This window comes from Massilia sp. S19_KUP03_FR1 (genome assembly GCF_036688685.1).
GTDB lineage: Bacteria > Pseudomonadota > Gammaproteobacteria > Burkholderiales > Burkholderiaceae_D > JALYUM01.
Window position 1 is genome coordinate 55,845 of the sequence record NZ_JAQQPS010000019.1, and the last position, 57,671, is coordinate 113,515.

At 65.6% G+C, this 57,671-nt stretch carries 48 protein-coding genes (2 of these 48 cut by a window edge); 23 read left to right on the forward strand and 25 right to left on the reverse strand.

Going from position 1 to position 57,671, the window contains the following annotated elements; genetic code table 11:
* The 4 genes from V6M87_RS20075 to V6M87_RS20090 all read right to left on the reverse strand — a co-directional run.
* Positions 1 to 1,004 carry the 5' portion of an acyl-CoA dehydrogenase family protein gene (locus tag V6M87_RS20075; protein ID WP_332878435.1) on the reverse strand. It extends 136 nt beyond the left edge of the window, so only the first 1,004 of its 1,140 coding nucleotides appear in the window; it begins with the start codon at positions 1,002 to 1,004; its stop codon lies beyond the left edge, outside the window.
* 10 nt (positions 1,005 to 1,014) lie between these two features.
* Complete coding sequence (locus V6M87_RS20080) at positions 1,015 to 2,178, reverse strand: acyl-CoA dehydrogenase family protein (protein WP_332878436.1); 1,164 nt, start codon at positions 2,176 to 2,178, stop codon at positions 1,015 to 1,017.
* A 15-nt stretch (positions 2,179 to 2,193) separates the two neighbouring features.
* Positions 2,194 to 3,375 carry an acetyl-CoA C-acyltransferase gene (locus tag V6M87_RS20085; protein WP_332878437.1) on the reverse strand — a complete coding sequence of 394 codons (1,182 nt, stop codon included), beginning with the start codon at positions 3,373 to 3,375 and terminating at the stop codon, positions 2,194 to 2,196.
* Between the two features lie 137 nt (positions 3,376 to 3,512).
* Entirely contained in the window at positions 3,513 to 5,627 is a 2,115-nt protein-coding gene (locus V6M87_RS20090) for a 3-hydroxyacyl-CoA dehydrogenase NAD-binding domain-containing protein (RefSeq protein WP_332878438.1), read from the reverse strand.
* 276 nt (positions 5,628 to 5,903) lie between these two features.
* On the opposite strand from V6M87_RS20090, the gene V6M87_RS20095 reads away from it, so the two are divergent.
* The 7 genes from V6M87_RS20095 to V6M87_RS20125 are packed head-to-tail and all read left to right on the forward strand — an operon-like array spanning position 5,904 to position 12,332.
* Positions 5,904 to 6,707, forward strand: coding sequence for an IclR family transcriptional regulator (locus V6M87_RS20095; protein ID WP_332878439.1), 804 nt, complete (start codon positions 5,904 to 5,906; stop codon positions 6,705 to 6,707).
* A 29-nt stretch (positions 6,708 to 6,736) separates the two neighbouring features.
* Positions 6,737 to 7,903, forward strand: a complete 1,167-nt coding sequence (locus V6M87_RS20100) for an ABC transporter substrate-binding protein (RefSeq protein WP_332878440.1) — start codon at positions 6,737 to 6,739, stop codon at positions 7,901 to 7,903.
* 12 nt (positions 7,904 to 7,915) lie between these two features.
* Positions 7,916 to 8,788, forward strand: a complete 873-nt coding sequence (locus tag V6M87_RS20105; protein WP_332878441.1) for a branched-chain amino acid ABC transporter permease — start codon at positions 7,916 to 7,918, stop codon at positions 8,786 to 8,788.
* Positions 8,785 to 9,738 carry a branched-chain amino acid ABC transporter permease gene (locus V6M87_RS20110; RefSeq protein ID WP_332878442.1) on the forward strand — a complete coding sequence of 318 codons (954 nt, stop codon included), beginning with the start codon at positions 8,785 to 8,787 and terminating at the stop codon, positions 9,736 to 9,738. The genes V6M87_RS20105 and V6M87_RS20110 overlap by 4 nt, the downstream gene beginning before the upstream one ends.
* On the forward strand, positions 9,725 to 10,438 hold the full coding sequence (locus V6M87_RS20115) for an ABC transporter ATP-binding protein (RefSeq protein ID WP_332878443.1): 714 nt from the start codon (positions 9,725 to 9,727) through the stop codon (positions 10,436 to 10,438). The genes V6M87_RS20110 and V6M87_RS20115 overlap by 14 nt, the downstream gene beginning before the upstream one ends.
* Positions 10,431 to 11,132: an ABC transporter ATP-binding protein gene (locus V6M87_RS20120; RefSeq protein ID WP_332878444.1), complete on the forward strand. Its 702-nt coding sequence runs from the start codon at positions 10,431 to 10,433 to the stop codon at positions 11,130 to 11,132. The genes V6M87_RS20115 and V6M87_RS20120 overlap by 8 nt, the downstream gene beginning before the upstream one ends.
* Before the next feature lie 18 nt (positions 11,133 to 11,150).
* Entirely contained in the window at positions 11,151 to 12,332 is a 1,182-nt protein-coding gene (locus tag V6M87_RS20125; protein WP_332878445.1) for an acyl-CoA dehydrogenase, read from the forward strand.
* Here the strand turns inward: V6M87_RS20125 and V6M87_RS20130 are convergent.
* Together V6M87_RS20130 and V6M87_RS20135 are read right to left on the reverse strand one after the other, a co-directional pair.
* Positions 12,329 to 13,654, reverse strand: coding sequence for an ATP-binding protein (locus V6M87_RS20130; RefSeq protein WP_332878446.1), 1,326 nt, complete (start codon positions 13,652 to 13,654; stop codon positions 12,329 to 12,331). The genes V6M87_RS20125 and V6M87_RS20130 overlap by 4 nt on opposite strands.
* Entirely contained in the window at positions 13,651 to 14,313 is a 663-nt protein-coding gene (locus V6M87_RS20135) for a response regulator transcription factor (RefSeq protein WP_332878447.1), read from the reverse strand. Before V6M87_RS20135 ends, V6M87_RS20130 begins: the two co-directional genes overlap by 4 nt.
* 165 nt (positions 14,314 to 14,478) lie before the next feature.
* Here V6M87_RS20135 and V6M87_RS20140 point away from each other — a divergent pair, with 165 nt between their 5' ends.
* Positions 14,479 to 15,177, forward strand: a complete 699-nt coding sequence (locus V6M87_RS20140) for a dienelactone hydrolase family protein (RefSeq protein ID WP_332878448.1) — start codon at positions 14,479 to 14,481, stop codon at positions 15,175 to 15,177.
* Here V6M87_RS20140 and V6M87_RS20145 read toward each other — a convergent pair.
* A complete protein-coding gene (locus tag V6M87_RS20145) occupies positions 15,174 to 15,800 on the reverse strand; it encodes a glutathione S-transferase (protein ID WP_332878449.1) in 627 nt (208 codons plus the stop codon). The two genes, V6M87_RS20140 and V6M87_RS20145, sit on opposite strands and share 4 nt — an antisense overlap.
* A 168-nt stretch (positions 15,801 to 15,968) precedes the next feature.
* On the opposite strand from V6M87_RS20145, the gene V6M87_RS20150 reads away from it, so the two are divergent.
* Positions 15,969 to 17,951: a phosphatase PAP2 family protein gene (locus V6M87_RS20150; RefSeq protein WP_332878450.1), complete on the forward strand. Its 1,983-nt coding sequence runs from the start codon at positions 15,969 to 15,971 to the stop codon at positions 17,949 to 17,951.
* A gap of 104 nt (positions 17,952 to 18,055) precedes the next feature.
* On the opposite strand, the gene V6M87_RS20155 is transcribed toward V6M87_RS20150, so the two are convergent.
* Positions 18,056 to 19,531, reverse strand: coding sequence for a right-handed parallel beta-helix repeat-containing protein (locus V6M87_RS20155; RefSeq protein WP_332878451.1), 1,476 nt, complete (start codon positions 19,529 to 19,531; stop codon positions 18,056 to 18,058).
* Between the two features lie 227 nt (positions 19,532 to 19,758).
* Between V6M87_RS20155 and V6M87_RS20160 the strand changes: the two genes are divergently transcribed.
* Complete coding sequence (locus tag V6M87_RS20160) at positions 19,759 to 20,268, forward strand: DUF1993 domain-containing protein (protein WP_332878452.1); 510 nt, start codon at positions 19,759 to 19,761, stop codon at positions 20,266 to 20,268.
* A 6-nt stretch (positions 20,269 to 20,274) separates the two neighbouring features.
* Here the strand turns inward: V6M87_RS20160 and V6M87_RS20165 are convergent, their stop codons facing one another.
* The 8 genes from V6M87_RS20165 to V6M87_RS20200 form a co-directional block, all read right to left on the reverse strand.
* Positions 20,275 to 21,417 (reverse strand): sugar ABC transporter permease, encoded by a 1,143-nt coding sequence (locus tag V6M87_RS20165; RefSeq protein ID WP_332878453.1) that lies wholly within the window; start codon positions 21,415 to 21,417, stop codon positions 20,275 to 20,277.
* A gap of 23 nt (positions 21,418 to 21,440) precedes the next feature.
* A complete protein-coding gene (gene xylG / locus V6M87_RS20170; protein WP_332878454.1) occupies positions 21,441 to 22,979 on the reverse strand; it encodes a D-xylose ABC transporter ATP-binding protein in 1,539 nt (512 codons plus the stop codon).
* A gap of 68 nt (positions 22,980 to 23,047) precedes the next feature.
* Positions 23,048 to 24,052 (reverse strand): D-xylose ABC transporter substrate-binding protein, encoded by a 1,005-nt coding sequence (gene xylF / locus V6M87_RS20175; protein ID WP_332878455.1) that lies wholly within the window; start codon positions 24,050 to 24,052, stop codon positions 23,048 to 23,050.
* 155 nt (positions 24,053 to 24,207) lie between these two features.
* Complete coding sequence (locus V6M87_RS20180) at positions 24,208 to 25,974, reverse strand: IlvD/Edd family dehydratase (protein ID WP_332878456.1); 1,767 nt, start codon at positions 25,972 to 25,974, stop codon at positions 24,208 to 24,210.
* Positions 25,971 to 26,849, reverse strand: a complete 879-nt coding sequence (locus V6M87_RS20185) for an SMP-30/gluconolactonase/LRE family protein (protein WP_332878457.1) — start codon at positions 26,847 to 26,849, stop codon at positions 25,971 to 25,973. The genes V6M87_RS20180 and V6M87_RS20185 overlap by 4 nt, the downstream gene beginning before the upstream one ends.
* On the reverse strand, positions 26,846 to 27,610 hold the full coding sequence (locus tag V6M87_RS20190; protein WP_332878500.1) for an SDR family NAD(P)-dependent oxidoreductase: 765 nt from the start codon (positions 27,608 to 27,610) through the stop codon (positions 26,846 to 26,848). Before V6M87_RS20190 ends, V6M87_RS20185 begins: the two co-directional genes overlap by 4 nt.
* Positions 27,611 to 27,644: 34 nt before the next feature.
* Positions 27,645 to 28,805: a fumarylacetoacetate hydrolase family protein gene (locus V6M87_RS20195; RefSeq protein WP_332878458.1), complete on the reverse strand. Its 1,161-nt coding sequence runs from the start codon at positions 28,803 to 28,805 to the stop codon at positions 27,645 to 27,647.
* Between the two features lie 140 nt (positions 28,806 to 28,945).
* On the reverse strand, positions 28,946 to 30,064 hold the full coding sequence (locus V6M87_RS20200) for a LacI family DNA-binding transcriptional regulator (protein ID WP_332878459.1): 1,119 nt from the start codon (positions 30,062 to 30,064) through the stop codon (positions 28,946 to 28,948).
* A 253-nt stretch (positions 30,065 to 30,317) separates the two neighbouring features.
* On the opposite strand from V6M87_RS20200, the gene V6M87_RS20205 reads away from it, so the two are divergent.
* The 5 genes from V6M87_RS20205 (at position 30,318) to V6M87_RS20225 (ending at position 38,077) form a co-directional block, all read left to right on the forward strand.
* Complete coding sequence (locus V6M87_RS20205) at positions 30,318 to 33,767, forward strand: ATP-binding protein (protein ID WP_332878460.1); 3,450 nt, start codon at positions 30,318 to 30,320, stop codon at positions 33,765 to 33,767.
* A 2-nt stretch (positions 33,768 to 33,769) separates the two neighbouring features.
* Positions 33,770 to 34,813, forward strand: a complete 1,044-nt coding sequence (locus V6M87_RS20210) for a response regulator (RefSeq protein WP_332878461.1) — start codon at positions 33,770 to 33,772, stop codon at positions 34,811 to 34,813.
* Positions 34,814 to 34,901: 88 nt separating this feature from the next.
* Complete coding sequence (locus V6M87_RS20215; RefSeq protein ID WP_332878462.1) at positions 34,902 to 35,513, forward strand: response regulator; 612 nt, start codon at positions 34,902 to 34,904, stop codon at positions 35,511 to 35,513.
* Positions 35,514 to 35,543: 30 nt separating this feature from the next.
* Positions 35,544 to 35,918 carry an Hpt domain-containing protein gene (locus V6M87_RS20220; protein WP_332878463.1) on the forward strand — a complete coding sequence of 125 codons (375 nt, stop codon included), beginning with the start codon at positions 35,544 to 35,546 and terminating at the stop codon, positions 35,916 to 35,918.
* On the forward strand, positions 35,915 to 38,077 hold the full coding sequence (locus tag V6M87_RS20225) for a hybrid sensor histidine kinase/response regulator (RefSeq protein WP_332878464.1): 2,163 nt from the start codon (positions 35,915 to 35,917) through the stop codon (positions 38,075 to 38,077). Before V6M87_RS20220 ends, V6M87_RS20225 begins: the two co-directional genes overlap by 4 nt.
* Before the next feature lie 46 nt (positions 38,078 to 38,123).
* Here the strand turns inward: V6M87_RS20225 and V6M87_RS20230 are convergent, their stop codons facing one another.
* A complete protein-coding gene (locus V6M87_RS20230; RefSeq protein WP_332878465.1) occupies positions 38,124 to 39,167 on the reverse strand; it encodes an HD-GYP domain-containing protein in 1,044 nt (347 codons plus the stop codon).
* A gap of 139 nt (positions 39,168 to 39,306) precedes the next feature.
* Here V6M87_RS20230 and V6M87_RS20235 point away from each other — a divergent pair, with 139 nt between their 5' ends.
* Both V6M87_RS20235 and V6M87_RS20240 read left to right on the forward strand, forming a co-directional pair.
* The gene (locus V6M87_RS20235; protein ID WP_332878466.1) at positions 39,307 to 40,983 is read left to right on the forward strand and encodes a sensor histidine kinase; all 1,677 of its coding nucleotides are present in this window, start codon (positions 39,307 to 39,309) and stop codon (positions 40,981 to 40,983) included.
* Between the two features lie 124 nt (positions 40,984 to 41,107).
* Positions 41,108 to 41,545: a universal stress protein gene (locus V6M87_RS20240; protein ID WP_332878467.1), complete on the forward strand. Its 438-nt coding sequence runs from the start codon at positions 41,108 to 41,110 to the stop codon at positions 41,543 to 41,545.
* A 6-nt stretch (positions 41,546 to 41,551) separates the two neighbouring features.
* Here V6M87_RS20240 and V6M87_RS20245 read toward each other — a convergent pair whose 3' ends face one another.
* The 8 genes from V6M87_RS20245 to V6M87_RS20280 all read right to left on the reverse strand — a co-directional run bounded on the left by V6M87_RS20245 (position 41,552) and on the right by V6M87_RS20280 (position 51,817).
* On the reverse strand, positions 41,552 to 42,919 hold the full coding sequence (locus tag V6M87_RS20245) for an NAD-dependent succinate-semialdehyde dehydrogenase (protein WP_332878468.1): 1,368 nt from the start codon (positions 42,917 to 42,919) through the stop codon (positions 41,552 to 41,554).
* 43 nt (positions 42,920 to 42,962) lie between these two features.
* Entirely contained in the window at positions 42,963 to 43,994 is a 1,032-nt protein-coding gene (locus V6M87_RS20250; protein ID WP_332878469.1) for an NADP-dependent oxidoreductase, read from the reverse strand.
* A 935-nt stretch (positions 43,995 to 44,929) separates the two neighbouring features.
* Entirely contained in the window at positions 44,930 to 45,385 is a 456-nt protein-coding gene (locus V6M87_RS20255) for a hypothetical protein (protein ID WP_332878470.1), read from the reverse strand.
* A gap of 723 nt (positions 45,386 to 46,108) precedes the next feature.
* Positions 46,109 to 47,866, reverse strand: a complete 1,758-nt coding sequence (locus tag V6M87_RS20260; RefSeq protein ID WP_332878471.1) for a PHA/PHB synthase family protein — start codon at positions 47,864 to 47,866, stop codon at positions 46,109 to 46,111.
* A complete protein-coding gene (locus tag V6M87_RS20265) occupies positions 47,866 to 50,472 on the reverse strand; it encodes a bifunctional acetate--CoA ligase family protein/GNAT family N-acetyltransferase (protein ID WP_332878472.1) in 2,607 nt (868 codons plus the stop codon). Before V6M87_RS20265 ends, V6M87_RS20260 begins: the two co-directional genes overlap by 1 nt.
* 110 nt (positions 50,473 to 50,582) lie before the next feature.
* Positions 50,583 to 50,987 (reverse strand): universal stress protein, encoded by a 405-nt coding sequence (locus V6M87_RS20270; RefSeq protein ID WP_332878473.1) that lies wholly within the window; start codon positions 50,985 to 50,987, stop codon positions 50,583 to 50,585.
* 13 nt (positions 50,988 to 51,000) lie between these two features.
* A complete protein-coding gene (locus V6M87_RS20275) occupies positions 51,001 to 51,363 on the reverse strand; it encodes a TraR/DksA family transcriptional regulator (protein ID WP_332878474.1) in 363 nt (120 codons plus the stop codon).
* Between the two features lie 10 nt (positions 51,364 to 51,373).
* Positions 51,374 to 51,817 (reverse strand): Hsp20/alpha crystallin family protein, encoded by a 444-nt coding sequence (locus V6M87_RS20280; RefSeq protein ID WP_332878475.1) that lies wholly within the window; start codon positions 51,815 to 51,817, stop codon positions 51,374 to 51,376.
* A gap of 291 nt (positions 51,818 to 52,108) precedes the next feature.
* Here V6M87_RS20280 and V6M87_RS20285 point away from each other — a divergent pair, with 291 nt between their 5' ends.
* From V6M87_RS20285 to V6M87_RS20310, 6 genes are all read left to right on the forward strand, one after another.
* Positions 52,109 to 52,924, forward strand: coding sequence for a universal stress protein (locus tag V6M87_RS20285; protein ID WP_332878476.1), 816 nt, complete (start codon positions 52,109 to 52,111; stop codon positions 52,922 to 52,924).
* 1 nt (position 52,925) lies between these two features.
* Positions 52,926 to 55,409, forward strand: coding sequence for a cation-translocating P-type ATPase (locus tag V6M87_RS20290; RefSeq protein ID WP_332878477.1), 2,484 nt, complete (start codon positions 52,926 to 52,928; stop codon positions 55,407 to 55,409).
* Between the two features lie 143 nt (positions 55,410 to 55,552).
* Positions 55,553 to 56,524 (forward strand): diguanylate cyclase domain-containing protein, encoded by a 972-nt coding sequence (locus V6M87_RS20295; RefSeq protein ID WP_332878478.1) that lies wholly within the window; start codon positions 55,553 to 55,555, stop codon positions 56,522 to 56,524.
* On the forward strand, positions 56,521 to 56,670 hold the full coding sequence (locus V6M87_RS20300) for a hypothetical protein (protein WP_332878479.1): 150 nt from the start codon (positions 56,521 to 56,523) through the stop codon (positions 56,668 to 56,670). The genes V6M87_RS20295 and V6M87_RS20300 overlap by 4 nt, the downstream gene beginning before the upstream one ends.
* Before the next feature lie 47 nt (positions 56,671 to 56,717).
* Entirely contained in the window at positions 56,718 to 56,954 is a 237-nt protein-coding gene (locus V6M87_RS20305; RefSeq protein ID WP_332878480.1) for a hypothetical protein, read from the forward strand.
* 109 nt (positions 56,955 to 57,063) lie between these two features.
* Positions 57,064 to 57,671: the 5' portion of a universal stress protein gene (locus V6M87_RS20310; RefSeq protein WP_332878481.1), read on the forward strand. It continues 232 nt past the right edge of the window; the window shows 608 of its 840 coding nt (coding positions 1-608); it begins with the start codon at positions 57,064 to 57,066; its stop codon lies off the right edge, out of view.

A 57,671-nucleotide genomic window follows, 5' to 3' on the forward strand; every position in this document is an offset into this window, starting at 1 on the left:
AGCTGGATGCATTCTTCGGCCACCAGCGTGCCAATGCGGCCGATACTCATCTTCGCGGCTGACAGCGCTTTTTCGCGATTGAGGCGGTCGCCGTCCAGCGCGGCGGCGGCGTTGATGACGCTTGATCTGGCCTGCTCCACTTCCAGCAGCAAATCGGCCATGCGGTGCTGCAGTGCCTGGAAGCTGCCGATCACCATCCCGAACTGTTTGCGCGTGCGCAGGTAGTCGAGGGTGGCTGCCTTGGCCGCCTCCATCGCGCCCAGGCTTTCGGCGCACAGGGCCAGCACGCCGCACCCAAACGCGCGCTCCAGCGTCGCATAACCCTGCCCCGCCTGGCCCAGCAAGGCATCCGCACCCAGCGTGAGGCCGTCGAAAGCCAGTTCGGCCACGCGCCCGCCATCGATGGTCGCGCTGCCAGTGACCGTCAACCCGGCCGCGCCGCGCGGCACCAGGAACAGCGAGATGCCCGCCTCCTCGTCGACCGCGCCACCGGTACGGGCCGAGATGACGAACAGGTCGGCCGCCTCGCCCTGCGCGACCACCGACTTGGCGCCGTTGACGATCCAGCCGTCGCCGCTGCGGACAGCGGTGGTGGTCACGCGCGTCATTTCGTAATGCGAGCCCGGCTCGTCGTGCGCAAAGGCGGCGATGACGCTGCCGTCGACAATGCCCTCCAGGTGCGCACGCTGGGCCGCGTTGCCGGCGTGGGCGATGGCTTGCGCGGCCAGCACGGCGCTGCCGAGTATCGGCTCGATGACCAGGCCGCGGCCCAGCGCTTCAAAAACGACGGCGATGTCGAAACCGGCGCCGCCGAAGCCGCCGTCTTCCTCGCGCACCAGGGCGCCCAGTACGCCCAGTTCGGCAAATTGCTGCCAGAACGTGGTGCTCATGCCCTCGGGCGTGGCGGCGATGCGGTCGCGCGCCTCGAAGGTGTACTGTTCGGCGATGAAGCGGTTCAGGCTGTCGGCGAGCATGCGCCGTTCTTCCGTATGTTCGAAATTCATGTGCGTGCCCTTACAGTCCGAGGATCATCTTCGAGATGATGTTTTTCTGGATTTCGTTGGAGCCGCCGAAGATCGACAGCTTGCGGTTGTTGAAGTACTGCGCCGCTGCGGCGCCGCCGAAGTCAAGCGGGTCGGCGACGAACGGGCGCGCCTGGATACCCATCGCGCGCCGCGCCAGCGACGAAATCTCCTGGCGGATCTCGGTGCCGCGAATTTTCAGCATCGAGCTTTCCGCACCCGGCGCGCCGCCGCCGGCCACCGCGGCGATCACGCGCAGGTTGGTCGTCTTCATGTTTTCCAGGTCGATCTCGACGCGTGCCAGCCGCGCGGCAAAGCTCGGATCCTCGATCAGCGGGCGACCGTTGCGGCGCTGCTGGCGCGCGATGCTTTTCAGGCGCACCAGCGCGGCGGTCGAAAAGCCGACGCCGGCGATATTGGTGCGCTCGTAGGTCAGCAGATACTTGGCGCAGGTCCAGCCGCGGTTTTCGCCACCGACCAGGTTATGGGCCGGCACGCGCACATTGGTGAAGAACACTTCATTGACTTCGTGCTCGCCATCGAGCGTGATGATGGGACGCACTTCCACGCCCGGCGTCGTCATGTCGATCAGGAGAAAACTGATGCCTTCCTGCTTCTTGACGTCGCGGTCGGTGCGCACCAGGCAAAAGATCATGTTGGCGTGCTGCCCCAGCGTGGTCCAGGTCTTCTGGCCGTTGACGATGTAATCGTCTCCATCACGCACGGCCGTCGTCGTGACGGCGGCCAGATCGGAGCCTGCACCCGGTTCCGAATAGCCCTGGCACCACCAGTCCGAACCGTCGAGGATGCGCGGCAACCAGTGGCGCTTCTGCGCTTCGTCGCCGTACTTGATCAGAACCGGCCCCAGCATGTTCACGCCGAACGGCACGATGCGCGGCGCATTCGCCAGCGCCGACTCGTTCTCGAAAATGAATTTCTGGATCGCGGTCCAGCCCGGGCCGCCGTATTCTTCCGGCCAGTGGTTAGCCAGCCAGCCTTGCGCATTGAGGATGGCATGCCACTCCTCCATATCGGCGCGGCTCAGCTGGCGGCCTTCGGCGACCATGTTTGACAACCGGTGCGGCAGCCTGGCTGTCAAGAAGGCCTGCACTTCGCTTCTGAATTGTTCTTCTTCTGGTGTGAAATTCAAGTCCATGGCAATCCTCGGTTCTTAATAAATTTCGAACAGGCCAGCTGCACCCATGCCGCCGGCGATGCACATCGTGACCACCGCGTACTTGGCGCCGCGGCGCCGGCCCTCGATCAGCACGTGGCCGGCCAGGCGCGCACCGGTCATGCCGAACGGGTGCCCGATCGAGATCGCGCCGCCGTCCACGTTCAGGCGATCGTCCGGGATGCCGAGACGTTGCTGGCAGTAGATCGCTTGCGAGGCGAACGCTTCGTTCAGCTCCCACAGGTCGATGTCGGCCACCGTCAATCCGTGCCGGGCCAGCAGGCGCGGCACGGCGAACACCGGGCCGATGCCCATTTCGTCCGGCTCGCACCCGGCCACCGCCATGCCGCGAAACGCGCCCAGTGGCGTCAGGCCGAGGCGTGCGGCCTCCTGCGCTTCCATCAGCACGCAGGCCGATGCGCCGTCGGACAGCTGCGACGCATTCCCGGCCGTGATGAACTTGTCCGCCCCCATGACCGGCGCCAGTTTCGCCAGCGCCTCGTAGGTGGTACCGCGCCGGTTGCAGGTGTCTTCGGCGATCGTCACTTCACGCTGCGAGACGTCGCCGCTGTCCTTGTCCTTGACAGCCATGGTGGTGCTGCAGGCGACAATCTCTTCAAGGTAGCGGCCGGCCAGTTGGGCCGCTTCGGTCTTGCGCTGGCTTTCGGCACTGAAACGATCCTGCGCTTCGCGCGTGATGCCGTAGCGCGCCGCGACGATATCGGCGGTGTCGATCATGGGCAGGTACAGGTCCGGCTTGTGTTCCAGGATCCACGGGTCGAGGCTGGGGTCATTCGCTTCGCGCGAACGGATCTGCGAGATCGATTCGACGCCACCGGCAATCACGGCGCTGGCGCCATCGACCACGATGCGCCCGGCCGCAATCGCGATGGCTTGCAGCCCGGAGGCGCAGAAGCGGTTGACGGTGGTGCCGGCGATCGAGACCGGTAAGCCGGCGCGGATGATGGCCTGGCGCGCGACGTTGCGGCCGGTGGTGCCTTCCGGGTAGCCGCAGCCGAGGATGGCGTCTTCGATCAGGGCCGGGTCGATGCCGGCGCGCTCGACGGCGGCGCGTACGGCAAAGGCGGCCAGGGTCGCGCCGCTGGTGATGTTGAATTCACCGCGGTGGGCCTTGGTCAGAGGCGTGCGGGCGGTTGAAACGATGACGGCTTCGCGCATGGTCAATCTCCAATTATGTTTGTTAACATCGTCACCCCCGCGAAGGCGGGGGCCGATAACACGCTTGCTTCACCAATACTGCAGACATGGTATGGGTTCCCGCCTGCGCGGGAATGACGGTCTTGAAATTCGTGATACTAAGCCTGGTTCAAACTTGCAAAATTTTCACCGCGCTCCACCAGTTCGACGAGCAACGGCGACGCATTCCAGAACACCGGATCGTCCTGCGCAAATGTCCGGATATCGGCCAGCACCTGGTCCAGCCCGATGGTGTCGGCATAGTGCATCGGCCCACCGCGATAGCGCGGAAAGCCGTAGCCGTGCACGAACGTCACGTCCACGTCGAGCGGGCGCAGGGCGATCCCTTCATGCACGACATTGGCGCCCTCGTTGATCATCGCCGCCATGTAGCGCCGCATGATCTCATCATCGGTAAAACTGCGCGCCCTGACGCCGGCCCGCTGCCGCTCGGCGTCGACGATCGCCGCAACTTCCGGATCGGGCGTGCCGCTGCGCGCGCCGTCCGCATACAGGTAGTAGCCGCGTCCGGTCTTTTGCCCGAACCAGCCGCGCTCGCACAGCCGGTCGGCGATCTGCACGTAGCGTGCGCGCGGGTCGCGCGTGGGCGCGCGCCGCTTGCGCGTGGCCCAGCCGATGTCGCCGCCAGCCAGGTCCGACATCTGGTACGGTCCCATCGGGTAACCGAACGCGCGTACCGCGGCGTCGATCTGGTATGGCGATGCGCCGTCTTCAAGCATGTGGTCGGCCGCCGTGCGGTACACGGCCAGGATGCGGTTGCCGATGAAGCCGTCACATACGCCGGCGCGCACCGGCGTTTTGCGCAGCAGTTTGGCCAGTGCAAAGGCGGTGGCCACGACTTCCGGCGCGGTTCTTTCCGGCACAACGATTTCAAGCAGTTTCATGATGTTCGCCGGCGAGAAAAAATGCAGGCCGACGACGTCCGCGGGCCGCGTGGTGCTGGCCGCGATCTGGTCGATGTCGAGATAGGACGTGTTGGTGGCCAGCACGGCGCCCGGTTTGCAGACCCGGTCGAGTTGCGCAAACACCGCCTGTTTCACGGCCATGTCTTCAAACACCGCTTCGATGACCAGATCAACCTGGGCCAGCGCATCGTAAGCCGTGCTGCCGGTGTAGCGCGCCATCGTGGTCGCCTTCGCGGCAGCCGTCATGCGCCCTTTGGCGACCTGGCCGTCGTAGACTTTTTCGACCAAAGCGCGGCCCCGGGCCAGCGCCGCGGCATCCACCTCGATCATGGTCACCGGCAGGCCGGCGTCGAGCGCGGCCACCGTGATGCCCGCGCCCATGGTGCCGCCGCCGACGATCCCGATACTGGCAATCGGGCGCGGCTGCGCGACCCTGGTTTCCGGCGCCTTGACCACTTCGCGCTCGGCAAAAAAGGCGTGCACCAGGCCGGCGCGTTGCGGGCTGTCCAGGCACTGCACGAACAGCGCACGTTCCAGCGCCATGCCTTGGTCGAACGGCAAGTCGAGCGCGCCCTGCACCGCGTCGATAATCTTCAGCGGAGAAAACAGGCCGCGCGCTTGTTTGGCCGTGCTGCTGCGCGCCGCGTCGATGGCGGCCTGGGACGCGGCGACATCGGCCAGCCGATCGGCGTCTCGGGTACGGCGTGCCGGCGCATGCGCGGCGACCAGTTCAGCCGCGTAGGCCAGTCCCTGTTCCAGCGGATCGGCGGCGTCCACGCCCAGTTTGTCGACCAGCCCGAGCGCGCGTGCCTCGGCAGCGCCAAGCTGGCGACCCGTGAGCATCATGTCCAGCGCCGCTTGCGCGCCAATCAGGCGCGGCGCGCGCTGCGTGCCGCCGGCGCCCGGCAACAGGCCGAGCAGCACTTCCGGCAAGCCGAGTTTTGCACCCCCGAGGGCGAGGCGGTAGTGGGCGGCCAGCGCCACCTCCAGCCCGCCGCCCAGCGCCACGCCATGAATCGCTGCGATCACCGGCTTGCTGCATGCTTCAATACGCTGGCACACGTCGGGCAACAAGGGCGCGACCGGCGGCTTGCCGAATTCACGGATATCGGCGCCACCGATGAAATTGCGCCCCGCGCCCACGATCAGCACCGCCGCAACGCCCGGCGCCGCCTCGGCCGCGGCGATGGCGTCCACCAGGCCGCGGCGCACCTCGGCGCCCAGTGCATTGACAGGCGCATTGTCGATTGTCACGACCAGAATCGCGCCATGCTGCGCGTACCGGACCACGGCTACCGCTGAACCCATATGAAGTCTCCTCGCTAGTTGTTTCGCTGTGCGAAATATTGTTTTGATTAACGATTCATTCAAGACCATACCGGCTTTTCGCCCTACTGTAAATGCCTCTCAGATCGATTTAAGAGCGCCGGCTGCTTCATTTTTTCCGACTGGAAACTTCCCGATATAGTTTCGCAATGCGAACGACTATTCCGCAAAAACTGTTGACAGTGTTATTTTTTTTATGTGAATATCCACCCCGACCCAGCCGTCCGAGCCGGGCATGAGACGCGTCAGGAAACGACCATGCAAGTTACGCTGCAAGATGCACCGGAAGACTCGGCCGACCGCCAGTTCGTCAGCGCCCTGGCGCGCGGACTGGAAATCCTGCGCTGCTTCCGGCCCGGCGAAGCCGCGCTGACCAACAGCGAAATGGCGCGCCGCACCGGCATGCCGAAACCGACGATTTCGCGCCTGACGCATACGCTCACCAAACTCGGCTACCTGCATTTCTGCGCCGACCAGGGGCGCTATGAACTGGGCGCCGGCGTGCTGGCCCTCGGTTACACGCTGCTGGCGAATATGGACGTGCGCACGCTGGCGCGGCCAGGCATGCAGGAACTGGCCGAATACGCCCAGTGCGCCGTGGCGATCGGCATTCGCGACCGGCTCAGCATGGTGTATATCGAAGCCTGTCGCGGCAGCGCCGCCGTCACCATGCGGCGCGACGCCGGCTCGCGCATTCCGCTGGCGACGACGGCGATGGGCAAGGCATATCTGTGCGCGCTGCCCCAGGCCGAACGCGACTTTTTAATGGACCACATCCGCCTCGACGACGAAGCGGCCTGGCCGACCGTCAAGGCCGACATCGAACAGGGTTTCAAACAATATCAGGACCACGGCTTTTGCCTGTCGTCGGGCCTGTGGGACAGCAAGATCAGCGCGGTGGGTGTGGCGCTGACCGATGCCGATCCGGCCAAGACCATGTCGTTCACCTGTGGCGGGCCATCGTTCCTGCTGCCGCGCGAACGGCTCGAAGACGATCTCGCGCCACGCCTGATCGCGCTGGTGCGCAGCATGGAAGTGTCGCTGGGGCGGCGCTTCAGTTAAATCAATACACATATAAAAAGGTGGAGACAATGAAACGTACAACGATCAGTATTGCTGCCCTCGTGGTGAGCACCATCGGCGCCATCAGCGCTGCCCACGCCGACGAATTTTCCGTCGGCGTGCAAATTCCCCTTACCGGCGCGCTGGCCCGGGTCGGCATGGGCACCGAAGAAGGCATCCGCGTGGCCGTCGAAGTGTTCAACAAGACCAACGGCAAGCACACCATCAAACTCATTACGGTGGACGACGAATCGTCGCCGGCCAAGGCCGTGGCGGCGGTCGAGAAGCTGGCCAGCCAGAACGTGGTGGCCCTGACCGGCGGCTACGGCTCGAACAATATTGGCCCTGCAGCCGATGCGGCCAACAAGCTCGGACTGGTGTATGTCAGCTCGGGCGGCGTCGACGACGGCCTGGTCAACAGCGGCCGCACCAATTTTTTCCGTATCAATAACACGGCCGGTTACCAGAAGGCGCTGGTGGGTCTGATCACGGAGCTGGGCGTCAAATCGGTGTCGGTGGTTTACTCCACCAAGGAAGCGACCACCGGCCTGGCGAAAGGCATCGAGGCGACCATGAAGGCCAAGGGCATCAAGGTCACCACCCACGCTTTTGATCCGGCGATTACCGACTTCAAGCCGGTCATCAACAAGATCAAGCTGCAGGACAAGTCGGAATTCATTGCCATGGTCGGCTACGAGAACGATTACGTCGGCATCCTGCGCGCTGCGCGCGTACTGAAACCGGCGATCAAGGGTATCGCCGGCGTGTGGTCGCTGGCCACGCCAAAAATGGCGGCCGACTTCCCCGACCTGATGCCGAATGTGTACGGCACCGCCGTGCTGCCTTTCCCGGTCGCCTTCACCACGCCGGCCGGCAAGGCCTTCGCCGACGGTTACAAAAAGCTGTACAACAAGGAGCCGGATTACCTCGGCCAGTTCGGCTATGTCCAGTCGCTGCTGCTGTTCGAAGCGATCGCGCGCGCCGCCGACAAGGGCACCATCAAAAAAGGTGGCGTGGCCGAAGAAATGCGCAAGACCGACAGCATGACGCTGATCGGGCGCGTGCAGTTCGACCCAAAGGGCGACAACCCCAACTTCACCCAGCGCATGGGCCAGCACCAGGGCAAGCAAGTGGTGCTGGTGTGGCCGAAAGAAGCGGCCAACGGCAAGCCGGTCTACCCTGGCCTGCCCTGGTAAAGGCGTACCACGATGACTGAACTCATCCTGCAGGCCGTGTATTCCGGCCTGCTGCAGGGCGGCTCGTACGCCCTCATCGCCCTCGGCCTGGCGCTGGTGTTCGGCGCCATGAAGGTGATCAACCTGGCGCACGGCGAACTGGTGCTGCTGTCGGCCTACATCGCCTACACGGTCGAATCGAAACTGGGCTGGAATCCGGCGGCCGCGATTCCGCTCTCTGTGCTGATCGTCAGCGCGACTTCCGCGCTGGTGTACTTCATTGTCGGGCGCATCAAGACCAACCGCGAAATCAATTCGCTCACGCTCACCTACGGCATCGGTGTGATATTGACCAATTTGATCCTGATGACGTGGAAGGCCGATGTGCGCGCCACCAATTCAAGCTGGATGCAGGAAGCGATCGTGCTCGGCCCGTTCTACAGCATGCGCAGCGAACTGCTGTTCTTCGGCGTCGCCGTCGCCCTGATCGTGGGGCTGTGGTGGTGGCTCTCGCGCAGCTGGTACGGGCGCGCCGTGCGCGCGGTGTCGAGCAACCGCGATGCGGCCAAACTCATGGGCATCAACCCGGGCCGCACCGAACTGGTGTCGTTCATCGTGGCCGGCATCCTGGCGGCGTTTGCTGGCGTGGCCCTGTTCAGTTATGGCGTCATCACGCCAGCCTACGGCGGCGTGCTGACGGTGAAAGCCTTCATCATCACCGTGCTGGCCGGCATGGGCTCGATTCCGGGTGTGCTGATCGGCGCCATCCTGCTCGGCGTGGCCGAGTCGCTGACCGTCACGCTGGCCAGTTCGGCGTTGCAGGAACTGGCCGGCATGGGACTGTTCCTGCTGGTGTTGTTCGTCATGCCGAACGGCTTGTTCGGTGCATCACGGAGGCGCGGATGAAGATTCAAGCAAGCAAGATTGCCGCCCTGGCCGCCGTGTATATCGCCGTGCCGCTGCTGTTCGGCGCCGACAATTACGTGATGAGCCTGATCATCGCCTCGCTCGTCATCGGCGGCATCGCGCTGTCGTGGGCGCTGCTCGGCAACCTGGGCGGCATGGTCAGTTTCGGCCACGCCGCGTTCTTCGGCGTCGGCGCCTACACCTCGGCGGTGCTGTCGATGCAGTACCAGGTGCCGGTGTTCATCGCGCTGGTGCTGGGCGGCGTCGGCGCGGTGGTCGCCGCGCTGGCCATGCTGCCGGTGCTGCGCCTGCGCGGGCCGTACTTTGCGCTGGCCATCCTCGCCTACGCGCACATCTTCCGCATCCTGGCCAGCGAATGGACTTCGGTGACGGGCGGCTCGGCTGGCATTGCCAACATCCCGCGCCTGCCGGTGGTGTTTGGCGTCGACTTCTCGGGCAAGACCGGCAACTACCTGGTCATTCTGACCATCGTGCTGCTGTTCGCGCTGGCGTATGCGCTGATCCGGCGCAGCCCGCACGGCCTGGCCCTGCGCGCGATGCACGACAGCGACGACGCCACCCGCGTGGTGGGCGTGAACAATACCCTGCTCAAGGGGATGATGCTGATGGTGTCCGCCTTCATGTGCGGCGTGGTGGGCGCCTTCAACGCCCACTACATCAATTTTCTGGAGCCGGATTACGCCTTCAGCGCGCTGTGGGTGACCATTCCGATTGTCGCGGCCATCTTCGGCGGCTACCGCACCATCACGGGACCGTTGATCGGCGCGGTGGTTGTGTATCTGGTCGACCAGCTGATCGTGAAAAACATCCTGCCGTCCGGGCACCAGATGGTGCTGGGCGTGGTACTGGTGGCGATGATCGTGGCCAGTCCCGACGGCCTGCTGGCCCTGGTGCGCAAACTCGTAAGGAAAAAAGATGCTGCAACTTGAGAACATCACGGTGCGCTTCGGCGGCCTCACCGCCGTCAACGATGTGTCGCTGGCCATCGGCAGCGCCGACGTGATCGGCCTGGTGGGCGCGAACGGCGCCGGCAAGACCACGCTGTTCAATGCGATTTCCGGCCTGGTGCGCCCCACTTCCGGCCGCATCCTGTTCAACGGCCAGGATGTGCTGCGCGCGCCGATGTACCAGCGCGCGCGCATGGGCATTGGCCGCACCTTCCAGATCCCGCAGCCGATGCACGAACTGACGGTGCGCCAGAATTTGCTGGTGGCGCAGCGCTTCGGCACCGGCAGCGTGAATCACAAGCGGCTGGACGAGATCCTGGAATTCACCAGCCTGGCCGCCAAGGCCGATGCGGATGCCGCCACCGGCCTCGCCCTGACCGAACTGAAAGCGCTGGAAGTGGCCAAGGCGCTGGCCACCAATCCGAAGCTGCTCTTGCTCGACGAAGTGCTGGCCGGCCTGGAAACCCACGGCAAGCGCAGGTTCATGCACATGCTCAAGGACCTGCACCAGCAGTTTGGCGTCAGTATCGTCATCATCGAGCACGACATCGAGACCATCAGCAATCTGTGCCAGCGCGTGGCGGTGCTCAACTTCGGCCAGATGATCGCCGAAGGCACCCCGGCCGAGGTGTTTGCCAACCCGGCGGTGATGGAAAGTTATACGGGAGCGGCCCATGCTTGAAGTGACGAACCTGCGCGCCGGCTACGGCGCCATCAATGTGCTGTGGGACCTGTCGCTGACAGTCGAGACCGGCAAGCTGACCACCATCATCGGCCCGAACGGCGCCGGCAAGAGTACCCTGCTGCGCGCCGTGATGGGACTGATCCCGGTCACGCAAGGCAGCATCAGCCTGCACGGCAAACCGCTGAATGGCACGCCGACCTGGGAGATGAACCAGCTGTCGATGGCGATGATCCCGGAAGGCCGTATGACCTTTCGCGACATGACGGTCGAAGAAAACCTGATGATGGGCGCGTTCGCGCCGCAGCATCGGGCGCAGGCCACAGCCAACCTGGAAAAATCGTACGCCATGTTCCCGCGCCTGCGAGAACGACGCAAGCAGCTGGCCGGCTCCCTGTCTGGCGGTGAAGCGCAGATGCTGGCCATGGCGCGCGGCTTGATGAGCGACCCGAAGCTGCTGATCATCGACGAGCCGTCGCTGGGCCTGGCCCCCGTGATGGTCAATGAACTGTTCGAGATTCTGGCGCGCCTGAAGCAGGAAGGCCGCACCATGATCCTGGTCGAGCAGAACACCCACCGCGCGGTCGGCGTGGCCGATCACGTATACTTAATGCAGAGCGGGAAAGTGGTGCTGTCGCAGGCAGCGTGTGACGTCAGCCTGGACCACCTGCACGACCTGTATTTCGCCCGCTAAAATAACATGGAGACCAAGATGAACCACACCAAAGCCCAATTCCACTGGGATGATCCGCTGTTGCTGAACAATCAGCTGACGGACGATGAACGCATGGTGCGCGATGCCGCCGCCGCATATTGCCAGGACAAGCTGCAGCCACGCGTGCTCGATGCCTTCCGCTACGAGCGCATGGACACCTCGATCTTCCGCGAAATGGGAGAACTCGGCCTGCTCGGTCCAACCATTCCCGAAGAATACGGCGGCCCCGGCCTGAACTACGTCAGCTATGGCCTGATCGCGCGCGAAATCGAACGGGTCGACTCCGGCTACCGGTCCATGGCCAGCGTGCAGTCGTCGCTCGTGATGGTGCCGATTTATGAATTCGGCACCGAAGCGCAGCGCCAGAAATATCTGCCGAAACTGGCCACCGGTGAATGGATCGGCTGCTTCGGCTTGACCGAGCCGAACCACGGTTCCGACCCCGGCTCGATGATCACGCGCGCGAAAAAAGTCGCGGGTGGCTATGCGCTCACCGGCGCGAAAATGTGGATCACCAATTCGCCGGTGGCCGACGTGTTCGTGGTCTGGGCCAAGGACGATGAAGGCGCGATCCGCGGCTTTATCCTCGACAAGGGCATGGCCGGTTTGAGCGCTCCCGCCATCCACGGCAAGTTCGGCCTGCGCGCCTCCGTCACTGGCGAGATCGTGATGGACAATGTGTTCTGCCCGGAAGAAAACGCCTTCCCCGACGTGCGTGGTTTGAAAGGGCCGTTCACCTGCCTGAACTCGGCCCGCTACGGCATCGCCTGGGGTGCGCTGGGCGCGGCCGAAGCGTGCTGGCACATCGCGCGCCAGTACACCATGGACCGCCAGCAATTCGGCAAACCGCTGGCCGCCAACCAGCTGATCCAGAAGAAACTGGCCGACATGCAGACCGAAATCACGCTCGGCCTGCAAGGTTGTTTGCAACTGGGCCGCATGAAGGATGACGGCACCGCCGCGCCGGAAATCACCTCGATGATGAAGCGTAATTCCTGCGGTAAGGCGCTGGACATCGCCCGGGTCGCGCGCGATATGCTGGGCGGGAACGGCATTTCCGACGAATTCGGCGTGATCCGCCACATGGTCAACCTGGAAGTGGTCAACACCTATGAAGGCACGCACGATATCCACGCGCTGATCCTGGGGCGGGCGCAGACCGGCATCGCGGCGTTTTAGATCGGGTTCAGGCGCTGGACGCGCGTGAACGGCATCACCACCGACACCTTCAAGCCGCGCCCGCCCGGGCCATCTGCCAGCGCGATGGTGGCGCCATGGTGCTGCGCGATATTGCGGGCAATCGCCAGTCCCAGCCCCGAGCCCCAGGCAGCATTGCCTTCCGGGCGATAAAAACGGTCGAACAGACGCGCTCGATGTGCCAACGGGACGCCGGGGCCGTTGTCCGTTACCACCAGCATGGCGCTGCCGTCCGCAACCAGGGTTTGCAGGTCGACGCGGCCGCCCACCTGCGTGTAGCGCAAGGCGTTGTCCACCAGGGTGCCGAGCAGGACGCGCAGGCTGTCCTCGTTCGCGTCGATCACCACACTGGCCGGCACGTCGATGCCGAGATCGATGTTGCGGCTTTCGGCCAGCAGCAGATACTCGCGCACCACATCTTCCAGCACGGCGCCCAGATCGACCGGCCGGCGCTGCGCGCCGGTGTGGCCGCCTTCGTGGCGCGCCAGGCTGAGCAACTGCTGCACCAGGTGGGTGGCGCGGTCGAGGCGTTCATGCAGGCGCGCCAGCGCCGTGGCGCGCGCCGCGTCGTTGGGGGCCCGCTCGGCCAGCTGCAGCTGCAGTTTCAGCGCCGCCAGCGGCGAGCGCAATTCGTGTGCGGCATCGGCCACGAAGGTCTTTTGCGCGGTGAGCGCAGCGTCGAATTTACCCAGCAAACCGTTCATTGCCAGAATCATCGGCTGCAGGTCGGGCGCCATGTTCGTCACCGGCAGCAGCTGCAACTGGTGCGGCGAACGGCCTTCGACCAGGCGCGTCAACTGGCTCAGCGACCTGAGTGCGCGTGCCACCACGGCCAGGGTCAGCATGACCAGCACCAGCGCGAACGCCAGCAGCGGTGCACCCGCGCGCATCGCCAGCCTTGCGGCCAGGCGGTCGCGGACGGCGTAGGGCTGCGCCACCTGGACATAGCCGCCCTCGCTCATCACGCCGTAGATACGCCATCTGGCGTTGGCGATGCGCGCCACTGCGTAGCCTTTGGCGTCGTAACGCGCGACCGGCGCCTGCGGCTGTGAGGCGTAACGCAGCGCACCGCGCAGGTCCCAGGCCTGCAGCACGAATTCTTCTTCCGGCTCCTGGGGCGCAGCGTCGTCCAGGATGGCGCCCGACTGGCCGGGCAAGGCCAGCACGAGCTGGCGCAACTGCAAGTCGGCCAGTTCGTTCGATTCTTCCAGCAGCGCGTAGTACAGGGCTGCGCCAGCGCCCACGGTACAGGCGAGCGTGGCGCACAGCACGCCAAACAGCAACTGGGTCCGGATGCTCCTCATGATGCGGCCGGGATCTTGTAGCCCACGCCGCGGATATTCATGATAAACCCGGCGCCGAATTTTTTACGCAGGTGGTGGATGTAAACGTCGATCGTATTGCTTTCGATTTCCGCGTTCCAGCCATACAGCTTCGATTCGAGCTGCGCCTTGGACAGGACCGCGCCGGGATTGTCGAGCAGTGCGCGCAGCACGGCAAATTCGCGTGCCGACACGTGCACCGACTCGCCGCCGTAGCGCACGTCGCGGGTGGCCAGGTTCAACACCAGCGCGCCATGCACGATCAAGGCCTGGCTGCGGCCCGCGCGGCGGCGCAGCAAGGCGCGCACGCGCGCGAACAGTTCGTCGAGGTCGAATGGTTTGACCAGGTAATCGTCGGCACCGCTGTCGAGCCCTTCGACGCGGGCCTGGGTGCTGTCGCGCGCGGTGATGATCAACACGGCCGCAGCGATGCCGTCCGCGCGCAGGGTGCGCAGCACGTCGAGCCCCTGTTTGCCGGGCAGCCCCAGGTCGAGCAGCACCAGGTCGTAGTCAGTGTGGCCGAGGGCCATCTGCGCCGCCACGCCGTCGCGCACCCAGTCCAGCGCATACGCCTCGCTGCGCAAGCCCTCTTCGATGCTTTCACCGATCATTGCATCGTCTTCTACCAGCAACAGGCGCACGGCCAATCCTCATCCATATTCGAAAGCGCCATCTTACCCTGCCTGCCATTTGACGATACTGCCACGCGCCGTGGCGGTCCCCGACGCGCTGCGGCCATATTGTGTATTCTGACCATCCAGAGCAGGCTCCAAGGCGCCCGCTCGTCAACGCACACCAAGGACACCATGTCAGAACAGCTCAGCATCCATACGCCTGATGGCGATTTCAACTGCTACGTCGCCCGCCCCGCCGCTGCGGTGGCGCCGGTCATTGTCATCATCCAGGAAATTTTCGGCGTCAACGCCGGCATCCGCAGCATCGCCGACGGCTACGCCGCCAAAGGCTATATCGCCATCGCACCAGACCTGTTCTGGCGCGCAGAGCCGGGTCTCGAGCTGGACGCCACCAAGCCCGCCGACCTGACCAAAGCGTTTGCCATGTACGGCAGCTATGACGCCGCCAAGGGCGTGCAGGACATCGCCGCCACCGTGACCGCGGCCCGCCTGCTACCCGGCGCCTCGGGCAAGGTCGGCGTCACCGGCTACTGCCTGGGTGGCCTGCTGACCTTCCTGTCTGCGGCCGGCACCGACGCCGACGCCTTTGTCGCCTACTACGGCGGCGGCACCGACCAGCACCTGGACCGCGTCGCCAGCATCAAGCGCCCGCTGCTGTATCACCTGGCCGGTGCCGACGCTTACATCGGCCCAGATGCCCAGCAGGCCATTCGTGCCAGCCTGGCCGGCAAACCGGATACCGAAGTGCATGTCTACCCGGGCTGCGAGCATGCGTTTGCCCGTCCGGGCGGCGAACACGCCGACGTCGCCGCCGCCACGCTGGCCAACGCCCGTACCGACGCATTCTTCCAGCGCCACCTGGCAAATTAAACCGCTGGCACGCCAGGCCCGGCGGGCAGATACTGCTGGAATGCCGCCGTGCGTTCCAGCCGTGCCGACAGTGCCACCAGATGCGGATGATCCGCCGCCGGCACGATAGTCGCAAGCATCGACTGCGTGAACTGCCAGGCCACGGCAGCCGTAATCGTGGCCTGGCAGTGCACGGTCTCGAACAGCGCCGGGCGCTCTGCCACTTCCTGCTCCAACGCCGCATACGCAGCTAGCAGCTGCCCCGTCACACGCACAATCCACGGTTCGTATTGCGCCTCGAGCGGGCGCAAGTTGCGTTCATATGCAAGCTGCACACTCTTTTCACAGGCGGCCAGCGCCAGGCCGACGGCGCGGAATGCGTGCTGCAATTGCGCAGGCTCCACTGGCCACAAGGAGCGCGCCGTGGTCGCCTCCATGAATTGCAGGATCAGGGACGAATCCATCAGCAGTTCGCCGTCGTCGCACACCAGCGTGGGCGCTTTCACGACCGGGTTGATGCCTTGAAAACGCGCGAACGTACTGAACACGGACACCGCCTCGTGCTCGAACGGTACACCCAGCAGCTCCAGCGAGATGGCAACGCGCCGGACAAAGGGCGAATCGAGCATGCCGATCAATTTCATCGTGTCTCCTCAGGTCGACGCGGCTGCGCGGGATGCGCACAAGGAACGCGCTGACGCGTCCCATTATTCGCGATTTCCTGACGGTGTAGAAACTTTTTGTCATCAAGTAGTCACAACTTCGTTCTACCATTCGGCAAATTTTTCGCAACCACTCCCGAAGGCTTCGCCATGCATCCTATCCTCATCACGCGCCGGCTTCCGCTCGTCCTGGCCATCAGCGCCGCCCTTGCCCTGGTCGCCTGCGGCGGCGGCAACGACGACAACAACGTCGCCACGCCAGTCGTCACGACGCCCGCACCAACCGGCCTCGTGGTCCCGTCAGCACCAGCCGACCAGGGTGCCGCAGACACCGCGCCGGTGCCGGCCGTCACTGCCTTCGTCGACACCATCGCCACCAACCAGCGCGGCGACGCACGCTATGCGACGGTCGCCACCAACGCCGGCGTGCGCGTCCTGGCGGGCATGCTCGACATCTGGAAACCGTTGACCGAACTGGTCGACGCCGGCAACACCGCCCCCGCCGTCGATAACTTCCCGGCCGTCGTCGCCTCGACCTGGACCGGCCTGCCAACCGACGGCACGCCAGGCGGCACCATCGTCAATGCGGCCGTCCACAAGGCCAACATCCAGTACGTCGTCGACGCCACCACCAAACGCACCGCGACCCAGGCCACGGCGGCCTATCTCGACGACCGCCGCGGCAAGGGTTACAGCGTCACCGATGGCCTTGGCCCCCTGACCGACGCCTGGCGCACAGCCGCCGGCCAGACCACCAGCATCACGACCGTCCCGGCCGACGCCACCACCGTCCTGTACAACGACACCGGCAACAACACCGGCGTTGCCGGCAGCACCAACGCCAGCTTTGGCAACGTGGTCGCGCTGGTCAACGCGATGGGCGCCAACGGCTCGACCGAGCCGGCCAAGCGTTTCTACAAATATGCGCGTCCGTACCGCTGGAGCACCGACGTCGTCGTGCTGCCAGCCCTGGTGCCGGCGAAGAGCGCCACGCCTGCTACCGACGGCGGATTTACCAGCGGACACTCGGCCGAAGCGGTGCGCAATACGGTGGCCATGGCCTACATCCTGCCCGAGCGCTTCCAGGAAATCCACGCGCGCGGCCTGGAGATGGGCGAGAGCCGGATCCTGGCCGGCATGCACTCCCCGCTCGACGTCATCAGCGGCCGCCAGCAAGCCACCGCGATCGCTGCGTCGAACCTGGTAGACCCCGCCAACGCCGCGCTGAAGGCCGCCGCCGTGACCCAGGCCCACGCCACCCTGATGGCCGCCACCGGCACCACCGCCGCCACCTTCAATGCCTACGCCCACGCCGGTAGCGCCGCCAACGACCGCTTCACCGACTACGCCACCAACAAGGCCAACTACCTGCGCCGCATGACCTACGGCCTGGTCCAGACCGGCAAAACGGATGCCGCGGCGGTCGTGCCAAAAGGCGCCGAAGTCATGCTGGAAACGCGCCTGCCTTACCTCTCCGCCGAGCAGCGTCGCGTGGTCCTGAAAACCACCGCGATCGCGTCCGGTTACCCGGTGCTGGACGATCCTGAAGGCTGGGGCCGCCTGAACCTGTTCGCTGCCGGCGACGGCTATGGCGCCTTCAACGGCAACGTCACCATCAGCATGGATGCCTCGCTGGGTGGTTTCAATGCAAGCGACCTCTGGCGCAACGACATTGCCGGCAAGGGCAAATTGATCAAGCTGGGCACCGGCACGCTGCAACTGGGTGGCACCAACAGCTGGACTGGCGGCACGCAAGTGGATGCAGGTACGATGGAAGGCGTTTCGGCCAAGGCGTTCGGCGCGGGTGACGTGTATGTCAGCGCCGGCAAACTGCGCAGCAATGCCGCCACCGCACTGGCACTGGCGAACTACACCCAGCTCAAAACCGGTACGCTGGAACTGAACCTGGGCAATGGCCAGCAAGGCCGAGTCAGCGTCACCGGCACCATGACGATCGCCGGCGGCACGCTGCACATCACGTTCCAGAAAGGCTACGTGCCGGCGGTGGGCGATACGCTGAGCATCGTCGCCGCAGGCAAGTTGCAGGGCACCTTCGACACGATCACCGTCGACGGCTTTACCAACACGCCGACCTACACGGCGACCGGTCTGCAACTGCGCCTTGGTAGCTAAATAAGCTCGCCTCCCCGGAGCGCAAGCCGTATCGGCCAATTGGCCGATACGGCTTTTTTACGCCCCGCACAGACCAGGTCCGGTTTAGCTGTGACTGAGGTCGCTTATCGGTCGCTGGCGCCGGCGGCAACGCCGTATTCGTCCGCACCAAGGTCGATGATGCCTTCGACGCGGGCCTGGCCGTCGAAGTCGAGCAGACCATTGACGGGAATCGCACCGGAAGGATACTGGGTCGCCCAGAGCGGCGAGGTCCAGGTGGTCAGCGCCGCCCCGGTCGCACCGACATTGAGCGCCGGAGACGTCACCTGCAGGCGCAGGTTGCCGCTGGCCGGCGCGACATAGCGCGGATCGGCGATGAGCAGCGTACCCGGCAGACCAGTGCGGCTGGTGCCGCTGCCGAACCACAGGTTCACACCCCACACGTTACCCGTATTGCCGCTGCCTTCGACGCTGTAGCTCTGGGCCGGCGAGCCTTTTCCGTAGAAAATGTTGTTGGAGAAGCGTGCGTCGATCACCTTGTAATTGAACACCACCTCGGTTCCCCACCCCTTGTTCTTGTAGAACGCGTTGTTGTGCACGTTAATGCGGCGCGCTTGACCGGCGCCCGAATCGTAGCCGCCCACCGACAGCCCGCTTTCAATATTGTTGTAGACGACATTATTCGTCATCACGATGTCTTCGGTGGCCTTGCCGCTGTGCTCGCTGGCGAACTCGAAGCCGATGTCGTTGCCGCTTGAGACGTTGCGGTCGAATACGATGTTGCGTCCGCCATCGACATAGAAGCCGCCCGCAGACCCGACGCCGCCGTACCACGGATTTTTCTTGCTGGAGTTGTTCTGCGCGGTGTTTCCGCGCACCACGCCGTTGCGCACCCGGTCGTTGTCGCCGCACTTGGCGCATTCGCCTTCGTAGCCGATGAAATCGAAACCGATGTTGTTATTGTCGTGCACATAATTGTTCAACACTTCGAAACGGTCCACGTTGCCGTTCAGTACCAGCGCCTCGCTGGCCTGCAGCACGTTCTTGTAGACTTCGTTGCCTTGCACCAGCAGATCGGTGATGCCGGTGGCGTTGGTGCCAAACACGGCCAGGCCATGCGCGCCATACGAACACGGCTCCTTGCAGGTACTGGTGTGGCGGATGTCGTGAATCTTGTTGTTCACCACCTGCAGGTGCGCCCCGTTGCCCTCGATCAGGATGCCAACCGGCGTATTGGTGCTACTAGTCGCCAGAGCGCCCACCTCGAATCCCTCCACGCGCACGTAGTTCGAGTTTTTGATGGTGATGAGCCCCTGGCGGCCGGACGGCGCCAGGCCGCTGCCACTGATGATGGCGCCCGGGTCGCCCTTGATGATGATGAAGGCGCTGGCGGTTCCCGATTTTCCGGACACCAGGACCTTCTGGACGTAGGTGCCCGGCAGCACGCGCACGGTGTCGCCGGCCACGGCCGCATTGACGGCAGCCTGAATCGATCCGCCCGGGCTGACTGTGATGGTGGCGGCACCGGCCGCGCCGACGCACGTGGCCAGCAGCACGCCGGCGGCGGCGCGCAAGGCGGGGGTAAAAGGTTTGCGGTTCATCTGCACTGCTCCAGGTAATGCTCGCCAAAAGCGAGATTGAGGGAAACATCGACTGCACCAGGCGACAGGCGCAATTTTCGAGTGCATGATAGGGAACAATAATTGCCGGAAAGGAAAACTTTCAAAATGTTTCAAATGTGGCGGGATGGTTACATAGATAGCCGATAGATACAGCGCCGCTCAGTAAGCGGTTACGGGTTACGGGTTACGGTATAGTGGAACGCACCATGACACTGCCGCCCCCCACCCGACTGTTCATCCACTACCTTGGCAGGTTGCGCGACCTGCTCGCCCGCGTCGCCGCAAGCGACAGCGACATCCTGGACCGCCGCCTGCACCCCGACATGGCGCCCTTGCTGCAGCAGGCCAGAAGCGCGATCGGCTTCACGCTGCGCGCCGCTTGTCCGCTGGCCGGGCGCGAGATCGTCTCGTTCAGCGCCGGCGCGACCACGCTGTCAAACATCTTGCAGGAGCTCGATGCGACGGTGGCGTATCTGGCGGCGCTGCCGGATGCGGCGTTCGACGACGTCGGCAGCGCGCGTGTCGACACGACCGCGGGTTTTGCCGACCTGGCGCTGCCAGGTCCGGACTACTACCTGATGTACGCGGTCCCGAATTTCTTCTTTCACTACACGATGGTGTACGCGATTGGGCGCCAGGCCGGCGTCGCCATCGGCAAGGCCGATTTCGACGGTTATCACGCCTATCCGCCAGGGTTCAGTTTTTCACCCGGCTGATCTGTTTCAGCGCCGCCCCGAACGCGTGGCCACGTCGACCCACACCGCCAGCGTCAGGATCAAGCCCTTGACGATCATCTGCCAGTAGGCATCCACGTCGAGCATCGACATGCCGTTATCCAGGCTGGCCATGACCAGCGCCCCCACCAGCGCGCCATGCACGGTGCCGGCCCCGCCGCGCATCGAGGTGCCACCGATGAAACAGGCGGCGATGACATCGAGTTCGCCGGACATGCCGGCCGAGGGCGAACCGGCCGCCAGCCGCGCCGTGTTGATCAAGCCGGCCAGCGCGCACATCACGCCCATGATCCCGAAGATCCACAATTTCACGGCGCGCACGTCGATGCCCGAGAGCCGGGTCGCTTCCATATTGCTGCCGACAGCGTAGATGCGGCGCCCGAACACGGTCTGGCGCGCGATGTAGCTGAACACGCCCAGCAGTACCAGCAGCATCAGCACCGGCAGCGGAATGCCTTCGTAGCTGTTCAGGGTGCTGACGAAGGCGGCCAGCACCGCGCCGATCACGGCCACGCGCAGCAAGTCAGTCCACATGCCCGGCACGGCCAGCTTGTGGCGCGCCAGCATGGCGCGCTGGCGCCACGACAGCACCACCGCCAGCGCAAACAGCATGACACCGAGCGCAATGCCGGCCAGCGGGGGCAGATAGCCCTGGCCGATGACCTGCATGTCACTCGACACCGGCGCCACGGTGATGCCGCCCGTGAGCCCGAGCAGCATGCCGCGGTAGACCAGCATGCCGCCCAGGCCGACAATGAACGAGGGGATGCCAACATACGCGGTCAGGTAGCCGTTCAGACAGCCCAGCACCAGGCCGGCCACCAGCACCAGCGCAACCGTCAGCGCCAGCGGCTGGCCATAGGTCACGTCGGCCACGGCCGCCATGCCGCCCAGCAGGCCAAGCAGCGAGCCCACCGACAGGTCGATCTCGCCGGCGATGATGACGAACACCATGCCGCACGCGAGGATGCCGGTGATCGACATCTGGCGCATCAGGTTCGACAGATTGCGTGCCGAGGTAAAGCCGCCGCCGGTCTTCCAGCTGAAGAAGGCCCAGATGAAGGCGACGGCCAGCAGCAGCGCCAGGATCTTGTACTGCGTGAAAAGCTGTTTGAACGATGTGGTTTTCATGTTTTTCGTGATTTGAACAAACGTCAAGGGGCGGCCGGGGCGCCCTGCCCGATCGCGGCGGCCAGCACCATTTCCTGGGTCAGGCCAACGTTGGCGAATTCGCCGCGCAGCTTCCCTTCTCCCATCACCAGCACGCGGTCCGATACGCCCAGCACTTCGGCCAATTCGGACGACACCATGACGATCGCAATGCCCTGCGCGGCCAGTTCGAGCATCAGCTTGTAGATCTCGAATTTGGCGCCGACGTCGACGCCGCGCGTGGGCTCGTCGAGGATCAGCACCTTGGGCCGGGTCAGCAGCATCCGGGCCAGCACCGCCTTTTGCTGGTTGCCGCCCGAGAGCGACGTAATCGGCAATGCCGGGCTCGCGGTTTTCAGGGCCAGCTGCCCGATCTGGTCGTTGACGGCGGCCAGTTCGGCGCCGTCGTCGATGCGGGTGGCGTGCGCAAAGCGCTGCAGCACGGACAAGGTGATATTCGCGCCGACCGACAAATCGCGCACGATGCCGTGGTGTTTGCGGTCTTCCGGGACCAGCGCGAAGCCGGCGCGGATGGCTTTCATCGGCGTCGACGTATCGACCCGCTGCCCCTCCAGCCAGACTTCCACCTCGTGCTCGCCCGCGTAGGCGCCAAAGATCGCCATCACCAGTTCGGTGCGGCCCGCACCCACCAGGCCGGCGATGCCGAGGATTTCACCGCGCCGCACATTGAACGACACATCGTCGACGCGCTTGCGCTCGGGCTGGTCGGCGTCGAAACAGGTGATGTGGCGCGCTTCCATCACCACCTCGCCCACCGGGTGCGGCAGGCTCGGATACATCTGGCTCATTTCGCGCCCCACCATCTGGTTGATGATGCGGTGCGTGTCCATCTGCGCCATCGGCGTGGTGGCGATGTGACGGCCGTCGCGGATCACCACCACCGTGTCGCAAATGGCGGCCACTTCTTCGAGCTTGTGCGAGATGTAGACGCAGGCCACGCCTTTCGCCTTCAGGTCGCGGATGATCTCGAGCAGCACCGCGATCTCGGAAGTCGTCAGCGAGGCCGAGGGCTCGTCGAGGATCAGCAGGCGCGCTTTTTTGTTGAGCGCCTTGCCGATTTCGATCAGTTGCTGGTGCCCGCCACCGTAGTTTTTTACGGGCAGCACCACGTTCACGTCGGGGAGTTTCAGTTCGCGCAGGATTTCTTCGGCGCGCCGGTTCATGGCGGGATAATCGAGGCGCCCACCGGCGCGCGTGATCTCGTTGCCGAGGAACAGATTTTCGGCCACCGACAACTCGGGCACCAGCATCAATTCCTGGTGGATGATGACGATGCCGGCCTGTTCGGTCTCGCGCACCGAGCGCGCGCGCAGGGGCGCGCCATCCCACAAAATTTCACCGTCCCAGCTGCCGTGCGGGTACACCGCCGACAGGACTTTCATCAGGGTCGACTTGCCGGCGCCGTTCTCGCCGCACAGGCCAATACATTCGCCGGCACGGACCACGAGGTCGATGCCGTCGAGGGCAGGCACACCGCCGAATCGCTTCGAGATGCCCTTCATTTCAAGCAGGTAGCCGGACATGCACGTTCCAGTTCAACAAGAAAGAAAAAACCCCGGCCGCAGCCGGGTCACGCTAGCCGAAGCCCGCTTTATTTTCCTGCCAGTTGCGCCTGGGTGTAAAACCCGTCCTTGACGACCACATCCATATTGGTTTTGGTCAGCAGGATCGGTTTCAACAGCAGGCTGTCGACTTTTTTGAAGCCGTTGTCAAGCTGGGTGGTGTAGACCGGCTTTTCGTTACGTACCAGCTGGATGGCCAGCTTGGCGGCGCTCGACGCGATCTGCTTGAGCGGCTTGTAGACCGTCATGGCCTGGGTGCCCGCGATCACGCGCCGCACGGCTGCCAGATCGGCATCCTGCCCGGACACAATCACCTTGCCGGCCAGTTTTTGCGCGGCCAGCGCCTGGATGGCGCCGCCGGCGGTGCCGTCGTTCGAGGCGACCACGGCGTCGATCTTGTTGCCGTTCGCGGTCAGCGCATTTTCGACGATGGACATCGCCTCGGAACCGCTCCAGTCCTTGACCCACTGTTTGCCGACGATCTTGATGTCGCCCTTGTCGACCAGCGGCTGCAGCACCTTCAGCTGGCCTTCGCGCAGCATCTTGGCGTTGTTGTCGGTCGGCGCGCCGCCCAGCAGGTAGTAATTGCCTTTCGGTTTCAGCTTGGCCAGTGCGCCAGCCTGCATTTCACCCACGGCCACATTGTCGAACGAGATGTAGGCATCGACGTCGGCGTTCAGGATCAGGCGGTCATACGACACCACTTTGATCTTGGCTTTCTTCGCTTCGCTGATGGCGTTGTTCAGGACGGTCGCGTTGTACGGCACGATGACCAGCACGTCGACGCCGCGCGAAATCAGGTTTTCGATTTGCGCGATCTGGCGTTGCTCGCTGGCGTCGGCCGACTGCACGAACACTTCGGCGCCCATCTCCTTGGCGGCCGCGGTGAAATAGTCGCGGTCGCGCGTCCAGCGCTCAACGCGCAGGTCGTCGATGGAAAAGCCGATTTTCGGATTCTTGGCATCGGCGTGGGCTGCCCCGCTCGTGACCAGCACGGCGCAAGCGAGGGCGATTGCATGGAATACTTTTTTCATTGTTTTGTCTCCTGATAGTTTAGATGCAGGGGGTGGCGCGGTGGTCCGCGCCGTTTCATTCTGTGCAATTCTGCCTCGAATCGCTACTTGTTTTACAGAATACTTTTTTGGAACCTATCCCGGTAGGCCGGAGTCGCTGCCTACCGAGATAGGTTCTAATGGTTATGGCGCGGCATGTCGTGCCCCACGTCCCGGTACGGCACCGCCAGCTCCAGGCAGGCGCCGGTGTGCAATTGCCCCACCGTGGCGCGATAGATTTCCTGCCACGGCGTCTGGCTGGCCGGCACCGCGGGCGGATCGTCGCGCCGGCGCGCCGCGAGTTCGGCGTCCGACAACAGCACGTCACAGCGGCCGGCGTCGAGGTCCACGCGCACCATGTCGCCGGTGCGCAGCAGCGCCAGGTTGCCGCCGGCCGCGCTTTCGGGCGACGCATTCAAAATCGAGGGGCTGTCCGAGGTGCCGGACTGGCGCCCGTCGCCCAGCGTCGGCAGCGCCAGGATGCCGCGCCGGATCAGCGCGTCGGGCGGCTGCATGTTGACCACTTCGGCCGAACCGGGCCAGCCAATCGGGCCGGCGCCGCGGATCACCAGCATGGTGTGCTCGTCGATCCCCAAAGCCGGGTCGTTGATGCGCGCATGGTAGTCGTCGGAACCGTCAAACACCACCACGCGGCATTCAAACCGGTTTTCCGAACCCGGCTGCGCCAGGTAGCGCGCGCGGAAGGCATCGGAAATGACGCTGGTCTTCATGATGGCGAAATCGAACAGGTTGCCTTGCAGGACCAGGAAGCCGGCCCGTTCGCGCAGCGGCGCGCCGAACGGCGTGATGACCTCACGGTCGACGCTGTCGCGCCCCGCCAGGTTGGCCGCCATGGTCTGGCCGGTGACCGTGGGCCGCTCGGCACGCAACAGACCGGCCTGCAGCAGTTCGCACATCACGGCCGGCACGCCGCCGGCGCGGTGAAAGCGCTCGCCCAGGTATTTGCCGGCCGGCTGCACGTTCACCAGCAGCGGCACGTCGTAGCCGTAGTCCATCCAGTCGGCCGCCGTGATGGTGACGCCGGCGTGGCGCGCGATGGCCATGATGTGCGGCTGCGCATTGCTGGAGCCGCCGATGGCGGTGGTGACGGCGATCGCGTCGAGAAACGCGTCGCGGGTCAGGATGCTGGAGGGCCGCACGTCGGCAATCGCCATGGCGACGATGCGGCGCCCGGTTTCATAGGCCATCTGGCCGCGTTCGCGATACGGCGCCGGGATCGCCGAGCAGCCGGTGAGTGACATGCCGAGCGCTTCGGCCACCGCGTTCATGGTCGACGCGGTACCCATGGTGTTGCAATGGCCGGCCGATGGCGCCGAGGCGGCGGCGATTTGCAAGAAGGTGGCGTCGTCGATGGCGCCGGCGGCCAGGCGCCGGCGCGCTTTCCAGATGGCGGTGCCGGAGCCGGCCAGCTCGCCTTCGAACCAGCCGTCGAGCATGGGGCCACCCGACAGCACGATGGCCGGCAGGTCGACCGTGGCGACCGCCATCAGCTGCGACGGCACCGTCTTGTCGCAGCCGGTGGTGAGCACCACCGCGTCGATCGGATAGCCGTGCAGGATTTCGACCAGGCCGAGATAGGCCAGGTTGCGGTCCAGCGCCGCGGTCGGGCGGCGGCAATTCTCGAAAATCGGGTGCAGCGGGAACACCATCGGGATGCCGCCGGCGTCGCGGATGCCGTCGCGCACGCGCTGCTCCAGTTCGAGGTGGATGCGGTTGCACGGCGCAATGTCGCTGCCGCTTTGCGCAATGCCGATAATCGGCCGGCCCGAACGCAGTTCGTCCGGCGTGATCCCGTAGTTCATGAAGCGCTCGAGGTAGAGCGCGGTCATGTCGATGCGGTCCGGGTTGTCGAACCAGTCCTGCGAACGGAAGCGCCGTGTCATGCCGAGCCCTCCACCCGCATGGACTGCTGAGGCAAGCCCGGCGTCGTCACGCGGAAGGTGAACAGGCCGCCGGCCAGCGGTTGCGCGGCCAGCGCCGCCTCGTTCAGGCCCTTGCGCGCGGTCGTGACGTACACGGTGCGCAGATCGACGCCGCCGAAGGCCAGCTTGGTGATGTTCGCGCATGGGAAGCGCACTTCGCCGATTTTCTGGCCGTCCGGCGCGTAGCGGTCGATGCGCCAGCCGCCGAAGGTGGCGACCCACAGGCAGCCCTCAACATCGACTGCCATGCCGTCCGGATGGCCGCCGCCGGCCAGCGCCACGAACACGCGCTTGTTGTTCAGGCTGCCGTCGTCCGCCAGGTCGAAGGCATAAATGCGTTTTTCCAGCGTGTCGGTGTGGTACAGCGTGCGCCCGTCCGGGCTGATGGCAGGTCCATTCGTGATCACGTAGCCGCTGTCGACGCTGGCCAGGTCGCCGTCGTAGCGGTACAGCACCCCGGTGGGCGCCGTCTCGGCGTCATCCATCGAGCCGAACCACAGGCGCCCGGCCGTATCGACGTGGCCGTCATTAAAACGGTTGCCCGGCAGGCCGTCCTCCACCAGCAGCAGCGCCGTAAAGGCGCCAGCGGCAGGGTCGAAACGGTACAAGCCGTCTTCGAGGCCGCACAGGTAGCCGCCGCCGCGCACCGGGAAGATGAAACTCACCTGCGAAGGGGCGTCCCAGCTGCGCTGCTCGCTGCCGTCGGCCGCACAGCGGTGGATGCGGCGGCCCTTGATGTCGACGAACCAGACGCAGTCGCCGAGCGCGTCCCACAAGACGCCTTCGCCGAGCGTGGCGCGCACGTCCCAGAGGCAAATCGGTTCGGTTGTACTCATGCGCCGTACCAGCCGCAGTCGACGAAGTATTCGCGCCCGCTGCAATGGCGCGCATTGCTTGATGCCAGGAACAGCGCCAGCGCAGCCACGTCGCTCATCTCGACGCGCTCCGGCAGGCACTGGCCGGCCAGGATGCGCGCTTCTTCCTCCGGCGTGTGCCACAGCGCCTGCTGGCGCGGGGTTTTCACGGCGCCCGGCACGACGGTGTTGACGCGAATGTTGTACTGGCCAAGGTCGCGCGCAAGGCCGCGGCTCATGCCTTCGATGGCGGCCTTGGCGGTCATGTACAGCGCCAGCCGCGACTGCGCCAGGTGCCAGGAAATCGAGCCGAAGTTCAGGATCACGCCGCCGCCCTGCGCCTGCATGCCACGCACCACTGCCTGGGCGCAAAAGAACTGGTGGCGCAGGTTGACCGCCATCCGGTTCTCATAATACGCGGCGGTGACGTCGGCGATGTCGTGGCGGTCGTCGTTGGCCGCGTTGTTGAGCAGAATGTCGATCGGGCCGTCGGCGCTGATTGCGGCGAAGGTCGCTGCCAGCGCGTCGAGGTCGGTCAGGTCACAGCGGACGAATTTTGGCGCCTGGCGCGCGTCTTGCAGCGCCACCTCGAGCGCGCGCGCGCTGGCCTCGGCGATGTCGAGGAAATACACCTGCGCGCCCTGGCCGGCGAAGGCGGTGACCAGCTCGCTGCCGATGCCGCTGCCGCCGCCGGTGATGACCACGCGCTTGCCGGCGAGGTCGGGATAGGTCGCGTAGACCATCGGTGCTGCAATTTTGTCAGACATGGGGGTGATCCTATTCGGTGGTGGCAAGCAAACCGCGTTGCGCCAGGTTGTGATACAGCGCCCGCACGCCGAAGGTCCACGGGGTAATCGTGTCGCAGCGCTGCACGGTATTGACCAGCATGCCGAGCGACGGCGTCGCGATGCTGACGCGGTCGCCGAGGTGATGGGTAAAGCCGGCGCCGACCGCGTCGCGGTCTTCGATGGGCGAGAACATGGTGCCGAGAAACAGCATGAAACCGTCCGGATACTGGTGGTGGGCGCCGCAGGCCTGCGCCACCAGTTCCAGCGGGTCGCGGCTGATTTCGCGCATGCGGCTCGAACCGCGCAGCGTGAAGCCGTCATCCACGCCCTCGATCAACATGTGCAGTTCGGCGCCGCGCAAGGTGTCGAGCGTAAAGGCGTTGTCGAACAGGCGCACGAACGGGCCGATGGCGCAGGAGCCGTTGTTGTCCTTGGCCTTGCCCAGCAGGAGCGCGCTGCGCCCCTCGATGTCGCGCAGGTTGACGTCGTTGCCGAGCGTCGCGCCGACCACCTCGCAGCGACTGTTCACGGCCAGGACAATTTCCGGTTCCGGGTTGTTCCAGGCCGACGAAGCCAGCACCCCGACCGCAGCGCCGTGGCCGAGCGCCGACATCGGCTGCGACTTGGTAAATACTTCGGCGTCCGGCCCGATGCCCACTTCCATGTACTGCGACCACAGGCCGCGCTTGACCAGGTCGGCTTTCAGGCGCACCGCCGCGTCGGAGCCGGGGCGCATGGCGGCCAGGTTGGTGCCGATACTGTCCTGCATCTGCTGGCGCAGCGCGTTGGCGCGGGCCGGGTCACCCTTGGCCTGCTCCTCGATGACGCGCTCGAGCAGGCTGACGGCGAAGGTTACGCCGCAGGCCTTGATGGCTTGCAGGTCGCAGGGGGCAAGCAGCGCGCGGCCGTCGGCGATTTCCGCGTCGCCGATCACTTCGCCCGGCGCGTGGCGCACCAGCTCGAGCAAATCGCGCCGTTCGAACAGGCCGGACATGGTGGGGGCGTGGCGCGTGATGTCGACCAGCTGGCCGCTGCGCACTGTCACGATGGCGGGACCGGCGCCAGGGCCGTCGCGCCAGATGCGGCCGACCAGCGTGGCGTCGGCCACGTCGGCAGGCAGCATCGTCTTGGGTATGCTGTTGTTGGTCATCGGCTGCGGTCTCCACACTGCACGAAATCGTCAGGCTGCTCCGGGCGGCTTGGACAGCCGGGCGGATGCGCCCTCTTCTATATATATGCTGCGGTACATGAAGCGCTTTGGCGCTGGAATGTTACCGCAACCACTGCAGTCTACGCGCAGCGATTACCCATTGTCAACGACATATCACTACCTTGTTTTTTGGCAAGCCGCGGCGCGCCATCCGACTCGCGTCGCACCAGTTCGAAGGCCATGGTGACCTGCGCCGGATCGCCGGCACAGCCGTCGCGCAGCGCGCGCACCTGGCGCACCAGCGCCTGCACGGCTTCGCGCGCCATGCCGGCAATGGGCTGGCGCACGGTGGTCAGTTCGGGCCAGATCGTGGTGGCCAGGGCGGAATCGTCGAAGCCGGTGACGGTCAGGTCGCCCGGCACATCGAGGCCGAGGCGCTGGGCCACCGCCACGGTGGCGGCGGCCATGTCGTCGTTGCTGGCGAAGATCGCAGTCGGACGCTCGGCCAGCGCCAGCAGCTGGGCGGCGGCGGCAAGGCCGGAACGGTAGGTGAACATCCCCGGCACCACCAGCTCTGCTGCGGCATCGACGCCCTTCTCTGCCAGCGCGGCGCGATAGCCCTGCAGGCGGCGCGCGCTGGCCGTCTGGTTGGGATGGCCGGCGATGAAACCGATGCGCCGGTGGCCGAGCTCGACGAGGTGGCAGGTCATCCGGCGCGCCGCTTCATGGTCGTCGATGCCGACCGCGCCCAGGCGCGCATCCGGGGCGCCGCATGCCACCACCACGGCCGGCACGCCGGCCTTGACGATGCAGTCGATCAGGGCGCGGCTGTCGCACAAGGGCGGCGGCAGGATGATGCCGTCGAGGCCATTCTCGATCAGGCGCTGCGCATGCGCCGCTTCCTGTTCGCCAGGCTCGCATTTTTCCACGAACAGCTGGACGTTGTTGCGCCCCGACTGGCCCAGCAGGCCGACCAGGAACTCGCCCAGGTAAGCGGCACTCGGATTGCTGTACAGGAAGCCGACGCGGATCGGTTTGGCGCCGGCCAGGTTGCGCGCTTCCTGGTTCGGCGTGTAGCGCAGTGTGGCGATCGCCGCTGCCACCTTCTGGCGCGTGCTTTCCCGCACCAGGCCGGTGCCATTCATGACGCGCGAGACGGTCATCGCCGACACGGCGGCGAGTCTGGCCACATCGGCCATGGTGGCCTGCACCGGGCGCGCCGCGTGTTGCTGTACAGCGTCAGCCTTGGGTTTGTTCATCTGGCGAAAAATCCTGTCTGGCGCGATGTATATACGCAATCTTAGCATGGGGATCGCCCCAGGATCACGGCATTGCCGCGTTCAGATTTGCACCGGCCAGCAGTGGGAAGGCGGCCCGTGATGCCGCGTCGATACTTCGATGCCACACAGTTAGACAATTGGTGACATTTACGATGTATGCAGTTAAGGTATATCAATGGACAACACGAATCAATCCCGCTTTCGTCGTTCAAAGTTGAACGAGTGGCTGCTCTTGTGCGTCGCTTTCGTGGTGTTCGGCGCGACGCTGGCGGGCTGGTATTCGGTGGAAAGCGCGCGGGTGATCGCGGCGGAAAATGAACGCCTCGGTGCGCTCTCGAAAATCCTGGTCAAGGACGTCGCCGTGAACCTGGTGGTCGTGAACAATGCCCTGGCCGGCGTCGTGCGCGACCGTCTCGGCGGCGCCAGCGCAAACGACATGGCCGCCGTCACCCAGCGCCTGCGCGCGCTGGTTGAAGCCATGCCGGGCGTGCGCGGCTTGCTCGTCCTCGATGCAAACGGCAAGGTCATCGCTGCCGTACCGGACGACCTGATAGGCCGCAACTTTGCCGGGCGCCCCTACTTCACCGCGCCGAAGCAAGGCGGCGACGCCACAAAACTGTACCTGGCGCCGCCGTTTCGCTCGATCCGGGGCGACATCGTGATGAGCGCCACCCGCACGATTCCCGGCCCGGGTCCCTTCCGCGGCGTCGTCAGCGCCGTGCTCGACCCGGGCTATTTTTCCAGCATCCTGAACACGGCGCTGTACGCATCGGACCTGCGCGCCGCCATCGTCTACCATGGCGGCGCCGCGTTTGTCGATGTCGGCGCGCGCCCGCTCAGCCCTGGCGCGGGCGAACAGCTGCGCGCGGATGGCGCCATCGTGCCGGCCAGCCTGCGCGCCGACAGTACCATCGCCCTGACGCTGCGGCGCGACCGGGCGCTGACGCTGGCGCCACTGAACCGTCAGGCCCAGGCGTTTGGGGCCGTGGCCGCCATGCTGGTACTGGTCAGCGCCGCCACATTGGCATGGTCGCAGCGACGCCGCCGCGGCTTGCTCGCATTCGAGCAGGAGCACAAGCGCGAGCTGGCCCGGGCCGAGGCCATCAGCGCCAGCGAGGCGCGCTTTCGCACCCTGATCGAAGAAGCGCCGGTCGCCGTCGCCATGGCCCGCCGCGGCCGCTTCATCTACACCAACCGGCGCTACAACCTGTTGCATGGCTATGCGCCCGAGGACGACCTGACCAGCCTGCCATGGCGCGCCATGATCGCGCCCAGTTCGCTGCATGCACTGGCCGAGCAGCAGGCTTGCCTCGATGTCGATGGCGCCGCCGAACAGCGCTTCGAGGCGATCGCCCTGGGCAAGGGCAATGCCCTGATTCCTGTGCTCAAGGCCACCACCCGCGTCACGCTCAGCGACGGCCCGGCCACACTGATCTTCGTGCAGGACATCACCGCCCAAAAGACCGCGGAGAGCAATCTGCTCGAAGCGCGCGACGCCGCACAGGCGGCCAATCGCAGCAAGGCCGAGTTCCTGGCGAATATGAGCCACGAAATCCGCACCCCGCTCAACGCGATCCTGGGCATGGCTTATCTGCTCGAGCGCGCCAACCACGACGCCGCGGCGGCGTCAATGCTGCAAAAAATCCGCATTGCCGGCCGATCGCTGCTGGGTATCATCAACGATATCCTCGACGTCTCCAAGATCGAAGCGGGCGCCATGGTGCTCGAGCGCAGCTGGTTCCCGCTGCAGGACGTCATCGATACGGTGGCCGCCACCATGGGGGTGGCGGCCGGCGACAAGCCGATCGCGCTGCTGGTCCAGCCGCTGCCGCCATTGGCAGCCATGGCGCTGGGCGACGCCCTGCGGCTCGAACAATTGCTGGTGAACCTGACCAGCAACGCCATCAAGTTCACCGACAGCGGACAGGTGGTGTTGACGGTCGAGGCCGAGTCGCTGCCAGACGGCCATGCTGAACTGGTGTTCAGCGTCACCGATACCGGCATCGGCATCGCGCCGGACCAGCAGGAGAGCATCTTTTCATCCTTCATCCAGGCCGACAGTTCGACCACGCGCCGCTACGGCGGCTCCGGCCTGGGGTTGACCATCTGCAAACAGATCGTCTCTCTGATGGGCGGGCGCATCGGCGTGCGCAGCGCGCCCGGTGCCGGCAGCACGTTCTGGTTCGCCCTGACACTGCCGGTGCGGCCTGCCGCCGCCAGCAGTTCCTCGCCCGAAATGGTCGACCTCGCTGTCCTGATTGCGGCGGCGCCGGGTCCCGGCCAGGCGGTGCTGGCCGATACCGCGCGCGCGCTCGGCTGGCAGGTGCGCAGCGTCGCCGCCGGCGAAGAGGTGCTGGCCGAAGTATTGCGGCCGCGCCGTGGCAGTCCGGTCGGCGTGGTCGTCCTCGACTGGCAACTCGGCGCGGATGGCTGCCTGGCGGCAGCCCGGGCCCTGCGCGCCGACGCCGCCGCACGGGGTTGCGGCATCGTCATCGTGATCAGTACCTGCCAGGCCGCGGCCTTCGAGAACCATCTGGCGCGCCCGCTTGCCGACGCGCTGCTGACCACGCCGGTGACCGCCTCGACGCTGTACAACGCCGTGATCGAAGCGAAACGCAAGCGTGCGGCCAACGGCGCTGCGCCCGATGTACGCCCGGCAGGCGCGCAGGCGCTGGCGGGGGTGCGCTTGCTGGTGGTCGACGACAGCGGCATCAACCGCGATGTCGCGGCCAGCATCCTGGCCGAGGAAGGTGCCGAGGTCGTGCTGGCCGAAAATGGTCGCATCGCGGTCGACTGGCTGGTGCGCCACCCGCACGCGGTCGACCTGGTGCTGATGGATGTGCAGATGCCGGTCATGGATGGTATCGAGGCAACCCGCGTCCTGCGCGGCATGGCGCAGTTCGCCGATTTGCCGATCGTTGCCCTGACCGCCGGCGCGTTCAGCGCGCACCAGGATGCCGCCCGCAACGCCGGCATGAGCCATTTCGTCGCCAAGCCCTTCGATATCCCGCTGACGATCGCGCTGATCCGGCGCCTGGCCGGCGTCAATGAAGGCGCCGCGGCGCAACCTGCCTTGCCGGCACACGAACAGGAACAGGGGCGCGCCGTCCTCGACGCGCGGCTCGGCCTGCGGATCTGGGGGACGCACGACAAATACCAGCGCTATCTGCGCAAATTCGGCGCAGCCTACGGCGACGTGGTCGCGCACCTGCGGCGCGACCTGGCCAGCGGCGACTCCGCGGCCGTGATCGCCCTGAGCCACAAGCTGGCCGGGGCCGCCGCCAACGTGGCACTGCCAGCGGTGAGCGCGCTGGCGCGGCGCCTCGAGTCCGCCATGGCCGACCCGGGCGCCGGCGCCGCCTTGCTCGGTGAACTGGAGGTGGCGCTGGGCGCCGCCCTCGATGCGCTGGCCAGTTTTGCGCCGCCGATGGCACTGGAGCCGGTGCCGGGATTCACCCTGGCGCCGGGCGCCGCGCTCGCGCCCCTGCTCGAACGCATGCAGGCCGCCCTCGAGGAAGGCATGCCCGAACCGGCCCTCGCCGCGCTGGCCGACCTGGCGCCGCTGGTGCCGACCGCACTGCTGGCGCCGATTGCGGTCTGCATCGACGATTTCGATTGGCCCGGCGCTGCGCGCCATACCGCGGCGCTGGCCAGCGCTCATCCCACTTCTTTCGCTAGCTGACCATGCAGTTAACCATCCTCATCGTCGACGACGAACCAAGCAACCTGGCCATCATGCGCAACATCCTGCGCGAGCAATACCGGCTGGCGTTTGCCCGTTCCGGCGCCGAGGCCGAAGCGGCCGTGAAACGCCATCGTCCGGCCATGGTGCTGCTCGACATCGGCCTGCCCGACACCAACGGCGTGGAACTGTGCCGGCGCCTGAAGGCGCTCGACCCGGACAACGCCATGCGCGTCATCTTCGTTACCGGCTACCGCGATGTGGCGCACGAAGAAGCGGGCTTTCAGGCCGGCTGCGTCGATTACATCGTCAAGCCGGTGTCGCCGTCACTGGTGCGCGCGCGCGTGGCGGCGCACCTGGCCCAGGTGCGCACCAGCGCGCTGGAACGCAGCCACCACGACGCCATCCTGATGCTCGGCCATGCCGGCCACTACAACGACAGCGACACCGGCGCCCATATCTGGCGCATGGCTGCCTACGCACGCGAACTGGCGCTGGCCCGCGGCTGGGATGCGCAAGCGGCGGACCAGCTCGAACAGGCCGCGCCCATGCACGACACCGGCAAGCTGGGCATCCCGCACACCATCCTGCGCAAAAATGGCCCGCTCGACGCGGCCGAATGGGCCATCATGCGCACCCATCCGGCCATCGGCCACGCCATCCTCAGCCAAAGCAGCGCGCCTGTCTTCCAGCTGGCCGCCGAGGTGGCCTTGCGGCACCACGAAAAATGGGACGGCTCCGGCTACCCCGACGGCCTGGCCGGCAGCGCCATTCCCGAATCGGCACGCATCGTGGCACTGGCCGACGTATTTGACGCGCTCAGCATGGCGCGCCCTTATAAAGCGCCATGGCCGATCGCGCAGATCACCGGCTACATCATGGAAAATCGGGGCAAGCACTTTGAGCCGGCCCTGGTCGACTGTTTCGTGACAGCCTTGCCGACCCTGCTCGACGTCAGATCGCGCTGGCAGGCCAGGGAAGAAGCCATGCTGGTGCATGACATCAATTTCGATGGCAGCATTGTTGCTGAAAGAGCTGGTAAATAATCTGGTGAATTTGGTTTTTTCCAGTAAATTTGTTTCTCCATGCCAATATGCGTATAATGTTGGTTTCCCTGCCAACCATCTGACTCCCATGCCAAGCCCCGACGTATGTACTACGCAAAAGGCCGCCGAAATCCTCGGCGTCTCCGTCACGTCGGTGCAGCAACTGGTTGAATCGGGCGTCATCGAAGCCTGGAAAACCAAGGGCGGACACCGCCGCATTCCGCTGGCCGCAGTGCAGGCTTACATGGGCGCCACCAGCGGACATGTACGCACAGCGTTGTCACATCACAACGGCGCTGCGCCGGCGTCGATCCTGGTGGTGGAAGACAATCCGATGCAACGCGCGCTGTATGACAAGCAAATCGGCAGCTGGGCGTTGCCTGCTGTCGTGCGCTTTTGCGAAACTGGCTACCAGGCCCTGATCGAGATTGCGCGCGACAAGCCGGATATCCTGCTGGCCGATATCGTCATGGAAGGCATCGATGGATACGAGGTGATCCGCACCATCCTGGCCGATCCGGTGCTGGCGAACATGAACATCGCCATGCTGTCGAGCCTGACACCGGAACAACTTGCCGAGCGCGGCGGCGTGCCGCCAGGGGTCGTATTCTTTGCCAAGCCGGTCAATTACGACGAGTTGCGCGGCTACCTGCGCGCCTGTTGTGCACAGCAGGTCCGGCGCGTCATACCGGCCGGCTGAACCCCTTTTCCACCTTGTTGCGGTTGCGCCATGCGTCTCGCCTATATTGCCATTGACCCGCAGGAACTGCTTGCCGCCACGGCCGGCGACGCTGCGCTGTTTTGCAGTCTGTCGCACATTTTTCTCGACGCTGCCCCAGCCGCGTTCGCCCGGATGGAGCAGGCCGGCCAGCTCGACGCGGGCGGCGCGTCCAGTGCCTTCATCGCCGCCAGTCATTCCTTGCGCGGGATGACCGCCCTGGTCGGCGCGCGCGCACTGACGGCGCAGCTGGCCGAGCTCGAGCGGCAGGCCAAGGATGGCCACTGTCCGGCCGGCAGCGCCCTGGCGCCGGCCAGCAGTTTGCTCGCGCTGGTGTGCGACGAAGTGCGGCGCAGCATGGACAGTGCGCCGGGCGACCCTGCATGAAGCGGGCCGCACTGGCCGAGCGCATCCGTCCGCAGACGGCACTGGCCATCATCGGTGCGCTGCTGATCGGCCTGCTGGCTGTGCACACACTGGCCTCCGCCTGGCTGCTGCGCTCGGAGGCGCTGGACGACTGGCGCCAGGACCTGAACAACCTCTCGCTGCTGCTGGCTGAAAATACGGCGCAGTCCATGACTGCCGCCGAACTGGTGCTCGCCAGCGTCGCCGACGAAGTGCACAGCGGCCTGCCGGCCAGCGGCGCCGCCCTGCAGGCCGCGTTCCGCAATGAGCAGACCCACCAGATGCTACGCCACAAAATCGGCGGCGTGCCGCAAATCGATGTCGCCACCATCTCCGGCGCCGACGGCACGGTGGTGGCATTTACGCGCGCCTGGCCGACCCCGGCGATCAATCTGGCGCAGCGCGACTATTTTAGCTGGCACCGCGACCACCCCGGCCGCGCCGTCCACCTCAGCGCGCCGGTGCAGAACAAGGGCAACGGCAAGTGGACGTTTTACCTGAGCCAGCGCATTGACGACGCCGACGGAAAATTCCTGGGCGTGGTGCTGGTCGGCCTGTCCTGCGATTTTTTCAGCGACTTTTTTCAGCGTACCAATATCGGCGAAGAAGCCGCCGTGTCGCTGTACCGGCGCGACTTCAGCTTGCTCGCGCGCTGGCCGGCCGCGCCAGCACAGATGGGGCGTAAAAACCTGAGCGGCTCCACCTTCAACATCATTGAGCGCGGCAAGGGTGCGACCGTGATGGAACTGGATGGCCCGCGCGCCGCGCAGGACGGCAAACGGGTCAGTCGCCTCGGCGCCGCGCGTCTGGTGCGCGGCCAGCCGCTGATCATCAACGTGACCGTCACCGAAGATGTGTACCTGGCCAGCTGGTGGCGCATGCTCAAGGCGATGGGCGGCGCGGCGCTGGTCAACCTGATCGCACTGACGCTGGCCCTGATGGCGATGGCAGCCCTGCTGCGCCGGCGCGAACGCGATGCCGAGCGCGCCGTCGCCCTGCAGGAACAGGCGCAAGCGGCGAATGCCGCCAAATCACGCTTCCTGGCCCTGGTCAGCCATGAAATCCGCACGCCGCTGGCCGGCATTTCCGGCATGAATGCATTGCTGCTCGAGACCCTGCTGGATCCGGTCCAGCGCGAGTATGCCGGCCATGTCGACACCAGCGCGGCGAATCTGATGCGCATCCTGAACGATATTCTCGACCTGTCCAAGGTCGAGGCCGGGAAGCTGGCAGTGACGCCGGCCGCTTTCGACCCGCGCCAACTGGTGCAGGAAGTGCTGGCGCTATACCAGCCGCAGGCGCTGCGCAAAGGGCTGGAGCTGGTCGCCAGCATCGACCCGGCAGTGGCGCCGGCCGTGCGTTCGGACCCGGCGCGCATCGCGCAGGTGCTGGGCAACCTGGTCAGCAACGCGATCAAGTTCACGGCGGCCGGCCAAGTGCGCATCCTGCTGGCCCCGGATCCGGCCACTGGCGAGCTGGTGTTCACGGTGCAGGACAGCGGCATCGGCATCACGCCCGAACAATTGCAGCGCCTGTTCCAGCCCTACGCGCAGGGTGGCGACCATATCAGCGGTTTGTACGGCGGCACCGGCCTGGGCCTGGCGATTTGCAAACAGCTGGTCGAACTACTGGATGGCACGATCGCTTGTACCAGCGAACCTGGCGCCGGTTCGTGCTTCCATTTCGCCCTCGCCTGCCCGGCCGTGGCGACACCAGCACCGGCGCGCATGCCGGCGCCGACGCCGCCAGGAATGGCTGCGTCGGGCCGCATCCTGCTGGTCGACGATACCGCCATGAACCTGCAACTGGCCCGCGTGCAGCTGCAGCGGCGCGGCTACCAGGTCGACACGGCCGGGAACGGCGCCATGGCCCTGGCCGCGCTGGAGCACCAGGACTATGACGTCGTCCTGATGGACTGCATGATGCCGGTCATGGACGGTTACCAGGCTTGCCGCGCACTACGCGCGCGCGAGAAGCAACTGGGCCTGCCCGCTACGCCGGTCATCGCCCTGACGGCCGCCGCCGGCGATGAGGAACGCGCGCTGTGCCTGGCCGCCGGCATGGACGATTTTCTGCCCAAGCCGTTTAGCGCCGACCAGCTGTACGCGCTGGTCGCGCGCTGGACGCCGCAACCGGCCTGACAGCTGTTCGCCGCGCTCTTCCAAACTTCTACATACTGAATCAGATTCAGGGCGTGGCGTCGTCGCAATACTGCGTATACACCGCCAGCACCGCGGCGCGCTGCGCCACGAAGGCGCGCACGCAGGCCGGATCGAAGTGACTGCCGGCGCCGCTTTCGATCATCGCGAACGCGCGCGCCACATCCCAGGCCGGCTTGTATGGGCGCGCCGAGGTCAGCGCGTCGAACACGTCGGCCACGGCCACGATGCGTCCGTACAGGGGAATGTCGTTGCCTTTCAGGCCGCACGGGTAGCCGCTGCCATCGTATTTCTCATGGTGCGACAAGGCGATTTCTGCCGCTGCCTGCAGGACCGACGAGTTGCTGCCGGACAGGATGTCAGCGCCGATTCTGGCATGGGTGCGCATGCAGGCCAGTTCCGCACTGTCGAGCCGGCCCGGCTTGAGCAAGATTTGGTCGGGAATGCCGATTTTGCCAATGTCGTGCATCGGTGCGGCCGCGCAAATCAATTCCTGCTGCTGCGCGTCGAGCCCCAGGCCGGCGGCCAGGATGCGTGCGTACTGCGCCATGCGCACCAAGTGGCTGCCGGTGTCGGCATCGCGAAATTCCGCCAGGCGCGCAAGGCGGTGCACCGCATCGCTCTCGCCGGCTACCACGGCGCAGGCCGCTTCCGTGACCGCGTCGGTCAAGGCCTCGGCACGCGCCATGAGCGCCACGTCGGCCTGGCGCCTTACCAGCAGGTTGCGTACCCGGGCTTGCAGTTCGATGTGATCCATCGGCTTGGTCAGGAAATCGTTGGCGCCCAGTTGCAAGGCGCGGTGGCGCACAGCGCGGTCGGTATCGGCCGTCATCATGATCGTGGCGACCGGTTCCTCTACGAACATTGCGCGCAACCGCGTCAGAAACTCCAGGCCATTCATGACCGGCATCATGTAGTCGAGCAGTACCAGGTCCGGCCTGGTGTTGCGGCACCAGTCCAGCGCCTTCAGCGGATCCTCGAGGGCCACGGTGGTTACGCCGCCGACCCCTTTGAGCATGTGCGAAAACAGTTTCAGGTTGATGTGGTCATCGTCCAGAATCAGCACCTTCATATTTCCCTTTGGCAATTATTATTGTGTATATTGACAAGTATAATGATTCCAACGATTTAATGGTAATTTCTGTAGATTTATTTCTTTATTCGACATATTTGTTGTATCTTGGCATCTTTGCTCACGGTTGGAGTCCTGCATGCAAACAGACCCGCAGCCGAACGTCGGCCTCGAGCGGATCGACGCGCGCGTTTTATTGGTGATCTTCGTTGTCGTCATGGTGGCTGGCATCTGGCTCGTAACGCTGGCGCAGCTGGCGCACGCGCGCACCCGGGCCATCGCCGGAGCCCAGCGCGATGCGCAAGGGCTGGCGCGCGTGTTCGAGGAACATGCGGTACGCACCATTGAGGCGGCGGACCAGGCCGTCACTTACCTGCGCTTCCGCTACAACGCGCTGGGCATAACGCTGGACGTGAATGCCGACCTGCAGCGTGGCCTGAACCCGGGCCATTTGTACAATCTGTTCACCGTGGTCGACGCGCATGGCGACACGGTCCTGTCGAGCCAACCCTTCACCCCGACCAACCTGAGCGACCGCGAACATATCCGGGTGCATGTGGCCGGCCATACCGAGGGTTTGTTCATCAGCAAACCGGTACTCGGTCGCGTCTCGAAAAAATGGTCGATCCAGCTCACCCGCCGCATCGAGCATGGGGACGGATCGTTCAAGGGCGTGGTGGTGGCCTCGATGGACCCCTACTATTTCACGCGCCTGTATGACGAGGTCAATCTCGGGGCCCGCAGTTCAATTGCGCTGATCGGCGACGATGGCGTGGTGCACGCGCGCCGCGTTGGCCAGGTCAATTCGATCGGCCAGGACCTGCGTGGCAGCGCCCTGTTCGCGCAGATGCAGGGGCGCGCGCGCGGCACCTTTTCCGAACGCAGCCCGGTCGACCAGGTGCAGCGCCTGTATGGGTTCGAGAAAGTGGCCGGCTACCCCTTGACCGTCCTCGTCGGCCTCGACTATGGCGAGTTATTGGCCGACTACGATTCGCGGCGCGACCAGTCGCTGCTGCTGGCCAGTGTCGCCAGTGCCGCGATCCTGCTGTTCGGCGCCGCCCTGGTGGTGCTGCTGGCACGCTTGATCGAGAGCAGGAAGCGGGCCATTTCGGCGAGCCAGGCCAAATCGCGCTTCTTGTCGAATATGTCGCACGAGTTGCGCACGCCGCTCAACGGCATCCTCGGTTTCAACGCCCTGCTGCGCGAGGGGCTGAGCGATCCGCTCCAGATCGACTTCGCCGAGACCGTCGAAACCAGTGCGCGGCAATTGCTGGCCATGGTCGACGCGGCGCTCGAACTGAGCGCGCTCGAGTCCGGCCAGCAGCGTCTGGACAACGCCCCGGCCGTGCTGGCCGACGTGTTTGAACAGGCCCTGTCGGCGCACCGCGCTGCCGCCACGGCCAAGGGGCTGCACCTGGCGCTGCGGGTCGACGCGAACGCGCCGCCAGTGCTGGTATGCGACCGGGCCAGGCTGGTGCGGGTGCTCGACATCCTGCTCAGCAATGCGGTGGGATTCACGGCGACCGGCCATGTCCTGCTGCACGCCGCCCGCACGGCCGGCGCGTGGGATTTTGCCGTGGAGGACACCGGCGTGGGTGTCCCGCTGGCGCACCATGCCAGCATTTTCAAGAAATTCTCCCCCAGCGACGACAGCGCCAGCCGCGCGCGCGCCGGCGCCGGTCTCGGGCTGGCGATTGCCGCGCAACTGGTGGCCTTGATGGGCGGATCGCTGACGCTGGCGTCGGTGCCAGGACAAGGCGCGACATTTCGCGTGTCGCTGCCGCAACGCGACCGGCAGCTGGACGGGCCCGTGTAGGCCAGGGCCTTTTTGGCCGCGCCGGATTTGATGTGCATCATGGCTGCCAAGGCGTGCGCCCGGCATCGTTTCATGCATGCTCAGGGCGCATCGGCGCCCGCGGGCTTTACCCGGGAGAACCGCCATGTACCAACGTATCCTGATTCCCACCAATGGCTCCGACGCGTCGCTGCGCGCCATTCATGCCGGTATCGCCCTGGCCAAGATGTTGCATGCCGAGGTGGTCGCGCTGTCGGTCGCGCCTGAATTCCACCTGCTCTCGCTCGCGCCCAGCCAGGTCGAGCCGCCGGCTGACGCGTTCGCGTCCGAGCACCATGCGCGTGCCATGCACATGCTGCATCAGGTGAGCCATGCTGCGCGCGAGGCCGGCGTGCCCTGCACCTGCGAATTCAAGGTCTCGGATCACCCGTGGGAGGCGATCTGCACCACCGCGCGCGACCGCCAATGCGACCTCATCAACATGGCCTCGCACGGCCACAAGGGCATCAGGAGCATGCTGCTGGGCAGCCAGACCCAGAAGGTGCTGGTGCACTGCGCGGTGCCGGTGCTGGTCCAGCACTAGAACGCGTCAAGCGACGCGGATCAGCTTCTTGTTGACGAACTCCTGGATACCGGCCGCCGACAGTTCGCGCCCGAAACCGGAATGCTTGACGCCGCCAAACGGCAATTCAGGCGCGGTCAAGGCTTCGCTGTTGATGAAGACCATGCCGGTATCGATGCGGCGCGCCACGCGCTTGCCCCGTTCGAGGTCTTGGGTGAACACCGAACCACCCAGGCCGAACGGCGAATCGTTGGCCAGCGCCACCGCAGCGTGCTCGTCGGCGACGCGAAAGAACAGCGCCACCGGTCCAAAAAATTCTTCCTTGTAGGCCGGATTGGCGGGCGTGATATCGGTCAGGATGGTCGGCTGCATGAAGGCGCCGGCACGGTCGACGCGCGCGCCGCCCATGATGACGCGGGCACCGGCGCCGACTGCGCGTTCAACCTGGTCAAGCAGCGTGTCAAGCGCACGTTCGGACGACAGTGGCGCCAGCGTGGTGCCCGCATCGAGCGGATCGCCGGCGCTGAACTTGGCCAGCGCGGCCTGGAACTTGTCGAGGAAGCGCTCGGCCATTGCGTCGACCACAATAAAGCGCTTCGACGCCGTGCAGGCCTGGCCGGAATTGCCCATCCGGCCGGACACGGCGCACTTGACGGCCTGGTCGAGGTCAGCATCGTCAAGCACGATAAAGGCGTCGCTGCCACCGAGTTCGAGGGTGGTTTTTTTCATGTTCTGTCCGGCGCGCGCAGCCACCACGGCACCTGCGGCTTCGCTGCCGGTCAGGGCCACGCCGCGAATGCGCGGGTCGTCGATCAGCTGCGAGATCTGGTCTTTCGAGATGAACAGGTTGGTGTAGGCACCGTCCGGGGCGCCTGCATCCTGCAGCAACTGCGCGAACGCCAGTGCACATTGCGGCACGTTGGACGCGTGCTTGACCATCACCACATTCCCGGCCATCAGGTTCGGGGCGGCGAAGCGGGCGATCTGATAATACGGATAATTCCACGGCTCGACGCCCAGCAGCACGCCGATCGGGAAGCTTTCGACGACACTGTCGGTGCCGCCTGCATCGAGTTTTTGGGGCGCCAGGAAGGCTTCGGCGTGGTCGGCGTAGTAGTCGATGATGGCCGCGCTGAGCGCCACTTCACCGGCGCTTTGCGCCAGCAATTTGCCCATTTCGAGCGTAATGAGCCGGGCCAGTTCACCAGAGCGCTCGCGCATCAGCGCCGCTGCGCGCTTGAGCACGCTCGCGCGCTCGGCATAGTTGCGTTCGCTCCAGTCGTTGGCGAAGCAGTGGCTGGCCGCTTGCAGGCGTGCCTCCATGGCGGCGTCGTCGTGGTCGTCAAAGGTGGCGAGGGTTGCGCCGTTGTACGGATTGATACTTTGGTAAGCCATGTGATGTCCTTGATTGGGTCGATGAAACAGAGGGTGATGCAATTCAATCCGCGCCAACGCGGATGACGAGCTTGCCGAAATTCTTGCCTTCCAACAGGCCGATGAAGGCTTGCGGCGCGTTTTCGAGGCCGTCCACAATGTCTTCGCGAAATTTGATCTTGCCAGCGCTGAGCCACTGGCTCATCTGCGCAAAAAACTCGCCGTAGCGGTCGCCGTAGTCGTCGAAGATGATAAAACCCTGCATCTTGATGCGCTTGGTAAGCAGGGCGCGGGTCAGCACGCGCAGCCGGTCCGGCCCGGCCGGCAGGCCAGTGGCGTTGTAGTCAGCGATCATGCCGCACAGGGGCACTCGGGCGCGCGCGTTGAGCAGTGGCAGCACGGCGTCGAACACCGCGCCACCGACGTTTTCAAAATACACATCGATGCCCTTGGCACAGGCGGCGCCGAGCTGTGCGGCAAAGTCGGGGCTGCGGTGGTCGATGCAGGCGTCGAAACCGAGTTCTTCAACAACGTAGCGGCATTTCTCCGCGCCGCCGGCCACGCCCACGACGCGGCAACCCTTGAGTTTGGCGATCTGGCCGACCACCGAACCGACCGCGCCGCTGGCCGCTGCCACCACCACCGTCTCCCCGGCTTGCGGCTGGCCGATGTCCAGCAGTCCCATGTAGGCAGTAAAGCCCGGCATGCCCAGCACGCCCAGCGCGCTCGACGGATGCGCCAGACCGGCCAGCTTGCGCAGACCGGTGCCGTCGGACAGCGCATAGTCTTGCCAGCCATTGAAACCGAGGACCAATTCGCCAACACTGAAATCAGGATGACGCGACGTTTCGACCCGCGCCACGGTGGCGCCGATCATCGTCGCGCCCAGCGCGACCGGCGCTGCATACGAAGCTGCATCGCTCATGCGGCCGCGCATATACGGGTCGAGCGACAGATACAGTGTGCGCAGCAGCATCTGCCCGTCTTGCGGCACCGGCATGGCGCTTTCCTGCAGCGAAAAATTGGCATCGGTCGGCGCACCGTGCGGCCGGCTCTGGAGGACGATGGAACGGTTCATACTGGGGCTTTGGGACATGGTATTGGGTTCCTGTTCGGGACAGTCGTGGACATGCTGGAGAGGCTGACGCTGGTGGCGCCGGCGCGCTTGCTCGGATCGAGCCTGCACTGGCGAACGTCACGGCTGGCGCTGCTTGTGTGATTGACTATACACCAACATTAGACCAGTCAACTTGTATCGTGCGGGGGCATTCGGGCGCAGACGTCAGGCAACGCACAACGACTTTCGGGAACCTTTATCACCAGAAAAGTTCTGAAGTTCCTTATTTAGCGTATTCGACTTACTCTTTTACAACTTTATACAATTAAACCTTTAGCACGATAAATTCAAAAATGTCGGACTGCCCGTGTTAGTCCCTCCACCCGTTTCTGCATAATTTCCTTGGTCACTTGATTCGTTTCCAGACACACAGCGAGCACCACAGCGGCCGTCGTGCGAATTCCTTTCGATGCTGTTGGTTTAAAGTATCTTGTGCCGCGATCAGGCAACAGCGCGTTGAAACTAGGTGAAGTGGTCAAAGAAGAAGAAATGGGTTGATAAGGCGCACCGAGCCAAGGTCTCATAAAGCGGTAATTCGCTCCGAGGCACAAGAGAAAGCGATGTTGTTGCAAAACTCCACGTGAAGGCAGAACTTCCACCCGTTTGGATGGCCCGGAAGATCCGCGTGAAATAAATTTCCTTATTCTGCACGACCGACTTTAAGCGAAAATTTCGGCAATTTCGTTTTTTAGCATTCCATGCCGAGTGCGGGAGTAACTACTGTGGCCGCCGATGGTACGCCGCCCACCCTCACAATGGTTTTTAACCAGTCGAGCATGGGTGTGCCAGTTAATTATAGTGGTAAGCTTAATTCGGATACGGCGATATGCTTTCCCGTTCTACGGTGGCCATTTCAGCTAACGACGATAGCGACAGGTTTTGTTCGGCAAGGCGTGATTGGGAGCTCGACGGATTCAGCCCGGATCGAGACGCCAATAGCTTTTCGAACCGAAGCTTTTTTCTAGAGCTGTCTCAATTTGCACGATACTGAAAGCTTGCTCGGTAAGTATTAACGCGCCAGCATATGCCCCACCTTTTTTGCCGTCTTGACCGGTCCCCCATTGGACCTGGAGACACGCATAAGTCTTCCCGTCTATCTCTTGTGCTTTTTGTAGATCGATCCGGAGACCTTTCACGATGTCATACGGCTTTATTACTCCTTCGTCGTTATTATACTTTTCGGCAAATCTGACACCGGAGCCCGGCGTAACAGCCTTCTCCGATATACCCATATATTTTCCGAGCTTGACCGGAAGGTATGTACGAAGTATATAATTGCGTGTATTATTGCTGCAGTCTGTAAACTTTCCTGACTCATTATCTGTGTAGACGACGGTGTTTGCTGGTATCAGAGCAATTTGTGCGGACATTGTTTTTTCCTCGCCAGTCAGGCAAAGTGCCTGTTTCTTTTTCGCTAGCGACCGGCCAGCTACGGGCGCCGCCAAGCGCAGTTTTCCGATGCAATACACGAACTACTGCCGATCTAATAACGCCAATAGTCGCAAATTTGCCTAATTGTTTTGAATAAGCCCGAGGCTGCTTCGATGGATTCCCAATCGGCACCGACATCAACCAGCTTATTCATCTACCAAAGAATTTTGATCGTGTTCTCCGAAAAAGCTGTGAAAGCCTGGCCACGATTTTGACACGATGCAACACTGTTACTGTGCTTTCACTGACGTCCCCCGAAAAGTAGCAACTTCCGGTTGCGGTGGCAACACCTACTTACTGTGCATACATGTTGGGTTTGCTTCGAAATCGCTTTGTCGACCCTTGATGCATTTCGACCTTCCCCCCGCAGGCATTGTCGCCCGTAACTTTGACGCCTTTCGGGACGCTGAGGTCAAACCCGTCAACGCGCCATGACTCGTCTGTTAGCGCGAAACGTTCTGCCTCCGCAGCCGAACCTCGTATGTTGAAGATATCAGCTCGTCATCAGATATGAGATGGATCGGCCCGGCGACGCGCCAAAGTGCGCGTCGCCCGTTGCTGCGGCTGCAAGCAGTAGACGCGGCAGCAACGCGTTGCTTATTGCGGCCAACAATCACATTTATTTACTGGCCTATCATTTACCTTTTCGATCTCCGGCCACATCACGGGGCCAGCACGTAACGCCCGGGAGCATCGTCGAGCAGGCCGTTCGGGCCGACAGGGCTTACCGGTAGCGCGGCAAGCTGGCCGCGCGACTGGCTGCGCAGCCAGTGTTCCCATGCCGGCCACCACGAGCCGACGCACACGGGCGCCGCAGCGCGCCAGGCTTCGGGGTCGAGGTAGCGGCCATCGGGTTCGCGCGTTGCAAGCTGGTAGTGCTGCTTGCCGTCGCCCTGCGGCGGGTTGACCACGCCGGCATTGTGGCCGCCACTGGTCAGGCAAAACGTCAGGGCGGCGTCGGTCAGCAGGTGCGCTTTGAACACCGAGGTCCAGGGCGCCACCGTGTCACGTTGCGTGCCCAGCACAAACAAGGGAAGGTCCAGGTCGGACAAGGCGACCGGGCGGCCGTCGACCAGGTAGCGGCCCTGCGCCAGGTCATTGTTCAGGTACAGGCTGCGCAGGTATTCGCTCTGCTGGCGGTACGGCATGCGGGTCGCATCGGCATTCCATGCGGCCAGGTCCGAGGTGGCGCGCTGGCCCTTGCCAAGCAAATAGTTCTGGACCATGCGCGACCACACCATGTCCTTCGAATTGAGCAGCGCGAACGCGCCTTCCATCTGCTTGCCGTCCAGGTAGCCCTTGCGGGCCATCACGTTATCGAGGAAATTGAGCTGGCTCTCGTCGATGAACAGGCCCAGCTCGCCCGGCTCGGTGAAATCGACCTGGGCCGCCAGCAGGGTGAGACTGGCCAGTCGCGTGTCGCCAGTGCGAGCCAGTGCGGCCGCGGCAATGGCCAGCAGCGTGCCGCCCAGGCAGTAGCCGAGCGCGGCGATGCCCTGCCGGGGATGGCGTGCGCCGACCTGGTCGATGGCGGCCAGCACGCCCAGCTTCAGGTAGTCGTCCATGCCGAGCTCGCGGTCGGCGGCGTCGGGATTCTTCCACGAGATCATGTAGACCGTGTGGCCCTGGTCGACCAGGTATCGCACCAGTGAATTGGCCGGAGACAGGTCGAGAATGTAGTACTTCATGATCCACGGCGGCACCATCAGCACCGGCTCCGCGCAGACCGTCGCCGTGCTGGGCTGGTAGGCGATCAGCTCAATCAGCCGGTTGCGGTATATCACCTTCCCCGGCGTCACGGCGACATCCCGGCCCGGCACGAACTGTTGCGGCGCGCGCGCGGCCGGCATGGCATCCTGGACCAGGTTGCGCCCTCCTGCGAGCAAATTGGCGCCGTGGCTGCGCGCCGTCTCGGCCAGCACGACCGGATTGGTGGCGAGAAAATTCGACGGTGCGACCATGTCGAGCAGCTGGCGCATGGCGAAGGTCCACAACTGTTCGTGGTGGCGGGTGACGCCCGGCACGCCGGTGGTGGCGTTATACCACCACTGCTGCTCCAGCAGGAAGCTCTGGTAGATCACGTTGAACGGCCAGCGTTGCCACTCGGGCGCGGCAAAGCGGCGGTCTTGCGGCAGGGGTTCGATGCAGGGCTGCGCCGGCGCCGTGGTGCCCGCGGCAAACGCCGCCAGGCGCAGCATCTTGCGCTGGGCCTTCATCACCAGCTCGACCTGCTTGGCAGGCGAGCCGGCCAGGTGCACCAGCCAATCGCTGGCTGCGGCCGCCAGCGACGCGGGCGAAAGGCCCTGGGTCCACCAGGCGATCTGGGCATGCAAGGCCTGGTCGAGCCCGCGACCCGGCGCCGCTGCGCAGGCGGCGCTATCCGGCTCGGCGGTCGGGACGATTGCGGTGTAAGTATCCATCAGCGATGCTCCAGTGGGGAAAGGCGTACGGCCGGCGCCGGGTTGAGTTCGCGGACCAGCCGCACTTCGCCGTCGCCCGCCTGGTGCTGCACCGTAAAGCCGAGCGAGCGGGCCAGGCGGATCACCGCCAGATTCTCCGCCAGCGCCGCGCCGACAATGCGCGCGGTGCCGCGCGCGCGCCAGTAGTCGACCAGCGCGCGCATCAGCAGGCCGCCCAGGCCCTGCCCTTTCAGGTCGCTGCGCACCGTCACCGCGAATTCGGCCTCCTGGTTGTCCGGGTCGGCCACCGCGCGCGCCACGCCCAGCGTTTCATTGACGCCGCCAATCCCGGGGCGGGTGGCGATGAAGGCCATCTCGCGGTCGTAGTCGATCTGGGTCAGGCGTGCCAGCTGGGCCGGCTGCAGCTCGCGCAGGTGCACGAACGTGCGCAGCCGCACATCTTCGGGGTCGAGCGCCCTGAAAAAGGTCAGGTGGGCGGCACCGTCTTCCGGGCGAATCGGACGCACCGTCAAGGGCGCGCCCTGCCAGTTGACGATGCGTTCGAGCTGGTCCGGGTAGGGCCGGATCGCCAGCCGGTCGAGGCCGTTTGTGCCGGAAGCGACCGCTTGCAGGCGAATGCGCCCGTCCAGCGCCAGCACGCCGCTGGCGTCGGCCAGCAACGGGTTGAGGTCGAGTTCGGCAATGGCGGGGAAATCGGCCACCAGCTGGGCCAGCCGGATCAGCACGGCGCAGATGGCGTCGACGTCGGCACCGGGCTGCTTGCGGTAACCGGCCAGCAACCGGGCCACACGGGTGCGCCCGACCATGTCGCGCGCCAGCACCAGATTCAGCGGCGGCAGGCCCAGCGCGCGGTCGGGATCGACCTCGACCGCGGTGCCGCCCTGGCCGAACAGGATCACGGGGCCGAACACCGCGTCGACAGCGGCGCCGACGATGAGTTCGAATGCGCCAGGGCGGCGCGCCATGGCTTGCACCGCAAAGCCGTCGATGCGGGCCTGGGGCGCGTGCACGGCAACTCGCGTGCGCATGGCCGACAGTGCCGCCGCCAGGGCCGCACCGTCGGCCAGGTCGAGCGCGACACCGCCGACGTCGGACTTGTGACTGATGTCGGGCGAGACGATTTTGAGAGCCACCGGATAGCCGATGCCGGCCGCGGCCGCCAGCACGGCATCCTGCGAGGTCGCCAGGCGCGTGGCCACCACCGGAATGCCGTAAGCGGCAAACACGGCCTTCGCAGCGGGCTCGGACAGCATGCCGTCCCCGTGCGCGTCGAGCAGGGCATGCACCGCTGCGCGGTCGGGCTGAAACGGCGCCGACGCCGGCGGCACTTGCATGAGCAGGCGCTGGTTGCGCGCGTACTGGACCAATTGCAGGAAACCGTCGACGGCCTGTTCAGGCGTGTCGAACGTGGCCAGGCCGGCCTGGTCACACAGGCGGCGCGCATCGATCAGGGCGTCGCCGCCCAGCCAGCAGGTGAGCAGACCGCGCGCACCGTCGCGCGCGATGGAAGCCACCGCTGCCGCCACTTCCACGCTGGGCACGATGGCAGTGGGGGCATGGATCAGCAAGACCGCGTCGGCGTCGCCGCTGCGCAGTACGACCTCGAGCGCGGCGCGGTAGCGCTCGGCCGGTGCGTCCCCAATCAGGTCGACCGGGTTTGCGCGCGACCAGGTCGCTGGCAGCAGCGCGTCGAGCGCGGCCAGCGTGGCACTTGATAAAATCGCCAGCTGGCCGCCACCGGCAATGAGCGCGTCGGTGGCCATCACCCCCGGCCCGCCGCCATTGGTAACAATGGCGAGGCGCTCACCGGCCAGGGCGTGGGTGCGCGCCAGCGTTTCGACGGCACTGAACAGATCGGCTGTGGTGCGCACGCGCAGCATGCCGGCGCGCCGGATGGCGGCGTCGTACACCGCATCCGAACCGGCCAGCGCGCCGGTATGCGACATGGCGGCGCGCGCGCCCTCTGCGACGCGCCCGGATTTGAGCACGATGACCGGTTTGGCGCGCGCCGCAGCGCGCGCCGCCGACATGAATTTGCGCGCATGGCGGATGTCTTCGATGTAGAGCAGGATGGCGTCGGTATCGGCGTCGCTGGCCAGGTAGTCGAGGATGTCGCCGAAGTCGACGTCGGCGCTGTCGCCGATGGAAATGAAGCGGGAAAAGCCGATGCCGCGCGACTTGGCCCAGTCCAGCATGGCCGTGACCAGCGCGCCGGACTGGGACACGAACGCAATGCGCCCTGGCAGCGCGGCGGTATGGGCGAAGCTGGCGTTCAGGCCAATGCCGGGCGCCAGCAGGCCGACGCAGTTGGGGCCCAGGATGCGCAACAGGTAAGGCCGGGCGGCGTCGAGTACGGCCTGGCGCAGTGTCACGCCCGGCGTGGCGGACGGCGCGCCGAGGCCGGCCGACAGGATCACCGCCGCGCGGGTGCCGCGCGCGCCCAGTGCGCGGATCAGGCCTGGAACGGTGGCAGCCGGGGTGCAGATGACGGCCAGGTCGGGCGCGGCCGGCAGCGCCGCCACGTCGCGGTAGACCGGGACGCCGGCCAGCGTCTCGTACTTGGGGTTGACGGCGTAGACCACGCCCTTGAACGGGCTGGCCAGCACATTGCCCAGTAGGTCGTGCCCACGCGCTGCGCGCGCCCGGAGGCGCCGATCACCGCTACCGAGCGCGGGGCAAACAGGTACTGCAGGTTGCGTACACTCATGGTGTCCCTTTATCGAAACAGCAGCACCGGCAGCTGCGTGTGTTCCAGCACCCGCGCAGTCTGGCTGGCCAGCACGTGTTCGGTGGCGCCGTGGCGACCGTGCGAACCCATGCAGATCAGGTCGATGTCGCCTTCGCCCGCGGCCTGCAGGATGGCCCGCCATGGTTCGGCACCGGCCAGCAGCTTGCCCTCGCAGGACACACCCAGCAGCGTCGCCTGGGCGGTGACGTCGGCCAGGATTTGGGCAGGATCGGCGCGTGCATCGGCAGCCGCGTCGAGTGCACGCGCGGCTACCGGAACAACGTGCAGCACCACCACGTGCGCGCCGATGCCGGCTGCAAACGCCAGGCCCTTGCGCACCAGCGGGACCATCGACAGCGAGCCGTCGACCGGCAGGAGAATACGTTGGAACATGCCGGCCGCGCCGTTAGGACGCCGGCGCTGCGGCGCACGCGACGCAGGTGGCAGCGGTCGGCACGGCGCGCAGGCGCTCGATGGGAATGGCGGCCCCGCATTGCGTGCAGATGCCGCCCACGTCGAATTCGATGCGCCTGAGGGCCGCGTCAATGTCGCGCAACGCGGCCAGCTCGTGCTGGACGAGGGCGATGTCGTCGTCAGCCAGCATGGCGTCGAGCGCCGCGTCGCCCTGCTCCGACAAACTGCCAAGGCTGCGCGCCTGGCCGGTGTCGCTACCGGCCAGGCGCATGCGCACGGCATCGACCACGTCGATGCGCATGACGCGCAGCTTTTGCTCGAGCTCGGCGAAGTCGGACGATGTCAGCTTGTGCACGCCGCCGCCGTCAGGAAAAGGCCAGCGGCTTGCCGTTGCCGCCGGTTTTCGTGGGCAGCGCCAGTTCCAGCACGCCGTCGCGAAATTCGGCGTGGGCCTGGGTGTCGTCGATCGCCTGCGGCAAGGTGAAACTGCGGTAGAACTGGCCCCAAAAACGCTCCGGGCAGATCGTCGTGGCGCCTTCATGCTCGCTCTGCGAACTGGTCTCAGCGGAAATGGAGACCTGGTTGCCGTCGATATTGACCTTGATGTCCTCTTTTTTTGCACCCGGCAGGTCGGCCATGACCTTGTAGGCCTGTTCGGACTCGGAGACATCCATGCGCACGCGCGGCGCCATGTCGGCGGCGCGCAGCGACGACGGCAGGCGCAGGTCGGAAAAGAATTCGTCGAAGGTGCGGAACGGCTCGGCACGCAGCATGCGCGCGATCGGATCGAAACGGGTGGAAGCGGACATGATGGATCTCCAGAAAGATTTTTACCAGTGTCTGCCCCAGGTCAATGTGACGGCATCGGAGCAATCGTACCGGCGACACATGACGCGGCGATATGATTTGCATCAAATTCGCGCTGACAAACCCGCAGATGCACCAAGCGTCGCGGAAGTGCGCACATCCGCGACGCAATGCAACATACATTTGATGCAAGTCAAATTCGGCTCAGCGATATCGGCGCGAACGCAGGTAGCGCTGGACCGCCTCCCGCGCGCGCCGTACGCTGACGTTTTTACATTGCCTGCGAGGCCGTTATGTCCTACCAAACCATCGTCGTCCACGTCGACCATTCGGTGCACGCCGACGCACGCATCCGGTATGCGGCGCAGCTGGCGGAGCGCTGCGGCGCCCACCTGGTCGGCAGCGCATTCTCCGGCATCTCGCGCTATGTCGAAGCGGGTGTGGAAGTGATCCTCGCGCAGCAGGCGGAACTGCGCGCGCACAACGAGGCCGCGCTGGCGCGCTTCGACACCATCGCGGCTGCCGAGGGCGTCCCCAGCCATGAGCGGCGCTACACCAACGACGACCCGGCTGGCGGTCTGGTGCTGCAAGCGCGCTACGCCGACCTGGTCGTGCTGAGCCAGACCGACCCGGATGACCCGGCCGCCGCCCACCTGGCCGGCCCGCTGCCGGCGCAGGTCGTCATGGGCGGCGGTCGCCCGGTGCTGGTGCTGCCCTATGCCGGCCAGTTTGCCACGCTGGCCCGCCGTCCGCTGGTGGCCTGGGACGGCAGCCTGGAAGCGACCCGCGCCGTGGCGGGCGCCCTGCCCCTGCTGCGCGCGGCCGGCACGCTCGATATCGTCCTGTTCCAGCCGTCGGGCGCGGCCGGGCGCGACCCCGGCGCCGACCTGGCGCTGTATCTGGCCCGCCACGGCGTGCAATGCACGGTGCATGCCGAGCCACTGTCCATCAACGGCGGCGTTGCGCTGCTTTCGCTGGCGGCCGACCTCCAGACCGACCTGCTCGTCATGGGCGCCTACGGGAACGCACGTCTGCGCGAAATGCTGCTCGGCGGCGTCACCGAAACCATCCTGGACAGCATGACGGCGCCGGTGCTGATGGCGCACTGACATGGGCGCACGCCACGATGGGGACGGGTTAAGCGAGGCCGAAGCCGCGCGCCGCCTGGCCGCGCACGGGCCGAATTCGCTGGCGGCGCCGGAACGGCGCTCGTGGCGCCGCATCGGCGCCGACGCGGCGCGCGAACCCATGTTCCTGCTGCTGGCCGGCGCGGCCCTGCTGTATCTCGCGCTGGGCCAGCCCGGCGAAGGCCTGTTCCTGTGCGGCATGGTCGTGGTCAATCTGGGCCTGTCGCTGTACCAGGAAGGCAAGACCGAGCGCGCGCTGGCCGCCCTGCGCGCGCTGGCCAGTCCGCGCGCGCAGGTGTTGCGGGGCGGGCGCTGGCAGTCGATCGATGGCGCCGATGTGGTGCGGGGCGACATCATCGCCCTGAATAAAGGCGACCGGGTGCCGGCCGATGCGCGCCTGCTCAGCAGCAATGGCATGCAGGCCGACGAGTCCCTGCTGACGGGAGAATCGATGCCGGTCACCAAGGATGGCGCGGCCATGCTGTTCGCCGGCGCGCTGGTGCTCCAGGGCGATGGCGTGGCACAGGTGGCCGCCACCGGCGCGCGCAGCCAGCTCGGCCGGATTGCCGCATCGCTGCAAGGCGTGCGTGCGGCCCCGTCGCCGCTGCAACGCCAGGGCACAGCGCTGGCGCGCGCCTTTGCCGTGGTCGGGCTGGCGCTCAGCGCATCGCTGGTGCTGGTGTATGGTTATCTGCGCGGCGACTGGCCGCAAGCACTGCTGGCCGGCATTGCACTGGCCATGTCGATGTTACCGGAAGAGCTGCCGGTGATCATGACGGTGTTTCCCGCCATCGGCGCCTGGCGCCTGGCCCGGCAGCACGTGCTGACGCGGCGCCTGGCAGCCATCGAGACGCTGGGTGCCATCTCGGTGCTGTGCGTCGACAAGGCCGGTACGCTCACCGCCAACCGCATGGAAGTGGTGGCCCTCGAAGCGCATGGTGTGCGCCACCCGGTGACGCCTGGCGCGCTGCCGGCTGGCTTCGCCACGCTGGTCGAGACGGCGCGCCTGGCCAGCGCCGCGCGAGGTCCCGATCCGATCGACCAGGCAGTGCAGCGCCTTGGGCAAGCCAGCCTGGCGGCGCCGCAGCGCCATCCCGACTGGGTGCTGCTGCACGAGTATGGCGTCAGCGCGCAGCAGCGCGCGCTGGTGCAGGTCTGGCGCCGCGGCGACGCCCGCCTGGTCGCCGCCGCCAAGGGCGCACCGGAAACCATCCTCAACTGGTGCGAACTCGACCCCAGCACCCGCGCCAGCGCGCTGGCGGCAGCCGCCGAGATGGCGCAAGGCGGCCTGCGCGTGCTGGCCGTCGCGCACGCTGTCCTGCCCGAAGAAATCTGGCCGACGCAGGCCGCCGACCTCGCGCTGCGCTACGATGGCCTGCTGGCGCTGGCCGACCCGCTGCGGCCCGAGATCCCGGCCTGCGTCCTGCAATGCCGCCAGGCCGGCATCCGGGTCGTCATGATCACCGGCGACCATCCGGACACGGCCCACGCGATTGCGCTGCAGGCCGGACTGGACGACACACCGGCCCTGACCGGCACTGAACTCGATGCGCTCGATGCGGCCGGGCTGGCTGAACGCCTTGCCACCCTCAGCGTCTGCGCGCGCATTGCACCCGGCCAGAAACTGCGACTGGTGCAGGCGCTCGCCCGCAGCGGCGCCACGGTGGCCATGACCGGCGACGGGGTCAACGACGCGCCGGCATTGAAGGCGGCGCACGTCGGCATTGCCATGGGCGGACGCGGCACCGATGTGGCGCGCGAAGCGGCCGCGCTGGTGCTGCTGGACGACCGTTTCGCCTCGATCATCGAGGCGATCCGGGCCGGCCGGCGCATCCACGACAACATGCGCAAGTCGATGCGCTACATTATTTCGATGCATGCGCCGATTGCCGGCATGGCCATCCTGCCGATCCTGGCCGGCTGGCCGCCCTTGCTGTATCCCATGCACATCGTGTTCCTGCAGATGATCATCGATACGGCCTGCGCCCTGGTGTTCGAGAACGACCCCGCGGCGCCGCAGCTGATGCGCCGCCCCCCGCTAAACCCGCAAGCGCCCCTGTTCGACGCCGCTGCGCTGATCCGCGCGCTGGCGCTGGGCGTGCTGCCGTGCGCTGCGGTAGCGGGCGCGTATGCATGGGCGCTGGGCGCGCTGGCGCCCGCGCCGGCGCGCGCGTTCGGCTTCACGGCGCTGGTGCTGGCCAACCTGTCGCTGATCCTCGCCAACCGCGCCGGCGGCAGCGGCCTGTGGGCATCGCTGCGCCAGCCGAACCGACTGCTTTGGGGAGTATCCGGCGCGGCGCTGGCCATGCTGGCGCTGGTGCTGTACCAGCCGTGGCTGGCTGCCGTATTCCAGTTCGGGGCCTTGACACCGGCGCTGGCAGCGGGCGCCGGTGCGCTTGGCCTGGCCAGTGGCCTGGTGCCGGCGCTGCTGTCCCGGCGCGACCTGCGTGCAGAACATCCACGCTAGTCCTTGCATCAATAGTTACTAAGAAAATGCTGGTAGCTTTTTGATGCGGATCAAAAACAGCGTAAAAATACTGCAAGGTTCTCGACGCCGCGATCCACCCGGATTATTGTGAATACCCGACTGCGTCCTGGCGGCAGACCATCATGAAGCGCACGTTCCCGAAGCACGAGAATTCGCCCGAGCTCACGGCCGCCGTGGCGGCGTCGGTGTTTTACCACAGCCGCGACGCCATCATGATCACCGCGCTCGACGGCACCATCCTCGGCGTCAACGCCGCCTTCAGCACCATCACCGGCTACACGGCCGAGGAAGTGCGGGGCCAGAATCCGCGCATCCTCAAATCCGGGCGCCAGGACGACGCGTTCTACCAGGCCATGTGGCAAGCCGTCACCAGCCAGGGTTACTGGCAGGGCGAAGCGTGGAACCGGCGCAAGGATGGCAGCCTGTTCGCCGAGCGCATCACGCTCAGCACCGTGCCCGACGGCGCCGGCCGCCCGCATCACTACATCGCCGTGTTTGCCGACATCACCGGCGCCAGCGAGCAGCGCCTGCTGCTCGAGGAGCGCGCCAATTACGATGCCCTCACCGGCCTGCCCAACCGCGTGCTGCTGCGCGAGCGCCTCGACCAGGTGCTGGCTCAGGCGCATGAACATGGCATGGCAGTCGCGGTCGCGTTCATCGACCTCGATGGCTTCAAGGACATCAACGACAGCATGGGCCACGTGGCGGGCGACAGCCTGCTCGCCACCATGGCGCAGCGCCTGCGCCATGCCTTGCGCGAGTCGGACACCCTGGCGCGCTTCGGCGGCGACGAATTTGTCGCGGTGCTGCCCGATGTGCAGGACGGCGCACTGCTGGCATCGCTGACAGGCCGCATGAGCACGGCGGCGCGCGTGCCGGTGGTGCTCGACGGCCGCACACTCTGCCTGTCGGCCAGTATCGGGGTGGCGCTCTATCCGGACGATGGCGCCACTGCAGCGGAACTGATCGGCCGGGCCGACGCCGCCATGTACACGGCCAAGCGCAAGCTGCGCGGCGCCACGCGCGCCTCCGACCTGCCCGGCGCCGCGGCAGCGCGCCGCGCGCCGGCACCGCAACGGGCCGAAGCGCCATGAGTGCACCCATTGCGCGCCCGGCGGGCGAGCAGGTGCCGGGCTTCCAGATGCGCGGTCAACTGCCCGGCATGGAAGCGATCGGCGCCGGTATGCACCGCCACTTCTGCAGCCTCATGAGCAGCGAGATGCAGCGGGAACAGGCCTGACGCTACTGCTGGGCAATAAACGTGCGCAACAGCGACTGGCGGTGTTGTTGGTCGACATCGGGTCCCACTCTGCGGCGCGTGCGTATTCGGCGACGCAATTCCAGTTGCGCATGTCGCGCGAAGACATCGGCAGCGACCTGGGCCTGACCATCGAAAGCATCCTGCCGGCCCGGCTCACCAAACTCGGACTCATCACCGTCGACAAGCGCGCCGGCGTGCTGCGCGACCCGGCGCGCCCGGCCGCCTTGGCCAACGGCGCCGCACCCTGCAGCCCGCTGGCCTGACCAGCCGCCTGCCGCCCGTTTGATGCAGATCATGGATTCTGAGGCCGTATCCTTCCATCCTGCGTGACAGGGCCCGCGTCCAGCGCCCCCCTTTTCGACAAGGACTGTCATGGAATACAAAACCATCCTCGTGCATGTCGACCAGTCACGCCACGCCGCCACGCGCATCCATTTTGCTGCCGCGCTCGCGCGCATACACGGGGCGCTCCTGATCGGCGCGGCCATGACCGGCCTGCCCCGCTACGTGTTCCCCGACGGCGCCTGGCCGATTCCCCTGACCCTTGCCGCCAGCTGCTTCGAGCCCCTGTACGACAAGGCCCGGCGCGCGCTGGAACAGTTTGCCGACATCACTGCCGCTTACGATATCGCCTGCGAACCGCGCCTGGTGACGGACCAGGATGCCGATGCACTGGTTCTGCTGGCGCGCTTCGCCGACCTGGTCGTCGTCACGCAGGACGACCCCGACGAAGCCTTGCCCGGTCAGGTCGCGCGCCTGCCCGAATACGTGGCGCTGCACGCCACCGCGCCGGCCCTGATCGTGCCGCTGGACTGGACCGCGCCTGGCGCGGGCCACCAGATCCTGGTGGCCTGGAACGGCAGTGCCGCGTGCGCCCGCGCCGTGCACGCGGCGCTGCCGCTGCTGCGCCAGGCGCGCAATGTACGCCTGGCGTCGTTGCGCGCGCCCACCGACGCGTTTGCGCAGGACATCGCGGCCGA

Excerpts from the sequence above, each read along its gene's own strand:
- V6M87_RS20080 (WP_332878436.1), bottom strand. The coding sequence starts at position 2,178 with ATGGACTTGAATTTCACACCAGAAGAAGAACAATTCAGAAGCGAAGTG.
- V6M87_RS20085 (WP_332878437.1), bottom strand. The coding sequence starts at position 3,375 with ATGCGCGAAGCCGTCATCGTTTCAACCGCCCGCACGCCTCTGACCAAG.
- V6M87_RS20090 (WP_332878438.1), bottom strand. The coding sequence starts at position 5,627 with ATGGGTTCAGCGGTAGCCGTGGTCCGGTACGCGCAGCATGGCGCGATT.
- V6M87_RS20095 (WP_332878439.1), top strand. The coding sequence starts at position 5,904 with ATGCAAGTTACGCTGCAAGATGCACCGGAAGACTCGGCCGACCGCCAG.
- V6M87_RS20100 (WP_332878440.1), top strand. The coding sequence starts at position 6,737 with ATGAAACGTACAACGATCAGTATTGCTGCCCTCGTGGTGAGCACCATC.
- V6M87_RS20105 (WP_332878441.1), top strand. The coding sequence starts at position 7,916 with ATGACTGAACTCATCCTGCAGGCCGTGTATTCCGGCCTGCTGCAGGGC.
- V6M87_RS20110 (WP_332878442.1), top strand. The coding sequence starts at position 8,785 with ATGAAGATTCAAGCAAGCAAGATTGCCGCCCTGGCCGCCGTGTATATC.
- V6M87_RS20115 (WP_332878443.1), top strand. The coding sequence starts at position 9,725 with ATGCTGCAACTTGAGAACATCACGGTGCGCTTCGGCGGCCTCACCGCC.
- V6M87_RS20120 (WP_332878444.1), top strand. The coding sequence starts at position 10,431 with ATGCTTGAAGTGACGAACCTGCGCGCCGGCTACGGCGCCATCAATGTG.
- V6M87_RS20125 (WP_332878445.1), top strand. The coding sequence starts at position 11,151 with ATGAACCACACCAAAGCCCAATTCCACTGGGATGATCCGCTGTTGCTG.
- V6M87_RS20130 (WP_332878446.1), bottom strand. The coding sequence starts at position 13,654 with ATGAGGAGCATCCGGACCCAGTTGCTGTTTGGCGTGCTGTGCGCCACG.
- V6M87_RS20140 (WP_332878448.1), top strand. The coding sequence starts at position 14,479 with ATGTCAGAACAGCTCAGCATCCATACGCCTGATGGCGATTTCAACTGC.
- V6M87_RS20145 (WP_332878449.1), bottom strand. The coding sequence starts at position 15,800 with ATGAAATTGATCGGCATGCTCGATTCGCCCTTTGTCCGGCGCGTTGCC.
- V6M87_RS20150 (WP_332878450.1), top strand. The coding sequence starts at position 15,969 with ATGCATCCTATCCTCATCACGCGCCGGCTTCCGCTCGTCCTGGCCATC.
- V6M87_RS20155 (WP_332878451.1), bottom strand. The coding sequence starts at position 19,531 with ATGAACCGCAAACCTTTTACCCCCGCCTTGCGCGCCGCCGCCGGCGTG.
- V6M87_RS20160 (WP_332878452.1), top strand. The coding sequence starts at position 19,759 with ATGACACTGCCGCCCCCCACCCGACTGTTCATCCACTACCTTGGCAGG.
- V6M87_RS20165 (WP_332878453.1), bottom strand. The coding sequence starts at position 21,417 with ATGAAAACCACATCGTTCAAACAGCTTTTCACGCAGTACAAGATCCTG.
- xylG (WP_332878454.1), bottom strand. The coding sequence starts at position 22,979 with ATGTCCGGCTACCTGCTTGAAATGAAGGGCATCTCGAAGCGATTCGGC.
- xylF (WP_332878455.1), bottom strand. The coding sequence starts at position 24,052 with ATGAAAAAAGTATTCCATGCAATCGCCCTCGCTTGCGCCGTGCTGGTC.
- V6M87_RS20180 (WP_332878456.1), bottom strand. The coding sequence starts at position 25,974 with ATGACACGGCGCTTCCGTTCGCAGGACTGGTTCGACAACCCGGACCGC.
- V6M87_RS20185 (WP_332878457.1), bottom strand. The coding sequence starts at position 26,849 with ATGAGTACAACCGAACCGATTTGCCTCTGGGACGTGCGCGCCACGCTC.
- V6M87_RS20190 (WP_332878500.1), bottom strand. The coding sequence starts at position 27,610 with ATGGTCTACGCGACCTATCCCGACCTCGCCGGCAAGCGCGTGGTCATC.
- V6M87_RS20195 (WP_332878458.1), bottom strand. The coding sequence starts at position 28,805 with ATGACCAACAACAGCATACCCAAGACGATGCTGCCTGCCGACGTGGCC.
- V6M87_RS20200 (WP_332878459.1), bottom strand. The coding sequence starts at position 30,064 with ATGAACAAACCCAAGGCTGACGCTGTACAGCAACACGCGGCGCGCCCG.
- V6M87_RS20210 (WP_332878461.1), top strand. The coding sequence starts at position 33,770 with ATGCAGTTAACCATCCTCATCGTCGACGACGAACCAAGCAACCTGGCC.
- V6M87_RS20215 (WP_332878462.1), top strand. The coding sequence starts at position 34,902 with ATGCCAAGCCCCGACGTATGTACTACGCAAAAGGCCGCCGAAATCCTC.
- V6M87_RS20220 (WP_332878463.1), top strand. The coding sequence starts at position 35,544 with ATGCGTCTCGCCTATATTGCCATTGACCCGCAGGAACTGCTTGCCGCC.
- V6M87_RS20225 (WP_332878464.1), top strand. The coding sequence starts at position 35,915 with ATGAAGCGGGCCGCACTGGCCGAGCGCATCCGTCCGCAGACGGCACTG.
- V6M87_RS20230 (WP_332878465.1), bottom strand. The coding sequence starts at position 39,167 with ATGAAGGTGCTGATTCTGGACGATGACCACATCAACCTGAAACTGTTT.
- V6M87_RS20235 (WP_332878466.1), top strand. The coding sequence starts at position 39,307 with ATGCAAACAGACCCGCAGCCGAACGTCGGCCTCGAGCGGATCGACGCG.
- V6M87_RS20240 (WP_332878467.1), top strand. The coding sequence starts at position 41,108 with ATGTACCAACGTATCCTGATTCCCACCAATGGCTCCGACGCGTCGCTG.
- V6M87_RS20245 (WP_332878468.1), bottom strand. The coding sequence starts at position 42,919 with ATGGCTTACCAAAGTATCAATCCGTACAACGGCGCAACCCTCGCCACC.
- V6M87_RS20250 (WP_332878469.1), bottom strand. The coding sequence starts at position 43,994 with ATGTCCCAAAGCCCCAGTATGAACCGTTCCATCGTCCTCCAGAGCCGG.
- V6M87_RS20255 (WP_332878470.1), bottom strand. The coding sequence starts at position 45,385 with ATGTCCGCACAAATTGCTCTGATACCAGCAAACACCGTCGTCTACACA.
- V6M87_RS20260 (WP_332878471.1), bottom strand. The coding sequence starts at position 47,866 with ATGGATACTTACACCGCAATCGTCCCGACCGCCGAGCCGGATAGCGCC.
- V6M87_RS20270 (WP_332878473.1), bottom strand. The coding sequence starts at position 50,987 with ATGTTCCAACGTATTCTCCTGCCGGTCGACGGCTCGCTGTCGATGGTC.
- V6M87_RS20280 (WP_332878475.1), bottom strand. The coding sequence starts at position 51,817 with ATGTCCGCTTCCACCCGTTTCGATCCGATCGCGCGCATGCTGCGTGCC.
- V6M87_RS20285 (WP_332878476.1), top strand. The coding sequence starts at position 52,109 with ATGTCCTACCAAACCATCGTCGTCCACGTCGACCATTCGGTGCACGCC.
- V6M87_RS20290 (WP_332878477.1), top strand. The coding sequence starts at position 52,926 with ATGGGCGCACGCCACGATGGGGACGGGTTAAGCGAGGCCGAAGCCGCG.
- V6M87_RS20295 (WP_332878478.1), top strand. The coding sequence starts at position 55,553 with ATGAAGCGCACGTTCCCGAAGCACGAGAATTCGCCCGAGCTCACGGCC.
- V6M87_RS20300 (WP_332878479.1), top strand. The coding sequence starts at position 56,521 with ATGAGTGCACCCATTGCGCGCCCGGCGGGCGAGCAGGTGCCGGGCTTC.